Below are 57,260 nucleotides of genomic sequence, written 5' to 3' on the forward strand. Positions count from 1 at the left end.
CATTCCACACCCAGCTTTTCGTCGATGCAAATCAGTATCGACGACATTTATTATTGCGATTTCTGCAAAACTCATTTATTTTAAACAAATGTTTGGTTAGCAAGCATTTGTTTATTTGAAATAATGAGGCCGCTTAAATGACTGAACGCGAGTTGGAAATCTTAGCATTACTCAAACAAGACCCACTCATGCCACAGCAGGACATCGCTGACCGGATTGGTATTAGCCGCTCCGCTGTCGCTGGGCATATTATGAACCTCACCAATAAAGGCGTGATTCGCGGTAAAGGCTATATCTTGGCCGAAGCACGCTATGTCGTGGTGATTGGCGGTGCCAATATGGACATTCTTGGCAGGCCTGCAGGCAACTTGAGAGTGGGCGATTCTAATCTGGGTAGTGTTAGCACCTCTCCGGGCGGCGTTGGTCGTAATATCGCCGAAAACCTCGCTCGATTGGGCACCGATACCCGACTGACCACTGCGGTTGGTAAAGATACTTACGGACAAGAGATTATCGAGCATTGTCAGCGCGCTGGCATTGATATGAAACACACGCTGCAATTAGCCGATGGCGTGACCTCAACCTATCTATCGGTTCTGGATGGCGATGGCGATATGCACGTGGCCATTAACGACATGGCGATATTAGAGCGCTTGAGTGTTGATGTACTCAAATCTCAGCAAGCCATGTTGCAACGCGCGGATGTCATTATTATTGATGCTAATTTATCGCAAACCGCGCTAGCGTACATCCTCAGTAATTACGCGGATGTTCCCCTGTTTGTTGACCCTGTTTCTTGCGCCAAGGCGACTAAACTCACGCCCTACCTCAATGCCATTCATACCCTTAAACCAAACCTCAAAGAAGCCGAGCAACTCTCAGGAATCACGATTACCGATTCCAAGCAATTGCCAGAACTAGCCAATTGGTTTCATGATCAAGGCGTTAAACGGATCTTTTTAAGTCTTGGCGTGGATGGCGTATTTTACAGCGATCAGCAAGAGCAAGCCCTACTCCCCGCCATGCCGGTTTCAATGGTGAATGCCAATGGTGCGGGCGATGCCTTTTTGGCTGGGCTGGCACATGGTTTTATCCAAGACTGGTCAACTCGTCAATCAACCGAATTTGCCATGGCTGCCGCAGTCGTAGCCCTATCCGATATCGCAACCATTAATCCCAATATGTCTGAAATCTCAGTCAATCGAATTATCAAGGAGTCTTTATGTTAAACCAGTATCTGGACATCAACCCTGAAGTGAAAGCGGCACTGGATACCGGACGTCCAGTCGTCGCCTTAGAATCGACCATTATTTCTCACGGAATGCCCTATCCACAAAACGTGGAAACGGCGCTGAAAGTTGAACAGATTGTTCGTGATAACGGTGCTGTGCCTGCGACAATCGCCATTCTGAATGGCCGCCTGAAAGTGGGAATGACGCATGAAGAAATCGAATATTTAGGTAAAGCAGGCCAAGCGGTAATTAAAACCAGTCGCCGTGATATTCCGTTTATTGTGGCGCAAAAAGTTGATGGTGCGACCACCGTTGCATCCACCATGATTCTGGCGGCGATGGCAGGCATTAAGGTATTTGCAACCGGCGGCATTGGCGGAGTACATCGCGGCGCTCAGCAGACGTTTGATATCTCAGCTGACTTACAAGAGCTGGCCAATACTGATGTGGCGGTTATCTGCGCCGGTGCTAAATCGATTTTAGATATTGGCTTAACTTTGGAATATTTAGAAACTCAAGGTGTGCCAGTAGTCGGTTATCAAACGGATATGCTTCCCGCTTTCTATACGCGTGAAAGTGATTTTGGTGTCGACTATCGCCTTGATGAGCCTAAGCAGATCGCTGATGCGATGGCAGCTAAATGGGAGATTGGATTAAAAGGTGGTTTGGTAATTGCCAATCCGATTCCTGAGCAATACGCTCTTGATAAGGCCATGATCGACGAAGTTATCAAAGATGCGGTTGCTGAGATGGATGACAAAGGCATTTCAGGTAAGGATTCAACGCCATTCTTACTAGCAAAAGTCGCCGAAAAAACAGAAGGCAGCAGTTTAGCCGCCAATATCCAGCTGGTGTTTAACAATGCTAAGTTGGCGTCACAGATTGCTTGTGAGTTTTATAAGTAATTCTGCGTGTGCGCTAACGGTCATCATTAATCGCCATCACAAGGCTTTTAAAAACTCCGCCAATAAGGCTTGCTCAGTTTCATTTAGCTGAATGGGTGGTAAGTGATGACCCGTCTGCGCCTGACTAGGTGGGTTGGCGTAATAAGCGACAACCGGCGCCAGTGATTGAAAACGGCCATCGTGCATATACGGTGCCGTTTTCGACACATTTCTCAGGCTGGGTACCTTGAAATTCCCCGACATATCGTGTCGGTTGCTATTCATATATATTAGATCTTTGCAGGCATCTTTCGGTGCATCGCTGTATTCACCCAAGCAATTAAATTCATCCCAACGCTGCGCTTCGGCAACTTGTGAGCGTCCCATGTCTTTTCCGGGAGTGCCTGTGCCAATATTTTGGAAGGATTGATTGGATAGCACCGGTGATAAATGACAGCTAATGCATGCGCCTTTGCCGATAAAAAGCTTTAGACCTTGTTGCTCACGCGTGCTTAGTACTGGCATTGTATCAGCTTGTGCTACCTGGTTGAGCTGATCAATAAATTGATCGAAGCGCGAAACTGGAAACTCTAATGTCGACTCATAAGCTGCCAGTGTTTTACCGATATTGGCAAAAATCCGGTTAATTCGCTTGCGGTCTTTAATGGCTAACGACTTCCATAATTTGAGGCTTTCGAGGCTTCCATTTGGGGCTGCTTTTTCTGGCCATGATGTAAGCTCTGTAGCACTGGGTGGATTGCCGAATATAGCTGCATAATCATCACGGTACTGATCAATCGCAAATAGCTTATGAATTAATGAGACACGCGTCAGGTTATGCTCATCTGGGTTTTCAAGCGGGCCTAAGGCTTGAGACCAGACGCTATCTTTGCGGCCATCCCAAAATAGCCATTGTTGATGAGATACGCCAAGTAATGAAGGTGTGTTTCGGGTGCCAGTGCGTATTCCCTCGGCTTGAGGTAAACCATCGCTAAAGGCGATATTGGGCTGATGACAAGTCGAGCAGGAAATTTTTCCGTTATCGCTAAGGCGTGGGTCAAAGAATAGTTTTGATCCTAGGCTAATAGCTTGGGTGTTTGTTTGGTATTTATTGCTTGGATCAACGCGAAATTTATCGAGATGCTTAATTGAGAGCGTATCCAGTAAGGCTTTTTCGCCAGCACTCCAGTTAAGTAAGCCAGTATTAGAAGATTCACCGTCCGCCGCCTGAGTAACTACTTCTTGTCCCGCCTTTGGAGCTATTAGCTTAGTTTGAGCTGCAATTTGTGCGGTTTCAGTGTTTGCTACCAATCCCACAACCGGCTGCTCAGATTGCTCAGATTGCTCAGATTGCTCAGATTGCTCAGATTGCTCAGATTGCTCAGATATTTTCGCAGCAGAAACCAAGCCCTGCTCTTTATCATCACAAGCACTTAAAGCCAGCCCCATCACCGCTAGCACAACGGCTGTTAAAGGCGCTCGCAAGCTACCTACTTCCAACAACCGTTTCATTAGATAGTAAAGTCAAAAATGACCTGATCAGAGGTATCAGCAGCATCGATTTTAAAACCAACTGTCCATGCACCCGGCATACTAAACTTCAATCCTTCAATCTGATATTCGCCAGCAGCGGCTGTGCTTTTAATCTGCGGCTTCGTTGGCAATCCGTGCCCATGCGCTTTCATACCGCCATCAATTGCGATTTTCGCCCCATGCACTGGCTCGCCACTTTGAGTAACGGTTAAGCCACAAGATTGAAAATCACCAACCGAGGGAATCGCATCACAATGAAAATTCGCCTTAAACAAGCCTGAGCGCCCTACTTGGCTCATACTCCAACTGGTACTAACTGGAACAGCTTTAGTCGATGCAACTTGAGATTGAGGCATTTGAGCACTATGCGCTGAATGATCAACATGGTTGTTATGAGACGCAGAATCACAGGATGCCACAGCAAATAATACAAAGATAAACAGCATTACCGAGATCGCGCTGATGTATACATTAGCCATATAAGTGCCTTTATTTTTAGTTATTATTGGCCAAAGTATAACGTTTGAACACTTCATCAGACAAGCCTTAGATTTTAAAGAGAGAAATGGTAATAAACCATTCTCTTTATTATTTAACATAACATTCTTACTATAGGTAGAGATCTACTCTAAAGATCACGGCGTAACCGTGACATTCACCTGCGCGGCATTTAAACGACCTAGGCTATCGCTAATCGCGTACCAAAAACTGTCATTTCCGGTAAAGCCGGTATAAGGCACGTAGTTCAGTTGATTATTGACAATGCTGACTGTCGCTCCATTCACTGAGTTGGTATTCACTTCTGAAATACTCAAGCCCGCGCCGGTATCATTGGCTAGCACATTGATAGTCAGTGAAGTATTACGTGCGGTAGACGCTGAATCAGTAATCGCAACCGGATAAGCTGGCGCTGAAGCCTCCACCGTAATATTCACCACCGAGCTATTCGAACGCCCTAAACTATCTTTGAATACATACCAGATATTATCCGAGCCAACATAATCCTGAGCAGGTGTGTAGAGCAGCTTATTATTGCTGATCGCAACCGAACCACCTTTTAGTGAATACGGATTACTGGAGTCGATCACCAACCCCGCCCCAGTATCATTGGCCAGCACATCAATAGTCAGTGCTGTATTTTGATACGCCGTAACCGTATCTGGATTACCAACCGGATAAGCACTCACATCTACACCTGTTACTTCAATAGTAACCGGCGCGCTATTACTACGACCTTGAGAATCTTCAAAGGCATACCAAAAGGTATCCGTTCCCGCAAAGCCAACGGGCGGTGTGTAACTAACCTGATTATTACTCACCGTCACCGTGCCACCTTCAAACGATGGATTATTAACCTGCGTGATAGTCAGTCCGGCACCGGTATCATTAGACAATGGTAAAATCTGCAAGCCAGTATCACGCGCAGTTGTCACACTATCCGGATTAGCGACTGGGTATTCATTAAGATTAACGCCCGTCACCGTTACAGTGATTTTAGTGCCAAATAACGCACCGCTAATATCCCGTACTGAATACCAAAATATCTCAGTACCAGCAAAACCAGCATCAGGCGTATACACCACCTTGCCATTACTAATTACAGCAGAACCATTTGCGGGATCATTTAGTTCATTAAAGACAACTCCGCTACCCGTATCATTGGCTAAGACATCAATGGTGACTGCAACACCAGCCGCAGTTGTTGCACTATCTTCATTGGCGACCAGCGGTGTTGTGTTGATTGTTTTCAGTGGGTTCTGTGTATGCCAATCGCGTGGAATAATCTCAAACTTATTAGTGTGCGCATCCATGCGAGGATAATCCTCAGAGCGCGGCATGTGATAAAAAGAGATGCCAACCCAAGCCACTAAATCCTGCCCTGATAGCGTTTCATTATTCGCAAACTGATCGACACTATCGGTGCCGCAACTATTAATACGCTGGTTATGCGAAGCGATCTGCTCACAGTTATTGGCACGCGTTACATAAAAATCATTATAAGTGAATGGCTCGTAAGCAGGCCCTTGCTCACGATGCCCCGCTTCACTTAAACGGATCTCATAAGAAAGTGCATGATTTTTGTCATTGCGCTGGCTGCCATCACTGATCACCCAAGAGCGTTGTGATGTTGGCGATACAGAGCGAGAGACTTCATTGCTAAACGTCGTCATCGAACGCTGACGCTTACCATTAGCGGCTACATAGTTAATCTCTGAAGCAATATCATTATTTGCTGTGCCATTCAGATCAAAATCCAAACGCCAGAAATAATTGTGCATATGAGATAAACCAATACGCGAGGTATTACCAGCTAACGCTGACAGTAACCATCCATGCGGCTCAATCGACGTATTATTGATACGCTGCAATGAACCTGTCGCTACCATTGATGGCTCCATTCTGCCATCATCAAAAAACAACCACTGCGGGATATAAACGTAAGCACCGACTTTGGAGATGCTAAACACTTTCAGCGCATTGGCTTTAGCCGTTGTTTCATTGGAGCGATAAGCCGCCCCCTGCTCGACGACTTGCGTACAAACCGCATTTTTAGTGCCGTACTGGCGCAACTGGCCACCGGGACACTCAACATTGCTAATACTTCTTAGGTAACCACCACCCAGACCATAGTCCGAGACATCATGATAACGTGCGCCATTATCATCATAAGGCACATGAATCTGCGCCACAGCGGCATCCATCAACACCATACGGCGTGTGCCATCGACCGGTGTGTAATACACGTGATGGTAGCGAATTCCATGATTATTATTGTGCGTCCAGCACATATCCCACCGTGCGCCACTGGCTAATGTCTGATCAATATAATAATTATCAGCACAGTGCTCTGCAGCCAATGCCTGGGAAGATGGTACAAATCCCCAGGCAACTATGCCAAGCATGATTAACTGCAACATCCTTTTCACAGCGGGTAAACTCTTCATCGCTAAATTCCGTTATTTATTTTGTATTATGGTCGGTGCTTATAGTGGGTTCTGACTATGCCAATCCCTCGGCAACAACTTAAACCCGCTCCAACGCATGCCGATTACATTGTCATCTTCATCGCGTGGTAAGTGGTGGTAGCTAATCCGGTTCCAGACCACGACATCACTTTGATTAATGTTTTCACCGCTGGTGTAGCTTTCAACGCCCCAACCGCAACCGCTGGTGGTATCGTTGTCCGCTGCAAAGCGCTCGCAAGCCTTATAACGGGTAAAGAACACGTCATTCTGTAACCACGACTCACCATTGGAACCCGTTCCTTGGTGGTCATAATTCAGCAATACCAACTCATACGAAATAGCCGAAACGCCATTGGTTTCTGAACCGTCACGGATGCGCCAGAAGCGTTTCACTTCAGGGCTAAAGTCACGGGCAGCCTCAGTCGTAACGGTACTAATAGATTTGCTACGACGGGTGCGGTCAGCGCTTAAGCTACTAGTGATTTGCTCAACCACATCATTGCTTGCGTCACTGCCCAGATCAAAATCCATACGCCAGAAATAGTTATCGACAAATGACACGCCCGTGGTGCCATCTTGTTGAATGGGCCAGCCAAATGCGGTATCCGTACCCGTGCGATTCAAGTGTCCACTCAAACCGACTCTAGGCTCGATCGAGCCATTCTCATTAAACAACCACTGCACGGTATAGCTATAGCTGCCCAACTGAGAGGCGGTCACTAATGACAAGGCTTTACCACTCACGGCGTTACTGGTAGAAAACTTGTAAATAAAGCCACTATCTTGCTGTGTCTGGCACAACACGGCTTTACCACCGGAATAACGCAACTGACCGCCCGCGCATTCAGTGCTATCCAGATTAATAAAGTTACTGCCACCTAGACCTGTTGCAGTCACCAAAAACTCAGGGCCTGCACCATCATCATAATTACGCTGAATCTGCGCTAAAGACATCTCACCTAAGACACGACGCTGCATTTGCCCCGGTGCCTTATAGCGAATATCACTCAGTACAACGCCTTCTTGATCACGTGCCTCCCAGCATATGCTCCAGCTTGCGCCACTGGTTAGGGTACTTTGAATAGTTTGTCCGCTAGGGCAGGAAAAACTGCCGGTACGAGCTTGTGCCGCCGAAAATGGGCTCAATAAAACTAGGATTGCCACAATCGGCAAGATGGCTTTTACGATACAACGCATGCTTAAAACCTCGCTTAGTAACCCATACGTTGAGAAACAACGCCGGCAGACAAATTCACAATAGGACTCACTTCAAACACCAGATTGTCATGGGTATACAGCACCAACTGCGCACAACGCTGCGCGCCACACACGGTGCTGGCTTCATTCACCACACCCGGCATGCTATCGGCAAAAAAGGTAAAGGCTTTGTATTGCAGCTGATCAATGGTGCTGAGCTGGCCGCCAGTAATGCGCAGATACTCGGCCTGCAAAATACTCAGCTCTTCAGGGTCTTCAAACACAATGGAGATCGCGCGCGTCAGCTCTGTATTAGCCAATGGTGGCTGCATCTCTTTATTGCGAGTGGTTGAAATCACAGCATTGGTATCCAGATCAACCACCTTTGTGATCAGCTCATCGCTGTCATAATCATAGGAAGTCACATCTGCCCAGCGCTTATCGGCACTCACTTCTGACTTAGCGAAGCGGTGTGCTTCAACTCGCAGAAATTCAACGCCGGGATTACTGCTAGCAGAAGACTCAGCAGCAGTAGTTGCCATGCGCGCAGCAATAACGGGTGGATTCGCAATGGATTTTGCCATTTCAGTTTCAGCGCTGGACACCGGGTCCATGCTGCCGGCGTGAGCCGCCGTGACGAGGAACATCGAAGAGACCAACGATGCCAACATTCGTTTATTTTTCATTATCGCTCCGAGCCGGGGGACTCAGCCTCACAATTATTTAAAATCTATGTGTCATTAATAAGCGAAGCCTTGTCGTTTGTAAGTCGGAGCATGGATAAATGGGAAGAAGCCACCGACCAATGGGAGAGATTTATGCTTTAGTATTTGAATTTCAAAATGGTACTGGGCATAGGACTTATGCGATACTCGCGCCCAGAAAGTTTGTTATTTGATTCCCTCATCTATAAACCCGCGTATCAAGGATTTACCACATGTCTCAAGCGACACCCCGCCCAGTAAAACGTGCTCTAATCAGCGTGTCTGACAAAACCGGCATTGTCGAATTTGCTCGTCAGCTGCATCAGCACGATATCGAAATTCTCTCAACGGGCGGCACTGCAAGTCTGTTAGCTAAGGAAAATATTCCGGTCATCGAAGTGTCTGATTACACTGGCTTTCCAGAAATGATGGATGGTCGTGTTAAAACGCTGCATCCGAAAATTCATGGCGGCATTCTGGCGCGTCGTGGTCAAGATGATGCAGTTATGCAGGAACACGGCATTCCGGGTATTGATTTGATTGTGGTGAATCTGTATCCATTTGAAGCAACGGTAGCCAATCCGGATTGCTCATTAGAAGATGCGATTGAGAACATTGATATCGGCGGCCCAACCATGGTGCGCGCCAGTGCTAAGAACCATGCACACGTTGCGATCGTAGTTGACCCGAATGACTACAGCAGTGTGCTGGAGCAATTAGCTCAAAACAGTGGCGTGATCGAAGCTGAAAGCCGTTTCAAAATGGCCGTTAAAGCCTTTGAGCACACCGCTCGTTATGATGGCATGATCGCTAACTACCTTGGCAAAATCGTTGAAAACGGCAAGCCAGAAGGTTTCGCGACCACCTTTAATACGCAGTTAGTACTGGCACAAACGATGCGTTACGGTGAGAACCCGCATCAACAAGCGGCGTTTTATGTAGAGCCAAATAACAACCAAGCCTGCATCGCTTCGGCCAAGCAATTGCAAGGTAAAGAGCTGTCGTACAACAACATTGCAGATACCGATGCGGCGCTGGAATGTGTGAAGCAGTTTGATGAAAGCCCTGCTTGCGTGATCGTAAAGCATGCCAACCCTTGTGGTGTGGCCAAAGCAGACACTTTACTAGAAGCCTATGACAAAGCTTTCCAAACAGACCCTGAGTCAGCGTTTGGTGGCATTATTGCGTTCAACCAGCCTTTAGATACGGCAACGGCCCAAGCCATTATTGACCGTCAGTTCTCTGAAGTGATCATCGCACCTTCTGTAATGGATGGCGTGAGTGAGATCATTGCAGCTAAGCAAAATGTTCGCTTATTGGTTTGCGGTGAGTTTACAAAAGGCGCTGGCTATCAGGATTACAAACGCGTTGCCGGTGGCTTATTGGTTCAGGACAGCGATCAGTTGTTGTACCAAGAGCTGAATGTCGTGAGCGCACGTGCACCTTCTGAAGAAGAAATGCGTGACCTGTTATTTGCATGGAAAGTGGCTAAGTTCGTTAAGTCGAATGCCATTGTCTATGCCAAAGATAACCGCACAGTCGGTGTTGGTGCAGGCCAAATGAGCCGTATTAACTCGGCACGCATCGCGGGCATTAAAGCAGAACATGCTGGCTTAACCGTTCCGGGTTCAGTGATGGCATCAGATGCCTTCTTCCCATTCAAAGATGGCATTGAAGCAGCCACTGAAGCTGGCATTGCAGCCGTAATTCAGCCAGGTGGCTCAATGCGTGATGCAGAAGTGATTGCTGCAGCAGATGCTGCTGGCATGGCGATGATCTTTACTGGCATGCGTCACTTCAGACACTAAGCTTCCACCGTTTATGCAAAAAAGCCGGGCTTGTTCCCGGCTTTTTTGTGGGAAACCCTTTATTCTGATCACACATGATAATTTCTGACTTGCTCAAACGCCATTCCAGACTCGCTTGGTCTGCGCTGATAGTGACCTGCCTGTTATTGGCCTACGGGATTCAACAGCAGATTCACCGCTATTACTTTGACGCCGTGATTACCCAAAGCGATGAGCGCATGCGCTTTTTTAAAAGTACCCTGCTCGCCTCCCTGAGTCGCTATGACTACCTGCCAGCGATACTTAGCAGCAATACTGCGCTATTTGAGCAAGCGATTACCGAACCCGAGCTGGTAAGTGAGCAATTGCTGTCACTGCAAATCCGCTCCGGCTCCGACACCTTATATATTCTCAATCCTGCTGGGTTAACCATCGCTTCCAGTAACTGGAAAACGCCCGTCAGTTTTATTGATAATAACTACAGCTTCCGCCCCTATTTCAAACATGCAATCAGCCAGGGTGAAGGTCGTTTTTATGGCATTGGCGCAACCACTAAAACACCGGGATTCTTTGTGTCTTCACGCTACCCTCGTGACTTGAGTGCTCAAATACAAGCCGTTGCCGTAGTTAAAGTGGATTTGCTGCCGCTGGCCGAGAGCTGGCGTAATGGCGCAGAGACCGCCTTTGTAACCAACGAAGATGGCATTGTGGTACTCAGCAGCAATAGCAATTGGCTGTACAAAACCTTGCGCCCTTTAAGCGTTGAACAACTAAGCAATATTGCAACTCAGCAGCAATTTTTAGATGAAAAGCTCCCCGCGCTCAATTTAACTACCGATGACCAAGCCTCGACCATTAACTTAGATGGCACACGCTATGTCAGAACCGTCACCGAAGTCGGCAGCGAAGTCGGGCTTAATGGCTGGACTCTGCACTACCTGATTCCACATCGGAAAATCACCGAGCAAACTCTTAGCATTTGGACCAAAGCAATTGTCATCCTGCTTGGCATTATTGCGGTCATGCTGGGAATTCGGGTAATCAATACCCGCGCCGCACTCAAAACCTCCCAAGGCGAGTCGCTGCAACTGCGTGAGCTGAATCAGTCGCTAGAGCGGGAAATCATTGAGCGCAAACAAGTTGAGGCGGAACTCACCAAAGCACAGATTGATTTACGGCGAACCAGTAAGCTACGTGCCATGGGGCAACTCTCCGCCTCTATCACTCATGAGCTAGGCCAACCCTTATCCGCCATGCGTACTTATATCGCCACCTTGCAATTAGGCTCAGCCAGAAATCAGGATGCGGTCGCCGAGAAAACGCTCCAAAAATTGATCTCACTGGTCGAGCGGATGACCAGCGTGACGCATCAGCTGCGTTATTTTGCCCGCAGTGGCGATAAAGTCGTGCATCGAATTAAACTGCAAGACACGATTAATGGCGCGCTGAATGTCACGTGCCCAGCCATTGATGCCGCTGGGGTGGATCTAAAAGTCACCGTTCCCGAGCATAATATTGAGATCATGGCTGGCGAAGTGCGCATGGAACAGGTACTGATTAATCTAATTCGCAACGCCATTGATGCCATGGAAGATAGCGATACCAAACACCTCAATATCACTGTATCCAGCGAACAAGGCAAAGCACTGCTCAGCGTTAGCGATACGGGCACCGGCTTATCAGCAGAAACCATCAAACAGCTTTTTGAGCCGTTTTATACCACCAAGCCTTCTGGCATTGGAATGGGCTTGGGACTGGCGATTTCCAGCAATATTATTGCAGAGGTTGGGGGCACACTCACCGCCGAAAATCGTGATTCCGGTGGCTCTCGCTTCCTTGTCGCAGTACCATTAGCGCATGATTAAGACTAATTCAGCGAATGCCGTCTCGTTAATTATTGTCGATGACGACTTTGATTTACGGGATTCCCTCAGTGATTATTTTGGCCAGTGCGGCGTGCAAGTCAGCAGCTTTGCCAGTGGCCAAACCATGCTGGAACAACTCAGCACGCCATTTGCTGGTGTGATTGTGTGCGATTTACAGATGCCGGGCATGAGTGGCTTAGCCGTATTGGAAGCGCTTAGCCAGCAGGACAACCCACCGCCGTTTATCCTAATGACAGCCTATGGCGACATTCCAACCGCTGTACAGGCTATGCAATTGGGCGCTTATGATTTTCTGGAAAAGCCATTTGACCCCGCTCGTTTGCTGGAAAAAGTAGAACGCGCCGCGCAAAGCCGTGACCTGCAACTCAAAAATACCCGACTACGGCAACAGATCGGCCAGCTGCTGGAACTAGACCAACACCTGATTGGCCAAAGTAGCGCCATGCAGGCAATCCGCGAACAAGTGATTGATTACAGCCAGACCGACAGCCCGATTCTAATTATGGGTGAGACCGGTGTGGGGAAAAGCCTGCTGGCCACCCTCATTCACCTCAATAGCCCACGCGCCGAGCAGACACTGATTACTAGCAATTGTGCGATTACGATGGCGTCTCAGTTCGACCCTCATGCCGCTGCCGAACACAATCTGCTACACATGGCCCATTACAGCACCTTAGTCTTAGATGATTTACCTGAGCTTTCGCCCAACGGCCAAAACCAACTGGTCAGCGTGATGAGCGAGTCGGAGCACATGCTAATCCCGCAGCCGGATGCGCGTGATGTACGTTTTATTAGTACGGCACCGGCCAGATTCTCAGTCGACGATAATAGCAACCAGCTGCGTAAGGATTTATATTTCAGGCTTAATGCTTTAGTGATTCAAGTACCACCACTGCGCGAACGCCCAGATGACATTCCAGAATTGTTTAATGCCTTCTGCCATCGCTATGCCAGCCAGTATCAACACCGTGAAATCAGACTTAGCAATGATGATATCCTGAGTCTGAACACTCACTCTTGGCCCGGCAATGTGCGCGAGTTAAAGCATTGTGCTGAGCGTTTTGTGCTAGCTAATCAACGCTCGGAAACAACGCTAAAAACCATTATCGCCGCCAAGCCCGATGCGCTGGCTAATAAACCTCGCAACCTCCGGCAACATGTGGAGAAGTTCGAAAAGACGCTAATCAAACAAGCGCTGATTGAACACGAAGGCAATATTAATAATGTCTGTGAAAGCCTGAATATTCCACGCCGCACACTCAATGAAAAATTACTCAAATACGATCTGAATCGCCTGAATTTTATCCCATAAATCAGGGTTTGCATTTTCAACAATGATGGCAGATAGTGGCGCTTTACCATTAAATTTAGCTTGTCACTCATGGAACAATTCGGTGTTATCAATTACCTGACCTATGTCATCGGGACGATTCTGATCGTATTACTGCCCGGCCCTAACTCTATTTACGTACTGGCGCTCTCGGCGCAGCGTGGCGTTAAAGCAGGCTGGATGGCGGCGATGGGCGTCTTTTTAGGCGACTCTATTCTAATGCTGGCGACGGCTGCGGGTGCTGTCACACTGCTAACAGCCAACCCCTTGTTGTTTAATATTGTGCAATATGCCGGTGCTTTGTACTTGGCCTATATCGGTGGTCGCTTAATTTATTCGGCGTATAAAACCTGGCCGCGCGATCGAAGCCTTGCCTCGGTCATGGAGCAGCCAATGAATGAAAAGCTATCCAATAAAGCACCGTTTGGTAAAGCGCTACTGGTGAGCTTACTCAACCCTAAAGCGATTCTGTTTTTCTTGTCCTTCTTTTTGCAATTTGTTGATCCGGCTTACGATCAACCGATTGTGCCATTCTTAATTTTGGCGATTACCTTGCAGCTGTTCAGTGTGCTTTATTTAGCGACCTTGATTTATGCTGGTAGCCGCTTGGCCAGTGCATTTCGTAAACGCAAACGTTTATCTGCCGCCTCTGCTGGTGGAACAGGTGCAGCATTTCTGGGCTTCGCGGCCAAGCTTGCCACCGCCTCAGCACTCGCCTAATCACTAGTTAAATGTCTCTCACCATTACCCTGCTGGTATTGTTAGCCGCCCTACTGCATGCCAGCTGGAATTTTTTGGTGAAGCAGGCCGATGATAAACTGCTGAGCATGAGCGCAGTAGTAATGGGGCATGTGCCGTTTGCGGTCATCGCCCTATTTATCGTGCCACTCCCTACTTGGGAGACTTGGCCTTATCTATTGGCTAGCACCGCTTTCCACACCGGCTATCAATGGTTTTTATTAAATGCCTATCGCTTTGGCGATCTGAGTCAGGTGTATCCCTTAGCTCGCGGTGTCGCACCCTTACTAGTCACGCTGATTTCAGTGATGGTGCTTGGCGTTGTATTAAGTGGCATGCAGTTCGCAGCAATTGCACTGATTGGTTTGGGCATTATCAGTCTGGTTATGGTACGCGCGGTGAATACCGGCATCGATATAAAAAGCATTTCCCTAGCACTGATTACCGGCTGTTTTATCAGTGGCTATTCGATCACTGATGGCTTGGGCGCACGAGTGGCAGGTACGGCGGTCGGTTATTACGCCTTTGGCTCACTGGTCAACGCCACGGTCTGGTTTATATATATCCGCCTAAAATCACCCGGCTTAATGACAAGACTAATCACTCAACATGCTGGGCTGAGCTTAATGGGAGGTGGGGCTTCTTTCAGTGCTTATTCATTAGTCGTCTGGGCATTTACCATGGCCCCAATTGCCCTAGTGACAGCGGTTCGCGAAACCAGCATTATTTTCGCAATGTTGCTAGGAACCCTGCTATTAAAAGAACGCCTTGGCTGGCAAAAAGTGTTTGCCGTCGTGATGACTGTGCTTGGCGTCTTAGTGTTACGTATCAAGCAAAGTTGAGCGGCTCATCAACAAATATTATCCGGTTACCAACCTCTCCCGGAGTTAATGTTGAATGATTGTCAGTCCGACTTCATTAGTGTTAGGGTAGCGTGCTTTATCAGGCTAAAAGGGATTTAAGCCATGAAATCAGGATTTATGATAGCCGCGCTGTTACTACTGAGTAGCGTATTTTCCGGCACTGCATTGGCTGCTGATCGCATCTATTTAATGGCAGGCCAGTCTAATATGATGGGCTTGGCAAAAACCTATCGCTTGCCCCCGACCTATCGGAAAACGCCAAGCAATGTCACTTTTTATTATCAGGGACGCCCACGTAAATTGGCGCAGTTTTCTTACTTCGGCCCTGAAGTAAGCTTTGCCCATCAGGTAGCTCGCGCCTTCCCGCAAGACCATCACATCATTATCAAATTTGCCGCCACCGGCAGCCATATCGAGCAATGGATGCCAGGTCAACCTTTATACAAAGGCATGCTGCGTCAGCTAGGCTTTTCGATTAAGCAAAAAGATCCAAAGATCGAAGCTGTGTTCTGGATGCAGGGTGAAAGTGATGCCTTAAACAAAACCCGCGCCTCGCAATATGCCGGTCGCTTAGGACTGTTTATTCGCAGCTTACGACGTGATCTTAAATCGCCTGCTAGTTTGTTTATTATGGGTGAGGTTGATCCAACGGGGAAAGATTTCCCAATGGTGAAATTAGTGCAGGATAATCAACGCAAAGTGCGCTCACAAATTCCGAATACTTATCTAACACCTGCGCAAGGCTTGGGTAAGATTTATGATCATATTCACTACAGTGCAATTGGGCAGATGGAGTTGGGTAAGCGCTTTGCCCTCGAATACATTAAGCGGGCACGCTAAGCCCTAGCTGCTGGCTATCTGGCTATCTGGCTATCTGGCTATCTGGCTATCATGAGATCATCGCCTCAAATTAAACATCAATTATTTTATTGTTTAATGGGGCGATATTCGAAGTTCGCGCGCACAATGCCATGGTCAGATGTGCCTGTTTGTTTATGATCATCACTATTCAAATGGTCATTATGCAAATCCATTCCCTTAAATGCCCATTCCCGCTTTTTAGAGTTATCGTAAAACTCCTGTGAGACCAAAATATGGTCCAGCGACTCTCGGGAGTTTCTGTAAATATGCGTGTAATACACATCGCGCAAGCTACGGTATTGCTGCAACATGCCGACGGTGTACAGGGCGGTATCACTACCTCCGACCGATAAACCACTGAGCAAATAGTTTGGCTGGCCGGTGAGAATATTCAAGGTATTGCTGGACTGACTATCATTCAAATCACCCAACACCACGACGGGGTTATCATTCTCTTTCATTTCTTCAGTCAGTATCATGCGCAGAGCAGTTGCTTCGGTAGTACGCCGAATTGTTGAAATAGCTGCGCCCAAGGCGCTACTGTGTTTCGCATAATAATCCCTGTCATCCTTATACCATTGCTCAAAATACAACGGTGTGGGCGCTTTCGATTTGAAATGGGCAACATAAATAGAAATGGGTTTGCCATTCGCGCGAGGTCGAACTTTGAAGTGCAGCACTGGGCGAGAGAACTTATCGATAGCCACCGAGATTTCTGATGTTTGCGCATCGCCACCGCCACTCATTAGGCGAAATTTTTCAGGAAAGTGCTCAATCCACTCTGGCTCATCGACCAATATAGCTTTTCGTACAGCAGCGCCGCACACGATTCGCTGCCCTAACTGATTCTCCGGCACTAAAAGTTCGTATTCATCCTGCAAATCGGCTTTGGAAAACACATCCACCAGCGCTTGCTCATGCCACAACTCCTGAAAGCCCCATACATCGGCAGGCATATCAATTAATTGGGCAGCACTCCAAGCGACTTTCTTATCATACGATGCCTGATCCCAACCATCAGTATCGCGATAAACCGGCAAGCCAGGCAGGTTGATGTTGTACAAATTGAAACTCGCCATTGAGAATGTTGTTCTGCGTGCCATCAGTCTCTCCTGATTGATTCGAGTAATTTGTTGCGCCTAAGCTATTTTATAGATGAGTTTATTGGATTAATCTTAGAAAAAGGACTACCAAGCGCTAATCAAGGATGACAGTAGCCAATATGCCAAACTCACCTGACGTACTCATCGCCCAATCATTTTGGGACTTCTCTCTCAGCTTTTACGCGCTGCCAGCCGTGCAAAACGCCTGCCTTGAACTGCAGGATGAACACGGTGCAGATGTAAACTTTGTGTTATTTATCCTGTTTCAGGCAAATCGGGGACAAGCGCTAACGGCGCAGGAAGTCAGCAATATTGATGAAGAAGTTCGTGCTTGGCGAGAAACGGTTATTCAGCCATTAAGAAAACTACGAAAAACACTTAAACAACCGATTTCACCCATTAAATCTGACGTTCAAGCGCGCTTACGTGAACAGATTAAACAGCTGGAGCTAAATACGGAGAAGCTTGAGCAGGAGTTTTTGGAGACCTTGAGCTTTATCACGCCTCCCGCCTCAGCATCGAAGCTGTCAGAGGTAAAGTTGGATATTGCAGCTTCTAACTTTAAGCACTATGCCGACAGCTTGGGCTTAGCTATTGATAACCCCGCGATCACTGTGCTGATGCAGCAGTTTTCAGCTCGACTTGAGTCGTGAATATTTAGAGCGCTTTAGCTAGCCAGTGCAACTCGATGTGATATCGCCGCCATCAGCAATAAAATCACCATGGCGATAAACACATAAATAATTCCAAACCCTAGCAATATTGGCATCAATTGAGTCACTCCGCTGGCTAGCATTAATTGCATAAAACCCATCATGCCGGATGCCGTACCGCGCGACATTTCAGTGCTACTCACAGCCCCAGACTGCGCATTGGGTTGAACTAAACCACGCCCAAAGGTCAGCAACCCCATTGGGAAGAAGATCATCGCTGCCATTAGGTTTCCGCTAAACATTACCAACATCAATACGCTAATTGCCAGCAAGGCTAAACTCATTCCCATGGTGATCATACGATCTACCCCAAAGCGCACCGTGATGCGTGAGGCCAGCATGCTGCCAAAGAAAAAGCCTAAGGAAACCACCAAAAACCAATTACCGTACTCTGCCGAAGTGCCACCGAACTGATCCACAAAGATGTACGGCATTATCGAAGCGAAGCCCAGATACGCACAGGAGATTAATGCACCCGTCAACGCGTAGCCAATATAGGCACGGCCATTCAATACAGACAAGTACTGAAGAGCCAAGGCCCGAAAACTAAACGGCGTTTTATCCAAAGTAACGCTGGTTTCCTGAAGCTGACGAAACATCAGCAGTGCAATGCCAAGATTTAATACAAAGGAAAAATAGAAAATTGAGCGCCAATCAAAGTAATGATTGAGGTATCCGCCAATGGTGGGAGCAATCGTTTGCGCAATGGCAATCGACATGAAAATAAAACTGAGCAAGCGCCCTGCTTCATCGCGTCCATGTGCATCGAGGATCATGGTTCTGACTAATACTAGTGTCGCGCCCCCACCCAGCGCTTGCAAAACTCGCCCTAAAATTAGCATTTCAATGGTCGGGGCAAAGGCTGCCAGTAGGCAACCAAACAAGTGGATAACCATTCCCCAAAGCATTAGCGGTCGCCGCCCATAGCGGTCTGCCAAGGCGCCACTCATCAATTGTGAAATGCCAAGGGTGAAGAGGTATAAGGTCATAGTCAGCTGCACAGTATCAATACTGGAGCCAAAAGCACGCACCACATCAGGCATGGCGGGATTGAACACATTCATGGCAAACGGACTGGCTAAGGCAATGGTTGCCAATAGCCAGATCGGTGGAAACGGTACAATGTTCATAGTCCCAGCGCCGGTAAATCAGGAGACTGGGAATTATCCACTTTTACGGAGAATAGTCACTTGCTAATTTAGCGCTGTGATCTCTGTTGAACACGAAGCACACTAAAGCGGCGTCGGGTGCGTGAGCTGATCACTAGCACGCTTCCCAGTAACATCAACAACAATACAGGGATACTCATAGCACCACCGCCACCACCAGAGCTAACACTTCCGTTATTGCCACCACTGCCACCGCCAGTACCCGGATCACTCCCCTCATTGACCGTCACATGAATCTTCGCGCCATACACATTGCCGCTGCTGTCTTTAATGCTGTACCAAAACACATCAGTTCCAGTAAAGCCGGCATCCGGCGTATAGCGAATCTTATTATTCACATTCGCGGAGGTGCCATTGGCTGGATTATCCAAAGTATTCAGATACAGCCCGGAACCCGTGTCATTAGACATCACTGCAATATCAACTGAAGTCGACTCATAGGTGGTCGCATAGTCATCCACTGCCGTTAAACGTAACTCCACCGGTGGCGTGTAATCCAATACTGGATTAGTAGCATGCCAATCGCGAGGAATCAGATCAAACTTGGACACGTGCGCATCCATCTGTGGCGCATCTTCAGAGCGCGGCATGTGATAGAACGATACCGCAACCCAGCTCACTAAATCCTGACCTTCAAGTGATTCACCGTTAACGTATTCACTTAGATTATCCGTGTCACAACTAAAGATGCGGGTGTTATGTGAAGCAATGCGCTCACAGTCATGCGCTTTAGTCAGATAGATGTCGTTATGGGTAAATGGCTCATAATCAGGCCCAACTTCGCGCTGACCTGCTTCTGATAAACGAATTTCATAAGCAATGGCATGACCTTTACTGTTTGTCGTATTGCCATCTTTAACCAACCATGATCGCATGGTTTGAGGGTTCACAGAGCGAGCTGTTTCAGTCGTAAACTGGTTAACGGTCGCATAGCGCTTGCCACCTGAAGCACCGTAATTCAGCTCCTGAAAAACATCATTATCGCCAGTGCCATCCAGATCAAAATCTAAACGCCAGAAAAAGTTATGCATGTGCGATAAGCCGATTGTATTGTTGGCCATCAACCAACCATGCTGCTCATTACCACTGGTACCAAAGCGCTGTAACGCACCCGTTGCCACCATTCTTGGCTGCATGCGGCCATCGGAGTAAAATGCCCACTCTGGCATATAGATGTATTCGCCAACCTTAGACACACTGAACAGCTTCATATAATGCAGATCATCCCGATTATCACTGCTGCGATAAGCCGAACCATCCTTAAGTATCTGCTTGCAGAGCTTGGCCTGGCCATTATGGTAAGCCCGGGTACCACCCACACACTCAGAGGCTGCAATATTCAGAAGGTTATCGCCACCCAGCCCAAAGTCAGAAACATCGTGGTAGCGCGCACCATTGTCATCATACGGCACATGAATTTCTGCGATTGAGGCATCATAGAGCACCATTCGACGCTCTTGATCCGGCGCCTGGAAGAACACATGGTGATACCGAACCCCCTGATTCGCATCATAGGTCCAACACATATCCCACTTAGAACCATTTGGCAGCGTTTGATTAATATAATACTCATCGCCACAAAACTCAGCAGCCATCGCTTGCGCGCCAGAAAGAGCGGAAAGTAAAAATACAGAAATTGTTAGTAGTCGTTTAATCATAGTGGTCACGGTGTTTCCCAACCGGGTTATCGTGTCTATGATTGTCGAGTGCTTGCTCAGGAATGTAACGTTCAGGAAGGATTAAGGGAATGCGTTTACTGATAGTCGGCAAGCTGGTCGCTGATTAAACCACCATAAAAAAACGCAGCCCTGTGAGCGACTTATATCTCGCTACAACACTGCGTAAGCGTTCACTCAGTTAACTAGGTTTAGGGAGTGAAAGAAGCACATGAGCACTTAATCTACTAAATTAGTATAGTGCAGCTCATCGATTCTGAGATTAAATATTGGTAAGTTTGAATCGAACACCACCTAGCTACTGCAATAAATGCCACTAGCTTGGTGGAGTGATTTTAGGAAAGTCGTTTAAGAGAAGGCTTCCTCTTCCACGAGTTTAAGATGTTCCGGGTTGATACATAATGGTAAACCGCACCCTTGGGCAACTGTGCGCCCTTGAGGAATGCTACCAAAAAATGCCCGATATGCCGCACGATGTGCCGTGTCCATATAAGCTTTTCCGGTTTCGTCTTTTACCATGGTTCGCCCGTAACCATCGACTGAAACGTGGCGAGTCCATATTAAACAACCCGTGATCTCGTTTCGTTTGGTACAATTAAGCAATCGCTGCTGTTCTTTCTTGGTCTGCATGTCTCGGTATCCTCTACCTGTTAATATCGACATCCCTCGCAGACTTTTTGTGGGACAATTTATACCATACACTTCCTGAAATCTGAAATAATTTGTAGGATATTCACTTTTTATGTCTAAAAAAACATCCTCATACAAGACACTTTTCATTCTGCGGCATGCAAAATCCAGCTGGAATGATCATCAACTGAGTGACTTTGAACGCCCGTTAAACAGGCGTGGCTATGAGCAGGCGCCACAAATCGCAGAGGTTCTATCTAAAAAAACCACCCTGCCCCAAAAAGTTATTAGTAGTCCGGCTAATCGCGCACTAACAACCGCAAATTTTATGTTGGAATTGCTGCCGGAAAAAGTGAAATTGAAAACGGACCCGAGGATTTACGAGGCGACCGTTAATGCGCTGCTTTATCAGATTCAGGAGATTAGTGACACCAAGGATTGTGTAATGATCGTGGGTCATAACCCTGGCTTTTCGGATTTGGTGAATGTGCTAAGTCAGCAGAAAATGCCGCCACTACCCACTTGTGCGTTGGTTGAACTACGCTTGAATATCGAGCATTGGAGCGAGGCAATGCCGGAGTGTGCAACGTTGATTGGTTTTGATAAACCTCCCAAAAATCCTGCCTGATTAATCTAAAACTTGATCACCAGTCGAGTAATATTGATTGGCAGCCAGTAGTTTAATTGCTGGAAACGCTATGCCAAGGAGCCAGCTACACCTGGCTCAGGAAATAATAAAGAATCTAAACCACAGCAGGCAATAAGCGCCCTTGCCTGCTGTGGCAGTCCAATCAAAATCATCTTTTGATTACGCTGCTTGCAGCCTCGTAACCAAGCCAATAACACCGCTACACCCGCCGTATCCAAACGTTCCAGCTCGCTAAAGTCCAGCGTCACATCTCCAGAGACAGCAGACAGTGATTGCTCACCAACCTGCAAACTCTCAGTCGCATTTTCATACAGCATCTGCCCAGCTAACAGCAGTTGGTTGCTTTCAGGGGTGGTGTTAATGGTTAACATTTATAATCAGGCTCCAGTACTTTCAAGCCTTTTGATCAAGGCTTCAATGCCCGATGCACTAATATCACGAGTGAAGTTAGTCCGGAAATTTGTAATCAAATCAATCCCCTTCAGCGTGACGTTATAAGCTTTCCAGCTACCACTTACGAGTCTTGCATCAAAAGTCGCATTTTCAGCAGGGAATCCAACCGGCTGAATATTGGTATACACCGAAACATAACCCGGCTTCTTCTCAATGGAACGAATCACGCTGATATTAGCACCAGCATAATCCAACATGCGCGATGCATAGGTGCGAATCAGCATGGTTTTATAGGCATTACCAAAGCGAGTGCGTTGCGATGGCGTTGCGGTTCTCCAATGCTTACCCAAGGTCAGTTTGCTCATCGCATCAAAATCAACAAAGGGAATGATTTCCCGCTCAACCAATGCAGTAATCGAAGCTGGATTTGCCGCCAACTGAGGTTTATTTTGCTTTAAAATCTGGAATATGCGGCTATTAACTGCCACTACTTGCGCTTCAGCATCTGACTGAGGTGTCGCAGATACAACGCTCATTGTCAGTATTAAAAATAGCCCCATTAGCCAAGAATTCGCTCGCTTCATACCTTACTCTCCCAAGTAACTACGCATTGATTTATCGTTATTTTGTGCTTAGATTAACCAGTACTTTGCCGATAATCTCTTCCAAAACCAGTGCAGATTGCGTCAAAAAAATCAAATCTCCGTCTTTTAAGACCGTGTCTTCTGCACCAGGTTCCAGAGAAATATATTGTTCGCCCAATAAACCCGCCGTGTAAATGCTCGCTTGTGTGTCGCTGGTTAGTTCGAAGTCCTGATTAATCTCCATAGTCACCAGCGCCTGAGAAAACTCTTTGCTGTAGCCAACGCTCACGACTCGTCCGACATTTACGCCCGACATGGTGACTTTAGCGCGGCTTCGCAGTCCGCCGACATTATCAAAGCGCGCTTGCACCTGATAAGTTTTAGGGGATGAAAAGCCATTGCTTACTTTGCTGATATTTAACGCCAGCACCAATAGACTACCCAGCCCCAACAACACAAACAGCCCGACTAAAATCTCCAGACTTTTAGAATTCTTCATTTTATACCTCTGCAAACATCAGACTGGTTAATACGAAATCTAATCCCAATACAACCAAGGCGGAATACACCACCGAACGCGTTGTGGCACGTGCTACCCCTTCCGAGGTTGGCATCGCATCATAACCCTCAAATAAGGCAATCCAGTTCACCGCAATGCCGAAAATAAAGCCCTTGAGCAAGCCATTTAGAATGTCATGCTGCCATTGCACTTTGCTCTGCATTTGTGACCAGAAGGAGCCATCGTCCACCCCCAACCAACCACTGCCGATCAGGTAGCCGCTGTAAATTCCGACCACCATAAACATTAAGGTTAGCAAAGGAACGGCAATAATACCGGCCGCAAAGCGTGGCGCGATAATGCGGCGCACCGGATCAATCGCCATCATTTCAATACTGGCTAATTGCTCAGTGGCTTTCATTAAACCGATTTCGGCGGTGAGTGCTGAACCTGCACGACCGGAATATAATAAAGCGGTTAATACTGGCGCCAACTCCCGCAAAATCGACAGGGCCACCAATACACCTAAGGACTGCTCTGCACCAAAATCCACCAGCGTGACATAGCCTAATAAGCTAATGACCATACCGACAAATAGTGCCGAGAACAGAATAATCAATAAGGAGAGCACACCCACCGAATATAGCGATTGCACCAGCAATGCCGGACGTAAGACGACTATCGGCAAGCCTCTTAGAATCGCAAACAGAAAAAGGCTAGCACGCCCCAACCGTTCCAACATACCCAGCGTCACGGCTCCAACTTGCTGCAAAACACCACTAATCATGAATCACCTCCAAGCAGGAAATCATCACTTCGCTCAGCAGCTGGATAATGAAAAGCCACCGGCCCTTCAGAGGAGCCACTTAAGAATTGCTGCAACCACGGCGAGTCCATCGCTTGTACATCCGCCACTTTACCCTGCGCGACAATCTTGCCTTCCGCCACCACACAGAGGTAATCAGCGATGGATAAGCTTTCGTGAATATCATGAGATACCAGCATACTAGTAATCCCCAGCGACTCTTTTAGAGTGCGAATTAAGCGCACGATACTGCCAAGCGTAATGGGGTCTAAGCCAGTGAAAGGCTCGTCATACATCATCAGTGCAGGATCAAGCACAATGGCGCGCGCCAAGGCGACACGGCGAGACATCCCGCCAGACAGTTCAGCAGGCATCAAATCCCGAGCCCCACGCAAGCCCACAATATCCAGCTTCATCAGCACGATATCGCGAATCATGGATTCCGAAAATTGGTAATGTTCACGGATTGGGAAGGCGACATTCTCAAACACTGAAAGGTCGGTCAGCAAGGCGCCGGACTGAAATAGCATACCCATCTGCTTGCGCATGGAAAACAGCTCACGCCGATTGACCGCGTTGAGTGCCTGACCATTAACCTCAATCGACCCACTGTCGGCACGCAGTTGCCCACCAATCAGTCGCAGCAGCGTGGTTTTACCGCAGCCGCTGGGCCCCATGATGGCGGTAATTGCCCCTCGGGGAATCTCAAGATTAATCCCATTAAAGATCTTTCGACCCCCTCGCGAAAAATGGAGGTTGTCGATTTTTATAAATGCGTCGCCCAAAATATGCCCTGTCAATAATGACTAGTTATAATTAGTGATCAAGTACTTCAGGCGAAAGATAGCACAGTTTAGGCTTTAAAGGTTCTGCCGCCCATCAAATGTAGATGCATGTGGAAAATAATCTGACCACCACCTTCGCCGCAATTCATCACCACACGATAGCCATCATCCGCAAAGCCTGCTTCTTTGGCTAAATGCTTAGCAGCTTGTATCATGCGACCGGCCAATTCGGTGTCGTCATCACCCAGATCATTCAAGGTAGCAATGTGCTTTTTAGGAATGATCAATACGTGATATGGCGCTTTCGGGTAAATATCTTTGAATGCAAACAAGTGCTCGTCTTCATAGACTTTTTCAGAAGGCACTTCACCCGCCAGAATTTTACAAAACAAACAATCCGTCATCATTGATCCCTGTGGTTTTTCTCAGCGTTTCGTATTTAGTAAGCGCGACGACCGTCGAACGCATGCGATAAGGTGCCACTATCCACGTAATCCAGCTCGCCACCCACCGGTACACCGTGAGCAATACGCGTTGCGGAAACGCCATGGCGCGAGGCCATTTCGTGGATGTAGTGTGCGGTAACTTCGCCTTCGATAGTGGGATTGGTGGCTAAGATTAGCTCTTTGATATCACCAGCCGCTAATCGCTCGTCTAGAAGGTCTAATCCCAACTGCTCAGGACCAATGCCATCCAGCGGTGAGAGCTTTCCCATCAACACAAAATAGAAGCCGCGATAATCGGTCGCCTGCTCCAGTGCAATCACATCGGAAGGGTTTTCAACAATACACAAGGCGCTTTCATCACGCTTGGTATTGCTACAAATTTTGCACAGTTCATGCTCGGTGAGCGTCCGGCAGCGCTTGCAGTGGCCAATCTTCTCGATTGCCTGTTGCATCGCGGAAGCCAAACGTAATCCAGCTTCACGGTCATGCTCAAGCAGATAAAAGCTCATGCGTTGTGCGGTGCGCGCGCCAACCCCTGGTAAACACTTAAAAGCATCTACCAGTTCGTTCAATAAAGAAGATTCTGACATTGAATCAGAATGGCAACTTCATTCCAGCTGGCAAGTTCATGCCTGCTGTGACACCAGCCATGCGGCTTTTAGTTTCAGCAGCCAGCTTCTGAACAGAGTCATTAAATGCGGCAGCAATCAGGTCTTCCAGCATTTCCTGATCATCATCTTCCATCAGGCTTGGATCAATTTTAATGCGCTTGCATTCGTGCTGACCATTGATTGTGACAGCCACTAATCCACCACCAGACTCACCAGTGACTTCTAATAGGGCGATTTCTGCCTGCGCGCGCTGCATGTCTTCCTGCATTTTTTGCGCCTGCTTCATCATGTTGCCCAAACCACCTTTCATCATGTCAATCTCTCCTGAATTCAATTTGTACCAGTATAGCCCAAGGGCTTGTTAATTAAAGTTGTTTATTCGGTCTTCGGGCGCACTGAGCCGGGTACTACTCGCGCGCCAAAACGCTCAGCCAACGCCTTTACAAAACTATCCTCGTGGATGTGTTGTTCAGCGGCCTGCTGACGTTCTACCAAGTAACGAGCATCATATTGGGCCGGCGTTTCCAGTTTTAAATCCCTAAGTGCAACGACTAAGGTGCGCTGGGTACCGTAATACTCGTTAAGCGCCGCTTCAATCTCATCAACCACCCCTTCGCGCATCAGCATTTCACTGGCACTTTCCAGATGCAGCATGATTTTGGAGTCGGTTTGCTCGTCCATATTACAGTGCTGAATTAACGCCGCCGCTAAACCGGATAATTTCAAGGATTTTACAACCTTGTACCACTCATCATCGGCTTCGATTTTCTCGTAATCAGTAGCTTGTGAGGCAGGCGCTGCGCGATTTGGTTCCGGTGAATTGGCTTTTGGAGCCGAATTATTGGTTTGAAGTGGTGGCTCACTCACTTCAGGTGCTCTAGCAGCGGGTGTAGCGCTTTCTGATGGCCTTGTAGGCGCAGCAGGTTTCTGAGCAAAGTCATTAACTTGTGCGGCAGGCTTATCCGTTTTCCATGGCGGTGGAATATCATCAACCGGTGGCGCACTCTCAGCAACTTGCTTAACGGGCTTGACACTGCTGGCTTGGCTGATCATTTGATCATATTCATCCCAAGCTGGCGGCACATCATCGTCATCATACGCAGGCGCAGCCGGCTTTGGTGCTGGTGCTGGTGCTGGTGCTGGTGCTGGTGCTGGTGCTGGTGCTGGTGCTGGTGCTGGTGCTGGTGCTGGTGCTGGTGCTGGTGCTGGTGCTACCGATGTTGTTGTGGTGCTAGCGTTATCCGCTATGGTTTTTTTTTTGGATTCTGCGCTCTCTTCATCCACCAATGCAGCCGCTGCGGCAACAGCCGAAGCAATTTTAGAAGCACGGTCTGTCGATGCATCACTATTGGTCAGCGCAGTAGTCGATGAGACGGTATCACTAGCACTGGCCGCTGAAGGTATAGCAGATTCTACTGTACTACTAGGAGCAGCCACGACAGGCTCAGAAGCTTGGGCAACCGGTGCAGATATCGTAGGTGTCGATGAGTTCGTAGCAGCTGGTGCAGGCATAGCCGGCGTTGAAATTGGCGCAATCGTCGTCGGGCGAAATGCCAACATACGCAGCATTAACATTTCAAAGCCACTGCGAGGATCAGGCGCCAGCGATAAATCACGACGGCCAGTCAATGCAATCTGATAATACAGCTGCACATCTTCCTTCGTCATTTTGCCAGCTAGCTCGCGAAGATTATCATCATCTTCATCCGCGCCCGGCACAACTTGCAACACTGCCAACTGGTGCAACATAGCAATCATCGCATCAGTCGCAGCCGCAAAATCAGGAGTTACGCCAGCCATATCATCGACTTTGGCAATAATGCCTGCGCCATCACCGGCAACCACCATTTCGAGCAAAGCAATCAGCGGGTCATGCGCAATACTGCCTAACATTTCGCGTACTTCATCGAGCTTTAAAGTGCCATCGCCGAACGCAATCGCCTGATCCATCAAACTCAAGGCATCCCGCATACTGCCGTCAGCCGCACGGGATAACAGGCGAACCGAGGCATCATCTCCGGAAATCTGCTCTTCTTCCAGCAAGTGCTTAAGGTGTCCGGCAATCATATCCAGCGTCATACGCTTTAGATTAAATTGCAGGCAGCGCGATAAAATAGTGACGGGTAGTTTTTGCGGATCAGTTGTCGCAAATAGAAATTTTACATGTCCGGGAGGCTCTTCCAGCGTTTTCAACAAAGCGTTGAAACTGTGGCCGGATAGCATGTGGACTTCATCGATCAAATAGACTTTAAAACGACCACGGGTCGGTGCGTACTGAACATTATCCAGTAGCTCACGGGTATCTTCGACTTTGGTACGTGAGGCGGCATCGACCTCAATCAGATCAACAAAGCGGCCAGCGGCAATTTCAGTACAGGCATTACAAACGCCGCAAGGTTCCGAGGTAATCCCCGTCTCGCAGTTCAGGCATTTTGCCAGAATTCGTGCAATGGTTGTTTTTCCGACGCCGCGGGTGCCGGTAAATAGATAAGCGTGGTGTAGCCGGTCGTTATCAAGAGCATTAATCAGCCCGCGCAACACATGTTGCTGGCCGACCATTTCTTTGAAATTCTGGGGACGCCATTTTCGCGCAAGAACCTGATAACTCATAAGGTAATATACAGATGGCTGAAAAGAGCTGCAACTGGTGGCAACCCACATCAGCCGACCCTCAGCGCACGAATCCACCACTACAGTTGCTTCCTTCCGGACCTGGCTGGGTTTGCAGTTTCTCGTCGCGAGGAGACCGATGCAGGTCACCATATTGCAGAGCGACGCATTATGCGGGAAAATCACCGCACTCACAAGCAGAAATCGAATATGCCTTTTACATTATCTCACCCCGTAGCCGCCATCCCATTAAAAAAATACCTTGGCGACTTCGGAGGACTTTCCGCGCTGTTTATTGGCGCGATGATTCCCGACTTTGTTTATATGTTACCGCCGGAGTTTGTCTACTACTACCGACTGGAAAGTCACTCACTCATGGGCTTACTTAAAGTGTGCCTGCCGATGGGGATTGGATTCTTTTATCTCTATCATTTATTGATGGCGCCGGTATTAGTCTCGCTTTTTCCAGCGCCCTTACGCCACAAGTTGCCACCGCATTTATCCTTGGGTAAATGTCCACCGATGAATAATGCTCATGCGGTGATCATTTCCATCCTAATTGGAGCGGCAACGCATATTATTTGGGATTGGATGACCCATGAAAGTGGCATTCCGCAACACATTACCCTGCTTCAGCAACCGGTTATGAGCTTAGATGGTTATCCAGTCATGTCGTACCGCATTTTTCAGCACCTGAGTACGGTATTAGGCTTAATGCTGTTGATGTGGTGGATTTGGCGCTGGTATCGCGATACGACTGAAACGCATCAAATGCTTTGGCAGCCTAGCCCTACGTTGCGCTATGCCGCGTTGTTTTTATTAGTGTTGGTACCAGGTTTGGTGTGGATGGTGGTGATCTATTACAGCATGCCGGAGAGTGATGTGCTGTTTGGTTTGCACAGTTTACAGTTGGGATTTAAACAGGGTTTAGTCGCTGCGGCAGCAACCTTGATAGTGACTACCAGCGTACTTGGATTGGTTTATCAATGGTTGTTATATCGCAGCCAAGTTCGTCGAATGCCCGCGCGGGCAACATCCCAAACAAACTAATTAGCCCAGAGCAGCATCAGGCTCATCAGGCTCATCAGGCTCATCAGGCTCATCAGGCTCATCAGGCTCATCAGGCTCATCAGGCTCAGGTATTGCACCTGAGCCTGTAATCAATTGCCAGTACTAACCGCCGAGCAATTCAGATCATCAGCCACGTAACTCACGAATCTTACTAAACACATCCACTTCGGGCACATTCTCCATCCCTAAGTGCTTGCGAATACTTGGATCATTAGCCCGCAAAAATGGATTAGTCGCCAGCTCAGTCGCCAGCGAAAATGGCACGGTTGGAATATCCTGCGCCCGCAATCGATCCACTTCCTGAACCCGTGCTTTAAGCGCTTCATTATCCGGGTCAACCGTCACTGCAAAGCCCGCATTCTCCTGCGTGTATTCATGACTGCAATACACCATCGTCTCTGGCGGCAGCGCGTGTAATTTCTTCAGGCTTTCCCAAATCATCGGCGCAGTACCTTCAAACGCCTTACCGCAGCCCATGGCAAACAAGGTATCACCCACAAAAATGACCCCGCATGACGGAATGTAATAATTGATCAGATCCATGGTATGACCAGGTGTATACAACACATGCACATCATGGCCGGCAAACTGAAAAACATCGCCATCCTTAACCCGCACATCCACGCCCTTAATCGGGTTAGCGCCGAGGTAATCCGGTCCTGTAACTTTAGCGCCAGTGGCCTCTTTCAGCGCCAATACACCACTCGTATGATCGCGATGATGATGCGTGACAAAAATCTGACTCAGTTTCCAGCCCTTTTCATCCAGCGCCTGCTGATAAGTTTCTGCAACGCCGCAGTCAATACAGGCCGTTTCGCCCGTATCAGGTGAATGAATCAGCACACCATAGTTATCATCAAACACATACGGAAATTGGAAAAATTCGAGCTTACTCATAGGTGTTCCTTAAATATTACTGACTTACCAAGTACCGGTATTTTCCATCGAAATCCAAGGCTCTGCGGGTGGTAATGCCTCACCCTTTTGCAGTAGCTCGATTGAAATGTTATCCGGTGATTTAATAAACGCCATATGGCCATCGCGCGGTGGGTAGTTGATGGTTACACCACCATCTAACAATCGCTGGCAAGTCTCATAAATATTATCGACTTCATAGGCCAAATGACCAAAATTACGGCCACCGGTATACACTTCAGGATCCCAGTTATAGGTCAGTTCCAGCTCGGTTTGACGGGTTTCGCGAGCAAACGCTTCATCACCCGGCGCTGCTAAAAAGATCAGCGAGAAACGGCCATCTTCATAGTCATCACGATTAATCAGCACCATGCCTAATTTGTTACAGAAAAAATCTAAAGACTCATCGACATCCGTAATGCGGATCATTGTGTGCAGGTATTTCATCGTTAGCGTCCTGTTAGCGGTTTGAATGCGGCGATTGTAACCGAGCTGAAATCAGTGACAAAATTCTTTTACCGACAAACGTACCGACATTAACGAATCTAAATGTGAATGCTCGCCGTATAAAGATTATCACTCACTGTAGCAGGAAATTATTATGTCATTCGCTAAAAAGATAATGAAATGGCCGTTGTTATTATTGCTGGGCTTATTTATGCAGGGCAATGCCTTTGCTATCGACCCGATCCATGAGAACTTTTTTGGCAGCGCCATCGACGGCTATGACCCCGTTGCTTACTTTAAAGAAGGCAAGCCAGTCGAAGGCAATGGCGATTTCACTCACGAGTGGAATGGTTCCAAATGGTACTTCAGCACTGCAGAGAACAAGACTGATTTCATTGCCAACCCTGAAAAATTTGCCCCTCAGTACGGCGGCTATTGCGCTTGGGCAGTAAGCCAAGGTTCTACGGCAAAGTCTGATCCTAACGCTTGGCACATTGAAGATGGAAAACTGTACTTAAACTATAACCAAGATATTCAAACGACTTGGCTAAAAGATGTTCCCGGCCACATTACTTCGGCTGATAAAAATTGGCCAAAACTGCTAGCAGAATAATATCCGCACACTATTAACTGGTTAGCAAAGGGCACTCCGGAGGAATTCGGAGTGCCCTTTTTGGTTTTGGGCGTTACAATCCTTTCACGAACACCAAACCCACTAATAACCACAGAAGATGCTATGCCCTTGCCAATCGAAGCGGTTCTGGATGAATTAAAGCAACAGCTTTCTGAGCGCCATGAAGTTGTACTGGAAGCGCCGCCGGGTGCAGGTAAAACCACGATGGTGCCACTGGCGTTGATGCAGGAGTCATGGCTCGCTGGCAAAAAAACATTAATGCTAGAGCCGCGCCGTATTGCCACGAAATCCGCGGCGCACCGCATGGCGAGCTTGCTTAATGAAGCACCCGGCCAGCGCGTTGGATATCGCATGCGACTGGATACCAAAGTGGGGCGCGATACCAAAATCGAAGTCATTACCGAAGGCATTCTCACCCGCATGCTGCAGCAAGATCCTTCGTTGGAGGATGTTGGGCTGGTGATTTTTGATGAATTTCATGAGCGGAATCTGGAGTCAGATTTAGCGCTGAGCCTTTGCCTGAAAGGTCGTGAATTATTTCGTAATGATGACGCCGATAGCCCACTGAAAATTCTGGTGATGTCAGCCACCTTAGATAGCCATGCAATCTCAGACTTGCTAAATGATGCGCCGGTGGTACGCAGTGAAGGTAAAACCCATCCGGTCGAGGTCATTTATGGCGCGGCGAGTCAACCCAAAGAGCGCACCGTCGATCGCATGGTGGCGACGATTAAACAGGCGTTATCGGACAATCCAGAAAGTAGTGTATTGGCTTTTTTACCCGGCCAAGGTGAAATCCATCGTACGGTTGGCATGTTGTCGGACTGGTTACGGGAGCGCCAATTAGGCGGCATTCATCTGCGCCCGCTGTATGGCAATCTATCAATTGAAGCGCAGCAACAAGCCATTGCGCCACTAACCGGAACTGAAGCGCATGATCAGAAAGTGGTGCTGGCGACTAATATCGCCGAGACCAGCTTAACCATCGAAGGGGTTGATGTCGTGGTTGATTCCGGCCTTGCCCGCGAAGCCACCTTTAATCCCTCAACGGGCATGACCGGTTTGCATACCGTTAAAATCTCTGCGGCTTCCAGCATTCAACGCGCCGGTCGTGCCGGTCGCTTACGGCCCGGTAAATGTTATCGGCTGTGGTCTGCCAGCCAGCAGCAACAGCTTGCTCCGCATGGCAGCGCCGAAATTCTTAAAGCCGACCTTGCGCCACTCGCTTTACAGCTTCTGCAGTGGGGCATTAACGATCCCGATGAATTACGCTGGCTTGACCCACCACCTAAAGGTCCTTGGCAGCAAGCTATTGACCTGCTGGAGTCGCTCGGTGCGCTTGAAATTAAAGCAGGCAACCCAACCCTGACCAAACACGGCCAGGCAATGACCGCCCTGCCCGTACACCCTAGATTGGCGCATTTATTATTGTGTGGCGTAGCGATCGGCAAGACTCGCAGCGCCTGCCAATTGGCTAGCTTATTATCCGACCGTGACCCGTTTAGCCGTGATTATCCGGATATCGGATATCGTTTGGAGTTAGTAGCTGGTGACCGTAATTGTCCACCGCAGCATCAGGGCTGGCTAAAGCGGACACAGCAGTTAGCACGGGAATTTGAGAACGCGATTAAAAATAGTAATGCTCAAAGCGATGCCGTCAGCTATTTACTCAAAGCCGATCAACTCACGGGCTATTTGCTGGCCTGCGCTTATCCCGACCGAATCGCACGGCGTCGGCATTCTGGGGGTTACCAACTCAGCAATGGCCGTAGCGCCAACCTTGTCGGCAATCATGCACTTTGTAATAGCCAGTGGCTAGCCGTCGCTGAAGTCAGTGGCAGTGTTGGCAGCAAAGGCGACACCATTCGCTCTGCAACGGTATTGGATGAAGCGCTATTTAACAGCGCCCTGCAAAATATGGTGCACATCGACACCATTGCCGAATGGGATAAACAGAGCAATCGCTTTGTCGCGGAAACACAGCAAAAAATTGGTGCGCTCGTCTTGCAACGTGAAACGCTAAGCAAAGTGCCATTAGCTGCAAAACGCGCCGCGCTGATTCGTCATATTCGCAAACAAGGCCTGCAACTCTTGCCATGGAAAGCGGAGCACCAACAGTGGTGCGCCAGAATCTTATTAATACGCTCAAGCGAAGGCGCAGACTGGCCAGATGTCAGCTCGGAAAATTTACTTGCTACGTTAGAAGATTGGCTAGCGCCTTATTTAGATAACATCAGCTTATTGCAAGATTTTAAGAAACTGGATTTGGGTGAAATTCTTGCGGCTAAACTGCCGTGGGAGCAACAACAACGGCTTAATCAGTTAGCGCCAAAGCGTCTGAATGTACCATCGGGCTCGTCAATTGCGATTGATTACACGGAAAACCCACCGGTGTTAGCGGTAAAACTACAGGAAATGTTTGGCTGCGAGCAATCACCAACAGTGGTTAATGGCAAAGTGCCGTTGGTAGTTCATTTATTATCACCAGCCGGACGCCCCTTACAGATCACCCAAGATTTGGCTGGTTTCTGGCGCTCCTCATATCACGATGTAAAAAAGGATATGAAAGGCCGCTACCCAAAACATCCATGGCCGGATGATCCATTGGTGGCATTGCCTACCCGCAGAGTTAAACCGAGGTAGGCAAGCCCTCTTCCTATTACTTGGACTGCGGTGAGAATAATGACTGCGCGGTATAAGCCAGAATAGTTGTACCAACCGCCCCACCAACGCCAATCAGAATTAGCACGATGACATCCACCGGCCCGCCAATATCGGCAAAGTTAGAATTGGTAATGAAAAATACAAACCAGATACTCAGTGCAGCACCAATGGGTGCCCACAGCTCTGCCCGCACCAAACGACGGGCCTCAATCTTACTGTCGCGAATCACCACATAAAAAAACAGCAGCGCAATTAACACACACGCGGCGACCATCCCCCAAAACAAACCACGCCCAAATATTTCTTCAAATACGGCAATTAAAGTGCCAAATGTTAACTCATTCATAACTAGTTTCTCCTCAAGCCTTGCCGCGTAACATGGCGTTATAGGTTGCTTTCAGGGCAACCTCTTTCATTAGCCATGAAATCCATAGCTCTTCCAAAGGCGCGATCACACCAGGAAATGACGGGGTGAGATTGTTTTTGTAATCAAACTCAACCAACATGGCGCGACCAATCCGGGTAATTAGCGGGCACGAGGTATAGCCGTTATAGCTGGCATCACTTTCCTTACCTTCGATATCCGCAATCAGGTGCGCCATAGCAACCGGCACCTGCCATTTCACCGAAGCCGCTGTTTTACCTTTTGGTACACCGGCACTATCGCCAACCGTAAAAATTTCAGAATAAACAGGATGACGTAAGGTGTGCTTATCCGCCGCTACCCAACCCTGATCCATCCATTTATCCGACCATGCCAACGGCGAATTACGGATGACATCCGGAGCGCGCATTGGTGGGATCACATTGATAAAATCAAACTCCATTTCAGCATCGCCATTTGGTGTCGCAAAAGTCGCAATCCCTTTGCCCGGATCAATCGCTTTCATCACATGATTGTGCACCGTATCAAACTCACGCTCCTCAAAGAGCATGCGCACTTTTTCATTCACAATCGGAACCGAAAACAGAGACTTAGAATGTGCCGCATAGTGAATTTTAACTTTGCCGCGAGTCCCCTTTTTACGGGCGTAATCATCCGTCATAAAGGTGTATTTTAACGGCGCGCCAGCACATTTCATTTCCGTGGCAGGACGGGTAAATAAGCCTACACCTCCCTCATCGGTGAACTTATCCATCGCCTTCCAGGTATTGGCCGCATGCTCAGGACCGGCATACACAGCACCCACACCGTTTTTACCAACCTGGCTCAGATCAAACCCTTCAATACTGGCCCAATCCAGCTTCAGGCCGGTTGCAATCACCAGATAGTCATAAGACACTTGCTGACCGGATGTGGTGGTCACGGACTTGGCATCCGGATCAATTTCAGCGGCGGCTTCCTGAATCAACTCAACGCCCGAAGGCAGCCAGTCGGCAGTTTGGCTGACCGAGTAATCCGCTGGCTTTAATCCAGCCGCAATCAGCGTAAACCCTGGTTGATAAAAGTGCTGTTTACGGCCGTCGATGATGATAATTTTGGCACCATCGAGGTTTTCATTCAGTCGGTTTGCCATTGCAGTTCCCGCCGCACCGGCGCCAAGAATAATGATTCTGGCGGATGTTTTAACGCGTTCAGCGTTGGCGGAAAGGCTTAAGCCAGAAAGAGAAAGCGCGGTTGCGCCTGCGGAGAGCCCTAGAAACTTACGTCTGTTAATCATAGTATTTCTACCCTGTAGTGCTTTTTCGAGGCGAGCACGGGTATGAAATAAAAATGACCTCACTCCTTGCTCGATGACCTGACAGGCTAAAGTTTGCAGTTTGAATGGCTTGTGATCATTGATTTTTATCAATCTAGTCAAGGCCTTAATCAAGGCGGCAGAATTTACGCTTCCAGAAAGTGCTGATATAGGCTTTACTAAGGCTTCATATTGAAGTCATCGCAACACGAATAAAGGAGGCATTATGACACCAGAAGAATTCCGCAAGGCAGGACACGAACTGATTGACTGGATTGCAGATTACCGCACCCACATTCCAGAGTTGCCGGTTAAGGCACAAGTCGCTCCCGGTGATGTGCGCAATGCCTTGCCCAAGGAACCACCGACCTCCGCGGAAGCTTTCAGTGCCGTCATGAGCGATTTGGATAAACTCGTGGTTCCCGGCGTCACTCAAGTGCAGCACCCAATGCATTTCGGCTGGTTTCCCTCTAATGCTTCCTTAGCTTCGGTACTAGGCGATATTGCCAGCTCTGGCATGGGAACTTTAGGGATTTCCTGGGAAAGCTGCCCTGCACTCACCGAAGTTGAGCAAGTGGTCTGCGATTGGCTAAGACAACTCACTGGGCTCAGCGAACAATGGCATGGCACCATTCACGATACCGCCTCCACGGCCTGCGTTACGGCGATGATTTTGGCTCGTGAGCGCGCCAGTGATCTCAGTAAAAATCACGGCGGCTTACCGGCTCTCAACGCACCATTAGTTATTTACAGCACCAAACAAGCTCACTCCTCCATTGCCAAAGCGGTACAACTGGCTGGATTTGGGAATGATAATTTACGCTATATTGAAGAAGACCCTTACACCCGCGCCATGCTGCCAGAAGCACTTGCCGCCGCTATTGCTGAAGATCGTGCAGCCGGTCGTACGCCCGCAGGCATCGTCTGCTCAGTCGGCGCAACCGGCACCACAGCAATGGACCCGGTTGATGCCATTGCCGATATCGCCAATGCTGAAAATATCTGGTTACACGTCGATGCGGCGATGGCTGGCTCTGCCATGCTACTGCCTGAGTGCCGCAACTTATGGCAAGGCGTCGAGAAAGCCGATTCCGTGGCTTGGAACCCTCACAAATGGATGGGTACAATTTTAGATACTGCGCTATTTTATGTACGTGATGTCACTCATTTGGAACGCGTGATGTCGACTAATCCCAGCTATTTACGCTCCTCTGCCGATGGCGAAGTAGTGCAATACCGCGACTGGGGCATTCCATTAGGCCGCCGCTTCCGTGCCTTAAAACTGTGGTTCCATTTAAGGCTGGATGGGCCAGATGCGATTCGCCAACGCATTCGCCGCGATCTGGACAATGCGCAATGGTTTAAGCAGCAGATTGAAGCACTGCCACACTGGGAAGTATTAGCGCCGGTTGACCTGCAAACCATCTGCATTCGCCATACGCCACTGAGCGATGATGGCTCACCATTAGCCGGTGAAGCGCTGGATAAACACACGCGGAGTTGGGTGGATAGCATCAATCGCTCAGGAGAGGCATTTATGTCGCCCTCGATTTTGGATGAGCGCTGGATGGTGCGAGTGTCTATCGGCGTGGAAGGTACTACGCGAGAGCATTTGGAGCGCTTATTAGTGCTGCTAAAACAAGCTACTAGCGAATAAAAACAGCGGCTAAATTCAAAAAGGCAGCTCGCCATAAAAAGCTTGCTGCCCTTAGATTTGACTAAGCTATTAACCAGCGAAAATTAATCCACTCCCGTCACTATTAGCGATAAACCTTGAGTTTATCGGCGAGGATTATACTGCCCACAGCCCGGACCATCTGCTGAACAATTGGGTGAACGACGGCCATTATCACCCGGCAAACGACCGTTGTGATTATTCCCCTTCCCGTGATGCTTACCCACAGAGTGCTTATTGTGCTTCCCCTGTTTATAGCGATGATTATCCGGACAGCCCGTTAAGAAAGTCACCATGCCTAATGCCATTACGGCTACGATTATTTTTTTCATACTGATTTCTCCAGTTTTTTATAAAGCCCAGCCGACGGCTTAAGCCTAATACTTGGAATCGCGTAATGCTAAAGAGTTCACTATTGCTGAATAGTTGCCCTACTGTTGAAACTGGCGCATATCAGAGTTTATGTGACATAAGGCAATTACAGGCTATCCCATGAAACAGCCTGTACCCGACTATTTACATCAAAAAGTTAATCAAAAGCTAATAAAAAACCGCCCTGCTTCTGCTAGTCTTCGCCAATCTGAGTTTGGGTTTTCAGTGCGACATTTAGCATTGATCATCCGCTCAGCGCGCCAGACTCACAACAGTGGCTAATCTCAGCTGCAACCGTTATTCTTGGCGCTCTATTTAGCTGGGTGCCGGGCTTATTAACCGACCCTCGCACCTTGCCAAATTGCTTGCTTGTTAAACTTTAGTGCGGAAATCGTATGTTCAATCACAACTCTACATTAGGCCTGCCAGTAATATTGGCTTTAAGTGTATTCCTACAAGCCTGTAGCGATGCCGGCAACACAGATGAAAACCAGCAAGCACTGGCACAAGAATATAACGTCGAGGCCGATAAAGTCGTCCCGCAGGATGCACTGGTTCAAGGTGAAGCGCCCCAGCAATTAGAGTGGGAAGCACTGATGCCAGATGGCTTTAAGCCGGATGATATTTACGGTAAGTACGAAGAAGAGATCAAGCAATTTGGCGCACATGACTACAGCGAGAAGTCAGTCGAGTTGTTCACCAAGATCAATGATGAATTAAAAGCCGCGCCGGTTAATGACAAGCTTAATCAGAAGTTGGTGAGAATACCGGGCTTTATTGCACCATTGCAGCACGCTAACGGTGAGTTGGTTGAGTTTTTGCTGGTGCCGTATTTTGGGGCGTGTATCCATTCACCACCACCGCCACTTAACCAAACCGTGCTGGTCAAAGCTAAAATTGGAGATGGCATTCGTGGTAGCGGCATTGAAGACCCAATCTGGGTCACCGGGGTATTAACCACCGAGGGTGAAAACACCAAAATCGGCGACGCTGGCTATCGGATTAGCAATGCTAAAATCGAGCCTTACACTGAAGAAGACGACATTTAACAGGCTTATCCTAACAGCCAAAGATTGACTCACTTAGCGTCATTAGTACCCTGCGTCCGCGGTAATTTGCGGATGCGCAGCCATGAGATTTCAAGTTCGATGATCCAGCGTTTTACAGTGTTCATTCGTTCTCTCTCCTAATATGTTGCCAAGCTTAATGCGCGGCAAACCTTTATTACCATTTGGTTATACAATAAATCGCATGGATTTTGTATCAGAATTTTAACCGAATGGTTGATAATTAATGATCAATAGTACAGCGTCGTCATTTTTTAAATGTATAAAACACTACCGTTGAACCGACATTCAACACACTTTTGAGACCGTTATGCCTACTACCACAAACCGTATCCCTGGCGATACTCCATTCAACCGTATCGCAGAATTACGCAGTATTGCTGTGATTGCGCTCCCCATTATTCTCGCCCAGCTTTTACAAATGGGCATGGGGGTTATCGACACGGTAATGGCCGGACGCATCGACGCGTTGAGCATTGCCGCCATTGCGCTGGGCTCATCCTTGTGGTTTTTTGTGGCTTTACTCGGCATTGGTGTCATGTTGGCACTCAGCCCTATTATTGCCCAACATATCGGTGCCAATAATCACCCCTTAATTCGCGAAGAGCTGCGCCAAGGAATTTGGCTGGCACTGACCGTAGGCGTCTTTCAAGTCGCCATCGTGTTGTCGCTGGTTTATGTGATGCCACTGATTGGCGTTGAAGAAGAGATTATTCCTGCGGCTACCGACTACATTCACTGGGTAGCATGGAGCCTGCCATTTAACTGCCTGTATTTAGTGCCGCGCTCATTTAACGAAGCCAATGGCAACACCATGCCGATTTTATGGATTCAGATCATTATTCTGCCCGTGAATATCGTTGGTAACTACCTATTGATGTATGGCAACTTTGGCTTTCCGGAAATGGGCGCTTCAGGTGCCGCACTGTCAACCGGTATCGCCCAATTGCTGGGCTGTGTGATGCTGTACACCTACACCCTGCGCACTTCCAGATATGAAGACTATAATCTTCGCAAGCGCATGACCGGGCCAGACTGGAAACACATTTACCAAACCTTTAAGCTTGGCTTTCCAATCGCGATCTCAATGGGCATGGAAGTGGGTTTATTTACCGCCACAGCTTTATTGATGGGCCGTTTTGGCGTGGAGGCCGCCGCGGGCCACCAGATTGCGCTTAATATTGCCTCGATTGCCTTTATGATTCCACTAGGCGTGTCGATGGCGCTGACGGTGCGCATTGGCCAAGCCACTGGCGCCGGGAATCGCTTAACCGCCCGCAAACGCGGCCAGCTTGGCATTCTATTATGCGGCGCAATTTGTACCGCCTCGGCACTGGTCTTATGGCTATTTGGCAGCATGCTGGCCGGCTTATATACCGATGAAATGGCAGTCGTGAGTATCGCCTCTCAGTTGCTAATATTTGCTGCATTGTTCCAGATTGTCGATGGTTTACAAATCGGTGCGGTGGGTGTGCTGCGCGGATTAAAAGACACCAAAATCCCCATGCTGATTGCGATTTTCTGTTATTGGGTGGTTGGTATGGGTACCGCACTTAACTTTGGCATTGGACAAAATATGGGCCCTGCTGGTTTGTGGATGGGATTGGTCGCAGGCTTAGCCGTCGCCGCCATTGCGATGAATATTCGCTTCCATCTGATCACACGCTCAGCCATCGATACGCCTGCCGTATCAGCCTGAATTAGACCGACTGATTGAGCAATGCTATTCTCAACGATCACTGACCGGAGCCGGACAAGTAATGAATAGAATGACCCCAGCTGTAACCGTACTCATCGCCATTAACGTCGTGATGTTTGGATTAAATAGCCTCAGTACGGTAGAGCTCAATCAGTGGTTGGCGCTGTATTATCCATCGAATCCGTCTTACGGCATCTGGCAATATGTCACCAGCATGTTTATGCATGGCGGAGTGATGCATATTTTATTCAATATGCTGGGTTTGTGGATGTTTGGTACGGCATTGGAATCGATCTGGGGTACGCGCAAATTCTTATTCTTCTATTTTGCGGCCGGCATTGGTGCTGGCATTATTTACACCTTGGTGAATTACTTTCAGTTTACCGCCGACTTTGATCAGCTCCGGGCGATTGGCATGGGTGCGCTGGAGATTCAGCAGATTCTGGATACGGGGAGTTATAATGCCAATATCAGCGGACTCTCTTCCGAGATGTTGCTGGAGTTTTATATGACCTACCACACTCCGGTATTAGGGGCTTCTGGAGCCATCTACGGAGTGCTGGTCGCCTTTGCCATTACTTATCCCAATAGCAAATTAATGCTGCTGTTTCTGCCGTTTCCGATTGCCGCGAAGTATTTTGTACCGGCGATTTTGATGATTGATTTATTCTCCGGCGTGACCGGCTTCTCAATCTTTGGCGCGGGGATTGCGCACTTTGCACATTTGGGTGGTGCGCTAATTGGCTTCCTACTGATGATGTTGAGGCGCAATAAAGCCTGAAAAATCTGGCCCTAATAATCTCATTAGGGCCAGACCACTAAGCCTTATCGGAAGTTACTGTATAGGTGTTCAACCCAACCCAAGCGGGAATTGAAATCAGCCATATGCCCCAGCAGTGGCTGAGGAATAGTTTCTGGCCAAACCGAGCCATAACCTTTTGGCATCAGCAGTGGCGCTAATAAAGAGGCAACTGCCAAATCCGCGCGAGTAAAAGTGTCCGCTACTAAAAACTCATTATCACCCAGCGTTTCGTGAATATTATTAAGCGCCACTTCAATTTGGCCAACGGCTTGTCTGGCCGTATCATCATTAATATTCATCATCTCGCGCATGGCTTCTGCCATTTTCGGATACGCAAACTTCACCATCATCGTGCCATACCAAGGGCCATCCTGGGATAACATCTGTACCGAGGTATCTTTATGCTCCAGCATTGTGTGATACCACAACAGGCGCACTGGCGGGCCGATTTCGCGATCCGCGTAAGACTCCCAAGCCATCGCCAGTTTACGGGCATCAGGATGTTCCGGCGTTAATGGACGACGTGAAAACTGGTTATCAAGGTGGGTAATGATTTCCCGGGAGCCCTGCACAATGTGGCTTTTATGCTCCAAAATCGGCAGCTCACTGGTGGCCGCTAAGGCTTTGGCTTTTTTAACGTGGGGTCCCGGTAGCAGATTCACTTTGCGATATGGCAAATCTTTTAGCTCCAATGCCCAGCGCACTTTTTCACAATAATGTGAGACCGGGAATTGATACAGCTTTAGCATGATGACTGACTCCGAGACTTGGGGGATAGGAATGATGTTATACCATGCAGACGGCGCGGCTGCCATAGTCAGGCAGTGCCGCGCTATCAAACGGTTAAGGCAATTTAATCGACTTTGTGAACCGTCAACTGCGGGAATGGGATATCCCAGTTTTTCTCATTACAAGCGCTCACGCAGCTCTGCTGAATAATCCGCTCAATCTTGAAATAAGACGAGGCAGCGCGGCTACTCATGGTCACATAAATCAAGAAATCCAGCGAAGAACTGTTGGCCGTTTTGAAGTCAACCAGCACATCCATAACATGCTCATTTAGCCCAGAGGAACGTAGACCTTCCGCAACGGCTTTTTTGAAGATACCCGGTACTTCGGTAAGACTGATGCGAATATGTGAGTAATCAATCCCAAAGGTTGAGGCCACACCAAAACTGCCACCAGTGGTGAGATTATAAAAATCCATGCCAAAGAAACTTGAAGAAGGATACGTAATCCGCATACCACCACGGGATTGCAATTCAACATTCTCCGGGGTTTGTAATAGCACTTCAGCAACCGCACCATCAGGCATCAATAAGAAGTCCCCTTTCTTACACGGGAACCATGGCTCATTACTACTCAAAGGACGTGAGTTAAGCGAGGTCATTTCCGATAATGGCACTCGCAATACACCTTGTAACTCAGGGTTGCGCAACACAGAGTGCACATTGATATGAATAATCTGCCAAGGAATGCTGTTGTAGATCACCCGCTCATCTTCACGGATGGTGCCAAGGTTTAATAGTAAACGTGCTTCTGTGACATACTTCGGCAGCAATTGACGCATCGCCATCGCAAAGCCGATAAAGATCACGATCACCAAGGCCAGCAGCAGTAAATCACCTCGGATATACAGAACGACCATAATCGAGATGGTCATTAGTATCGTGGTCAGTAACTTGTAGAGATAGAAAGCGACACGGTAGCGAGTTTGCTTTTTATGCTTATCATCATCCGCTGCGCGCTTACTGTAAAGCAGTACCCATCTCAGGGCTTTCATAAACAGCCAAACGAAAACCGAAGCACCGATCACATACAGTAAGGTCAGCCCCCGACCACGGAAAAAGCTCTCGGTGGCGCTTTTCGTGGTTTCCCACCAAGATGCGTTATTACCTAATAAGCTTTCTAACTGGAATTGGGCTAATTCGATTTGCCGCTGGTTCTCTTTTTGATTCGCTTCCCAAGTTGCCAGTAAGTCTTTTAGACTTTTTAATAAGGCAGCGGAAGGTTTGGGGTCGGCCTCAATTTTGGCATTAATCGACTCAATGGCTTTATTGATTTTCTCGGCTTGCTGGTTGCGATCAGAAATAATCGTGCGCAAACGATCCAGCTTACGGGGCTTGTCTGTCAGATCTTTTAACGACTCTAGAATCGGCTGTGTAACCAGCACCAACTCTTTTCGCCAATCAAACTCTTGCTCTTTTTCACCAAACACCTCAAGGCTGAGGCCGCCAATGGCTAACTGCTCAAACGATTGGCGCAGTAATTTAACGCTGTCGTTAACTTTATCCAGTTCAGCTTGTATCTCTGTGCGGGCTGTCGGGTCGGCGCGCTTGAGAGTATTCTGCAGTGCAGTTTGCTCTTTTATCTTTGCATCAAGCGCTAAACGGGTCGCATCCAAGCTATCCGCCACGCTTTGCTGCTTCTGAACCTCGGGATCAACGACCTCTACCGTAAAGCCAGGCTCGGTAATGGAGTCGTCCTTAGTCGTTTTTTTCTCGGTCGCTTTAGCTGCCGCAGGCGCCTCTGCCACCGAGGCATCTTCTGCGTGCGCAACACCGGCAAACAGTAAACAAAATACGAGTGGAACTAAATAGCATGGATTTCGCATCGACATACCCGATAAAAAACAAAATGAATGCGTTAGTCTACGCGAACCCACTACAAAATGGATTTAGAAATTGTTAATGATTCGATCCGCTTTTGCTGATGCTTCGAGCACTAAGCGCGCATTAGGTAAATCATTTTGTTCCGCACGTTGCAAAGCAGCTTCTGCCGACAAACCATGGTCCAACCAACGCTGTACTAATCGCTCACTTAATATCGTCTCAGGAACGGATAATTTTATCGTTAAATCAAACAGTTCTGGCAGTAATTTCCAAGGCTGCTGATTCAGTAATAAGTAGTTTCCTTCGGTAAGAAGAATGCGCGCTGAGCGTGGAATTTCAATCGCGCCTGCTCTGGATAAATCCGCTGCCCGATCAAAGGTCGGCGCAATTACGATTTCTTCATCTGCTCGTAAGCGTTTGATCAAATGGTAATAGCCAAGGGCATCAAAGGTTGGTGGGCTACCCTTACGGGCCAACAAACCACGCGACTCGAGAATGCGGTTATCCAAATGGAATCCATCCATCGGCACCACGACTGAGCCGGCAATCGCCTGCTGCAGGGTTTCAACAAAGGTTGACTTCCCCGCAGCCGGCGGACCGGCAATCGCGATAATCACACGATTGCCAGTACTGGCCAGTTGCTGAATCTCATCGACCAGCGCTTGTATCTGCTCAGCCATACGGTTGATACATCTCCGCAGGTGGCTCCATGGCGCCGGTCATGATTGCAACCGCATCTGACATGCTGCAGTTTTTTGGATCAACCACCGCACAACGCTTGCCTAAACGGTGAATGTGAATCCGGTCTGCCACTTCAAAAACATGGGGCATATTGTGACTGATCAAGACGATCGGCGTTCCACGGGATTTTACATCCTGAATCAACTCCAGTACGCGACGTGACTCTTTCACACCTAGCGCCGCTGTCGGCTCATCCATGATAATTACTTTGCTACCAAAGGCCGCCGCACGCGCTACCGCAACACCTTGACGCTGACCACCAGATAAAGTCTCTACCGCTTGGTTGATATTTTGAATCGTCATTAAACCAAGCTCGGTCAGCTTATCGCGGGCGATATTCTGCATTTGCGCACGGTCCAACATGCGTAGCCATTTTCCCATAAAGCCGGGTTTACGAATCTCACGACCTAGAAACATATTGTCGGCAATCGATAAAGCTGGCGACAATGCCAAGTTCTGATACACCGTTTCGATGCCGCTTTCCCGAGCTTCCATTGGCGAGCGAAAATTAATTTTCTGACCTTCCAGCCAAACATCACCTTCATCAGGAATTGTCGCACCGGAAACCGCTTTGATCAGTGAGGATTTACCCGCACCGTTATCACCAATGACCGCCAGTACTTCACCGGGGTACAGTTCAAAGTCGGCATGATCCAACGCCGTGACACGACCATAACGTTTCACCAAGCCTTTCGCTTGTAAGATAGGTTGAATCTGACTCATGCTGACACCTTCCTGACCCACTGGTCGAATGCAACTGCGATAATAATTAACCAACCAATAGCGAACACTTGCCACAACACATCTACACCCGCGAGTGCCAAGCCATTCCTGAACACACCCACAATCAATGCACCGATAATGGTACCAATTACCGAGCCGCGCCCACCAAACAGACTGGTTCCGCCAATCACTACTGCGGTAATCGCTTCCAGATTGCCTTCATAAAAACTTTGAGGACTGATTGAGCCGATACGACCGATGGCTGCCCATGCCGCAAGACCACACAGCAAACCCGCCGTTATATAGACCGACATTAAAATTCTACTGGTGCGAATACCCGATAACTCAGCCGCTTCCGGGTCATCACCGACCGCATACACATGCTTACCCCAGGCGGTTCGGTTTAATAAGTACCAGAACAATACACACAGGGCGATCATCAAAAAGGAGCCGTAGGTAAACTGGGTACCAAATATCTCTACCCGTTCACCAAAGAACTTGAGCGATGGTGCCGTTTTATCAATGGCTTGACTACGAATCGACTGGCTACCGGAGTACCAAAGGTTCAGCGCAAAGAAAATATTCCAGGTACCTAAGGTCGCAATAAAGGGTGGCAACTTAAATCGGGTAATCAATAAGCCATTCACCGCACCACAGACCATGCCGGTAATGAAGCCAATCGGAATCGCGATAAAGGCTGGCATTCCAACACTCACCGCCATATTACCCATCACCACCGATGACAGCACCATGATGGCCGCCACTGACAGGTCAATACCTGCGGTCAGGATAATCAGTGTTTGGGCAATACCCAAAATACCGATAATAGTGACCTGCTGAATAATCAGCGATAAATTAAATGGCGCGTAGAAACGCTCGCCTGCAACCAGTCCAAAGCCAACAAAACTGATGACCAGAACAAGCAGCGGAATGATGGTGATATTCCCGTGAAGGATGTGTTGCAACTGCTCTATAAAGCTGCGTCGTTCGTGTTTAAATTCCGCGACACTCCGGTCACTGGAATCCAACACCTCTTCAAAACTTTGCTTTGTCATACTATTTCTCTCCCGCTTTATATAAAAATCCCGCAAAAACCAATTTTAAGCGTCATTGCGGGATCTTTTTGTATCAGCTAATTAATAGCTATTGTACGAACTGGTTATTATCCCCAGCAAAGCTTCAAACCTTCTTCAGAAGACGTAGACTCAATGCCTTCTACTGGAGAATCTGTGATCAGCTTGACACCCGTGTTAACGAAATCCAGACCTTCAGAGTTCTCTGGCTTCTTACCGGTTTTAGCAAACTCAGCAACTGCTTCTACGCCTAATGAAGCCATTAATAGTGGGAATTGCATTGAAGTCGCACCAATCACGCCATCTTTAATGTTCTCAACACCTGGACAACCACCATCAACTGAGACGATTAATACGTCTTTCTCACGGCCAACTGATTTTAGCGCTTCATAAGCACCGGCTGCGGCAGGCTCATTAATGGTGTAAACCAAATTGATTTCAGGATCTTTCTGCAATAAGTTTTCCATTGCAGTACGGCCACCCTCTTCGTTACCACTGGTTACTTCATTACCAACGATACGTGGGTCATCTTCGTCGCCCATTTTGGTCGGGTCTTTAATATCGATACCAAAGCCTTGTAGGAAACCGTTGTCACGCTGGTAATCAACCGATACACCTAAAGCACTCAAGTCCAGCAATGCAATTTTGGCATCTTTAGCCGCATCACCCATATTGGCTTTAGCCCACTCACCGATCAGTATGCCGGCTTTGAAGTTATCCGTTGCGAAGGTTGCATCAGCCGCTGTGGTTGGCTCCAGTGGCGTATCCAGTGCAATAACCAGCAGGCCTTCTTTGCGCGCCATATCAATAGAAGGAACAATCGCTTTAGAGTCAGAAGCCGTAATCAGAATCCCTTTAGCGCCTGAGGAGATGCAGTTCTCAACAGCGGCGACCTGAGTTTCACTATCGCCATCAATTTTACCGGCAAACGAACGCAGCTCCATGCCCAGCTCTTCAGCTTTAGCTTCGGCGCCTTCTTTCATCTTAACGAAGAATGGATTGGAATTAGTTTTAGTGATCAGACAGACGATGTCTTTAGAGAAAGCGGGAGCCGAGGTAAAGCCTGCAGCCAATACAGAAGTTGCGATAGCCAGCTTAAGTGTGTTGTGTTTCATATGTTCCTCCTCAGAAACAAAAATCTTGAATTACCGATGATACTCAGTTTCGCAATGGTGGTACTGAGCTTCGATGTTGCTATTAAACGCTTTAGGTCGACCACTGTCAATAAATAATTCCAAATGATTTATTTATTATCTTGCACCTTCTATAATGGTCGCCTATATTTTAGTACATACTAAGTAAGTCACATGGCTACTTTACTTAATTAAGAGGAAATCAGAATCATGTTTTTAGTTTGCGGTGAAGCACTTTTCGATGTTTTTGTAGATGGTTCTATTGACCTAACAGATACGCGCCTTCCTTTAGATGCAGTCGCTGGCGGCTCACCTTTTAATGTGGCCATTGGCCTTGCCAGACTCGGCGAATCATCCGGCTTATTGACCGGTGTTTCACAAGATTTCCTTGGCCAACGTCTGATGGCTATCCTTGAAAATGAAAAGGTAAACACCGACTTCACTATTCGCAAGGCTGCCCCATCCACGCTTAGCTTTATCCAAAAAGATGAGCACGGTGTGCCGGACTACGCGTTTTACGGTAATGGCGCGGCTGACCGCTCTGTACTGATGGGCGATTTACCGACAGGCCATAGCCTGACTGGCTTACACTTGGGTTCTTACTCCATTGTTACGCCACCAACAGCCGACACCCTATTAAGCTTAATGCAGCAGCAGCCGGATTCTTGTCTGGTTTCCCTAGACCCTAATGTGCGCTTAGGTGTTGAGCCAAATGTTGAGATATGGCGTGAGCGTGTTGCCCTTATTGCACAGCGCGCTAACTTGCTGAAAATCAGTGATGAGGACTACGATCACCTTTACCCTGATACGCCGGTTGAAGCGAAAGTTGCAGAATGGCTAGCCCTTGGGGTTGGCTTGGTGGCATTCACCCAAGGTGGCAAAGGCGCTCAGCTGTGGAGTAAAACCGGTAACGCGACTGTAGTTGCGCCTAAAATCGTGGTGGCTGATACCGTTGGCGCGGGCGATACCTTCCAAACCTCATTGATTTATCAACTGCTTGAGCTTCGCCAGCAGAACAATGACTGGGAAAGCCAGCTGGATGACAGCAAGCTAAAAACCATTGGTGAGTTTGCCGCCGTTGCTGCCGCGATCACCTGTTCTCGCCAAGGCGCTGATTTGCCAACCCTTGCTGATGTTCAAACAGCACTGGCTGGGTAATACACTGATGAGCGATGACAAAGACGACGATCAGGATAAGCCAGAAGAGAAAGCCCAAGGCTCAAATAATCTAAGCCTTGGGACTAATCAAAGCGGTGGGCGCATTTATAATGAGCGCCTTGTATTGTCTATCGTTCGCCACCAGACTGGTTTAGCAAAAGCCGAGATAGCGCGTCAGACAGCCTTGTCTGCACAAACTATCTCGGTGATTATGAAGCAACTGGAGGCGGATGAGCTCATCGTCAAAGGCGAACCGGTGCGCGGCAAGGTCGGTCAACCCAGCGTCCCATTTTCATTAAATCCGGATGGTGCCTTCTCGGTTGGCCTGAAAATCGGCCGCCATCGTAGCGAACTCATGCTGATGGACTTTGTCGGCAATATTCTTGAGCGTTGCTCGATCAGCTATCGCTATCCGGTGACTCAGGATTTATTGAATTTTATTACCGACAATATCGGCCCAATGATCGCCACCCTATCCCCAGAAAAGCAGCAGCGAATTGCCGGCATTGGCATAGCCACGCCTTTTGAGCTGTGGAGTTGGGGTCAGGAAGTGGGTGCGCCGGAGTCCGTACTGAATGACTGGAAACAGTTCGATATTAAACAAGAAGTCAGTGATGCCAGCGGACTAGTGGCCTATCTGCAAAATGATACGACTGCTGCCTGCGCAGCTGAGCTGACATTTGGCAATTTAGCCAAGCACGATAATTTCTTGTATATCTACATCGGCTATTTTATTGGCGGTGGTGTGGTATTAAACGGTGCGGTATTTGAAGGCCCCAGCGGCAATGCCGGTGCGCTAAACTCCATGCCTATCCGAGTACGTGATCCTAAAGATGGCGATAGTTCCTACCAACTGGTCCGCGATACATCAAAGGTTAATCTCCAGCGCTTGCTTGAAAAGGCAGGTATGGATACGTCGGTGATTTGGGATACCGGGCAGGATTGGTCTGGCTTGGGCGAACCATTACAACAATGGATTGAGCAACTGAGTCAGGACTTGGCTTATGCCATTGTGTCAGCGGTATCGGTGCTCGACTTCCCCGCGATTGTGATTGATGGCGATATTCCGGATGACATCCGGCAAACCATTACTGTCAAAGTACAGCAAGAGTTGGAAAAGATGGATAAACAAGGCTTGTCGCCGGTCACGGTGGTGAGTGGCACATTAGGGTCGAATGCCCGAATTTTGGGTGGGGCTTCATTGCCAATACTGGCCAACTTTACCCGCAATCGTGATGTCGCATTTGTCGGGCAGTAATTACACTGCCCGACCTGCTTTAAGCTTACTGGCGAACGCCTCGCTGCTGGCGCTCTGAGAAACGAATGGTTTTAATCGCAATTTTACGTGGTTGAATCATCACTTTTTCATTGGTAATCAAACCACCATAGATAACCCGCACCATAAACTCACGCGCTGGCAAAGCAAAGTTAGCCGTCGATACACCATCTGCCCGACGAATCACTCGTCCATTTCCGTTGACCACCGCGATATCCGCAATCAAGCCAGAGCCATCACGTGCTGAAATGATATTCACCTGAAGGCCACCACGGCGATTAGGATTACCCGGACTCGCTTGCTGCTGCACTTGTGGTGCCTGAGGCACTGCCACTGGCGGTTGAACCACAATCGGTGCCGGTGGAATCACAGGGATCGGTGTAGAAGAAACTGGAGCAGGCTGTGGTGCTGCGGCAATCGGCTCTAACTTAAACACTTCACGACGCGTCTGGCCGTCCCTGACTCGCATATCGACTGTTTTATCGACAAAGCCATTGGCTCGCACAGTGACACGGTATCGGCCCACTGGCAGTTTATAGCCAATCGAATCAACATACGTTTTGTTAGTGACTAACTTACCATCTGGCGTTTGAATGTAAAAATTAGACTTAACCGCACTTTGGTTAGAGGCACGTTGTGCAAACAACTCTAAACGACCGGTTTTGCCCGTAGCAGAAGGCTCTGGCGTGCTGGGTGCTGTTGCTCTCGGTGTTGCTGCGGGTGTCGGAGGTGCAACTGGTACTCTGGTTGGTGTCGCAACTCTTGCAGGAGCCTCTGGAGTAGTGGCTCTTGGGGCTGGAGCACTCGCTCTTGGCGTCGGCGTAGCCACTGGCGCGGCTGCGGTTTCAGGCTCGGGAACTAAAAAGATCTGATGTAATCCCTTGCCTGCCAGTACATCGACATCTTCGACTAAGCGAACATCCTGAGTTCTGGCAGTCACGCGATAACGACCCGCTGGCAATGAAAATTGCTCAGTTTCTACGTTTTTACGGTTATCAACATTTTCACCGTTTAGGCGTTGGATATAGAAGCTGGCTTTAACCGGGCGTTTGCCTTCTTTGGTTAAGGCAGACACGCGCAGACCACCGACTCCATCAGCTGGAACTTCTGCTGTTTCAGTGTCAGTCTCAGCTTCTGCTGTAGCCGTTTGTGTAGCATCCGCATCTGTTTCTGCAGCAGTCGCCGTTTCAGTGACAGTGGTGGCTACATCGGTACCTTCTGCAGTTACCGGAGCCACTTCATCGACCAACTCACTGGTCCCAGATGTACTGCTATCGGTCACAGCAGTTGTATCATCAGCAATCACAGAAACCGTACCGGCAGCTGGCGTATTCGCTTTAGCAACCGCATCAGATAAATCCAACTCAAATACTTCAGCGCCCTGCTGGCCTTCACGCACGCCTAAAAACCGAACAATCTTCTGATCGGCTTGGGTGACCGTAATTTTGTAATTTCCAACCGGTAAGCTCAGTGTAGTTGCGGCTGTCTTTTTAACCAGCGCAATCACCGCATTTTCACTATTTTGGATTAGGAAGTCAGCATTGACAGGCTGATTATTAGCCGCCGTTACCGTGCTGAGTGTGAGCGAGCCAAAAGCAACCGCATCGGCCGCGTCATCAGTCGTCTCATCTCCGCTTTGATCTTCACTATCAAGCGGTTTGATCTTAATCGGGTTGCTGGCGTCATTAACAATCTCAGCAGGGTCCGCCGTTGAGGTAACCGTAATTGTTGGCGGTGAAAGCTCAGCTGTATTGGGGTCTTTTATTGCCGCTGGATTTTGAACCACTTCCGATTCAGCGTTTTTATCAACCAGGTTCAATACCCCAAAACCCGCAAAAAATAACACTGCGCCGACCACGACACCCATCACCAGGTATTTTAAAACCCGTAAAATACTCATTAAGCAGCTCTCCTATCACTTGTATAATTTTTATGTTGGCTCATGATACCGGATTCGGCGATGAACGGGTAGCAGTAGCCCTGCGAATAAATACGCTTAAGCATTCGCTAAAACCCAGTTAAACTGCGGATGTTAGGGCTAATTCAGCCAAAATTATGATTCATAAAATCTGCTAATCTTATTGATTAGCCACTGAAAAAGTTGACTCCACGGCCATTTCTTAATATACAGTCAGGGTTCAGTTACAGTTAATCGGCAGATCCCCCCGGATTTGTGGAAAATGCAAGAACTTGTAACGCGATATACTCCCATTCCGCTCAGGGCACCCACCCCGAGAAAAAATGAAGACGTATTATGATGAATAAAACCCGTGTATTGGGACTAAGCCTCCCTTTGTTGCTTATCTTTTTAAGTGCCTTTCAACCGCTACACGCCTTCACCGGTAACCGTACTTCCCCTCTCGGCATCAACACCAACGAAACCATGGATATGGATTCCAGTGTTCCGTTTCTCAACCTATTTAAGCTTGCCCTGCCATTCGATGAAGCCCGCCCCTGGCTCACCAAAGGCAATATTGACTATGATGAAAATGGTTGGCCAAGTAATCTGAATGGCGGTATCGCCGGAACGCGCTTTATTGGTGGCTACCCTGCCAACAGCATCCCCAGTGCGGTTTATAATGTCTTTTATGATGGCGAAGGTGTCATCAATTATGGTGTGAATGCCAAATTAGTTCGCCGCCTGCCCGGTCGTGATTTAATTGAAATTCGCCCTGGTGCGGACAAAAAAATCAGCGCATCGCTCAGCATTGTAGAAAGTAACCCCAATAACTACGTTCGCAACATCCGCATTTTAATGCCCGGTGGTATTTGCAAAGGTAATCCATTCCGTAAAGTGGCTGAAGCGAAAGATTGTGGCCCAAGCAATCCATTTATGTCATTTGCGCAGCACTCTGATGAGTTGGTGTTTAACCCTGAATATCTAAACTTTATGAAGGATTTTCGAGTAATCCGCCTGATGAATATGTCAGGCATTACGCGTAATCCGATGGGTATCTGGGATAATCGCCCAACACCAGAAAAAGCCACTTGGGGTGGTAAAGAAGGCGTTCGCGGCGCACCGCTGGAAGTGATGGTCAAACTGGCTAACCTGACCGGAGCGGACCCTTGGTTCAACCTCCCACATCGCGCCAATAATGAATTCATTCAAAAGTATGCTGAGTACGTTAGCAAAAACCTGCACCCCGAACTCAAGGCTTATGTTGAGTACAGCAATGAAACTTGGAATGGTGTCTTCTCTCAAACTCATCATATGCAGCGAATGGGTGAGCGTTTAGGGCTTGATGCGAATAAGATTTTTGCCGGCTTCAAGTTTTACTCCAAACGCAGCGTTGAGATTTTCAAAATTTGGGAAACGGCCTTTAACGGCAATAACCGCATTGTGCGAGTCATGGGTGGCATGACCACCAATACAACCATGTCGCATATGATTCTGGGTTATCAGGAAGCTTATAAGCATGTGGATGCGCTGGCGATTGCGCCTTATTTCCACGCCAGCCAAAAGGCACAGAAACAAATTAGCAGTCTGGATGAAGTATTCGCGCTGTTACGCTCGCCAAATAACCCCTACTCCGTACCTAACACACTGAAAATAGTTCGTAAGCAAAACAAGATTGCCGCGCAATACGGCTTGAATCTGATTGCCTATGAGGGTGGACAGCATTTGGTGGCTTATAAAACCCATGGCAATAATGATGCTTCCAATAAATACCTGATTCAATCGAATAAAGATGAGCGCATGGCTAAGCTTTATTATGAGTTTCTGAAAGGTTGGAAAAAGGCAGGTGGTAAGTTGTTTATTGCCTTCTCAGCACCTCGCCAATACAACTGGATTGGCAGCTGGGGCATTAAAGAGCACATTGCGCAAGACCCTGCCAAAGCACCGAAATACCGTGCACTGATGTACTTCCAGAAAACGGATCGCTGCTGGTGGTTTGCTTGTACTCAGGCTGGCCATGTCGCGCGTAAAAGTAAGCCTGCGCACAATCCTGGTAAATATGTAATGGATCGTCGCTTTAAGCCTGGCGTGCCAACCAAACCGACAACCACAAAGGTGGCTTACAACCCGAGTAAAGATCAACAGGTTGTCCAGCGCGCCAATTGGATTAATCCGTCACAAGCCGAAGCCAATGCCATTCACGAGCTATTTAACAACCCAGCCGCGCCAAACGCTTGGGAATAACGCTTTGTGAGTGAACATCAGGCTAAGTTTGATACTGCAATCTGGGCCGTGGTTAGCGCCATTCCCAGAGGGCAAGTGATGGCTTATAGGGAAGTGGCTCGCGCTGCGGGCTTTCCCCGACATGCACGCATGGTGAGTAAGGCGATGGGGCGAAGTCCTAAATCTTTGCCGTGGCATCGGGTGGTGCGCTCGGATCGCAGCCTTGCTTTCGAAGTGGGCAGTGAGGGATTCGATACGCAGCGCCAGCGTTTAGAGCTGGAAGGCGTTACCATGTTAAATGGCAAAGTCATTGCCGAACAGCCATCTGAAGATTTAGATGCGCTAATCTGGGGGCCAGAGTAGCTCTTCAAAGGCACAAGCTGATCATCAGTTCCCTACCCCAAATCACCTATTAAACTTCTGAATACTCCTCGCTTAATTTAATACCGTCTGACAACGCTTTTCTGACACAATGCCAGATACAAAATTATTGAGTGCATCCAGAAAATGTCCCACAGCCAAGCGACAGTGTTTAACTTAGACCATACTCCCCTCAAGCAGAATTCTGAGCTAACCGAGTTGGCAGATGATCTGTTGCAATTTAGCCAGATAAACTCTCAGGCAACATTTAACACCTATTGCAAAGCCGTGTGTAGTCTTTGGCAAAAGCATTTTCCGAATAGCCGTGGCTCAACCTCTCAACTATTTTCTGATCTCAAGCAGCGCATTGCAGCAGGACCAATCGAGAATGAAGTGATTCCAACTCCTTGGGGTGGCGTAGTAATTACCGCATACCAGCTAACACAAATTGAAAAGTGGTTAGTGATTAACGCTGGCGGGTATCTGGCACTCGAAACTCACAGCTTGAAAAAAGAATATCTTGAGGTAAAGGAAGGCGCAGGTATTTTGCTTTCACGTGACCAATCAGGCAAACCACTTTTAGTCAGCGAGCTTACACCCGGTAGTACATTTAACTTTGAACCGGGTATGGAGCATTGCATTATCGGCGCTGAAGATTTATTAGTCTTTGAGCGCTCTACTGAGCCAAAGGGAATGGATCAGGATCTTATATTTATTTACACGCCGGATGCCTAAGCGGTCAAGCTCAAGCACTAAGGTTAAATTCACCCAAGGCTTTCATCGCATCCTCTGCGCGCTCAGACTGCACTAGAATGTGGTCGTGGTAATAAGCTGCAATGACATTAGCGCTGATATTATGCTCAGTGAGCTTAGCGGACACTGCTGCCGTTAGGCCAACGGCCTCAAGGCTAGAATGCACAGTCAATGTAATCATTTTAAACGTCGACTCAAAGACAATTTTGGCGCTAGCGGCAGCCGATGTGGTTAGTAGCAACGTTAGCCCCTCATCCTCATAAAAACTAGCTTTCGGCTTTAAGTGCGCGTAATCGCCATACACACCTTCGACCGTACAGAATACATATTCTTCAGGATTCAGTGCCGGCGACATTGACTTTAGCAATGCTTCTAAATCAGTAATTCCAGTCATTATTCGTGCTCCTTTTTTTACAAACGTGTGGGCTTGGCCTTTGTTAAAAGCGCCCCTTATTAGTAGTTAACCACAACCCGATCATCACCTAGATAGGCTTTTAGCTGCTGTAAGGAAGCTTCATCAAGCGGTGCTTTATAATCACTACCTAAACGTACTTGGGCTAAGGCCTTATCCGTTTCATAGTTGACTAAAATCGGACACTCACTCTCCCCTTCTGGCGGTATCAGCGAGGCCAGCTTATCCAGGAAGCCATTTTGTGATTGCGCCTGATTGACGGATAAATTCAAGCTACGCGCATAAATCTTGCGCGCTGTCTGCACATCATAGAGCGCTTCAACTCGTAGTCGGGTATTACCAGTGTGGTATTCGGTATTGAGCGTGCCGCTAATGACCAGCACCTCTTCCATTTTCACCAGCTCCTGATACTCCTCAAACACATTGCTGAAGATAAACACCTCATAATAGGCCGTTTTATCATCCAACTGCACAAAGGCGCGCTTACCTTTTTCAGTGTTTTGAGTACGGATACTAGAAACCAACCCAGCCAGTACTACCGGATGTTTTTGATAGGTTTGATTACTATCTTCCTCTGCCAAATCCGATAATTTCACGCTACGAATCTGACTAATTTCAGCTTCATATTCGTTAATCGGGTGACCCGTCAGATACAAGCCCAGCGCCGTTTTTTCCATGCGGAGGCGTTCACGCTCTGGCCACTCTGGCAAATCAGGCGCTAGTTTTTCATCCTGCTCCACCACCATTGAGCCGCCAAATAAATCAGTTTGGCCGATGACTTCATCGCGATGCAGCTGTTGTGCCATGCGAATCACTTCGGGCAAATGAGCCACCATTGAACGGCGGTTTTTACCCAGACTATCGAACACGCCTGCATTAATCAGCGTTTCCAATACACGCTTAGTTAGCTTATTGGATTTTACGCGTTTGCAGAGATCTGGTAATGAGGCAAATGGGCCATTCGCTTCGCGCTCAGCCAAGATCACACTAATCGCGCTTTCACCAGCGCCCTTTACCGCGCCTAAGCCGAAGATCAAATTGCCCTCATGCTCGGTACTAAAACGATAGCCCGAGCGATTCACATCCGGCGGAATAACCTCCAGACCCAGCTGGCGACATTCATCAATAAAGGTCACCACCTTCTCGGTGTTATCCATATCCGAGGACAATACCGCTGCCATAAAGGCTGCCGGATAATGCGCTTTCAACCAAATAGTTTG

54 protein-coding genes and 1 other RNA gene (1 of these 55 only partly in view) are annotated in these 57,260 nt (G+C 48.2%); 22 read left to right on the forward strand and 33 right to left on the reverse strand.

The annotated features are described in order from the left end of the window. Positions 1-137: 137 nt before the first annotated feature. Together LEUMU_RS0111025 and LEUMU_RS0111030 are read left to right on the forward strand one after the other, a co-directional pair. Positions 138-1,229, forward strand: a complete 1,092-nt coding sequence (locus tag LEUMU_RS0111025; RefSeq protein ID WP_022952340.1) for a PfkB family carbohydrate kinase — start codon at positions 138-140, stop codon at positions 1,227-1,229. Next, complete coding sequence (locus LEUMU_RS0111030; protein ID WP_022952341.1) at positions 1,223-2,137, forward strand: pseudouridine-5'-phosphate glycosidase; 915 nt, start codon at positions 1,223-1,225, stop codon at positions 2,135-2,137. The genes LEUMU_RS0111025 and LEUMU_RS0111030 overlap by 7 nt, the downstream gene beginning before the upstream one ends. 36 nt (positions 2,138-2,173) lie before the next feature. Here the strand turns inward: LEUMU_RS0111030 and LEUMU_RS25685 are convergent, their stop codons facing one another. From LEUMU_RS25685 to LEUMU_RS28020, 5 genes are all read right to left on the reverse strand, one after another. Further along, positions 2,174-3,628 carry a cytochrome-c peroxidase gene (locus LEUMU_RS25685; RefSeq protein WP_022952342.1) on the reverse strand — a complete coding sequence of 485 codons (1,455 nt, stop codon included), beginning with the start codon at positions 3,626-3,628 and terminating at the stop codon, positions 2,174-2,176. Continuing rightward, positions 3,628-4,128 carry a FixH family protein gene (locus LEUMU_RS28015; protein ID WP_022952343.1) on the reverse strand — a complete coding sequence of 167 codons (501 nt, stop codon included), beginning with the start codon at positions 4,126-4,128 and terminating at the stop codon, positions 3,628-3,630. The genes LEUMU_RS25685 and LEUMU_RS28015 overlap by 1 nt, the downstream gene beginning before the upstream one ends. 156 nt (positions 4,129-4,284) lie before the next feature. Continuing rightward, complete coding sequence (locus tag LEUMU_RS0111045) at positions 4,285-6,594, reverse strand: Ig-like domain-containing protein (RefSeq protein WP_084708087.1); 2,310 nt, start codon at positions 6,592-6,594, stop codon at positions 4,285-4,287. 39 nt (positions 6,595-6,633) lie between these two features. After that, positions 6,634-7,812 carry a copper amine oxidase gene (locus LEUMU_RS0111050; RefSeq protein WP_022952345.1) on the reverse strand — a complete coding sequence of 393 codons (1,179 nt, stop codon included), beginning with the start codon at positions 7,810-7,812 and terminating at the stop codon, positions 6,634-6,636. Positions 7,813-7,826: 14 nt separating this feature from the next. Further along, positions 7,827-8,498, reverse strand: coding sequence for a hypothetical protein (locus LEUMU_RS28020; RefSeq protein WP_022952346.1), 672 nt, complete (start codon positions 8,496-8,498; stop codon positions 7,827-7,829). Between the two features lie 251 nt (positions 8,499-8,749). On the opposite strand from LEUMU_RS28020, the gene purH reads away from it, so the two are divergent. The 6 genes from purH (at position 8,750) to LEUMU_RS0111085 (ending at position 15,960) form a co-directional block, all read left to right on the forward strand. Next, positions 8,750-10,324, forward strand: coding sequence for a bifunctional phosphoribosylaminoimidazolecarboxamide formyltransferase/IMP cyclohydrolase (purH, locus tag LEUMU_RS0111060; protein WP_022952347.1), 1,575 nt, complete (start codon positions 8,750-8,752; stop codon positions 10,322-10,324). 74 nt (positions 10,325-10,398) lie between these two features. After that, positions 10,399-12,168, forward strand: coding sequence for an ATP-binding protein (locus LEUMU_RS0111065; protein WP_022952348.1), 1,770 nt, complete (start codon positions 10,399-10,401; stop codon positions 12,166-12,168). Beyond that, complete coding sequence (locus LEUMU_RS0111070) at positions 12,161-13,501, forward strand: sigma-54-dependent transcriptional regulator (protein ID WP_022952349.1); 1,341 nt, start codon at positions 12,161-12,163, stop codon at positions 13,499-13,501. Before LEUMU_RS0111065 ends, LEUMU_RS0111070 begins: the two co-directional genes overlap by 8 nt. A 69-nt stretch (positions 13,502-13,570) precedes the next feature. Further along, positions 13,571-14,239, forward strand: coding sequence for a leucine efflux protein LeuE (leuE, locus tag LEUMU_RS0111075; protein WP_022952350.1), 669 nt, complete (start codon positions 13,571-13,573; stop codon positions 14,237-14,239). Positions 14,240-14,250: 11 nt separating this feature from the next. Next, complete coding sequence (locus tag LEUMU_RS0111080; RefSeq protein ID WP_022952351.1) at positions 14,251-15,099, forward strand: DMT family transporter; 849 nt, start codon at positions 14,251-14,253, stop codon at positions 15,097-15,099. Between the two features lie 123 nt (positions 15,100-15,222). Beyond that, on the forward strand, positions 15,223-15,960 hold the full coding sequence (locus LEUMU_RS0111085) for a sialate O-acetylesterase (RefSeq protein ID WP_022952352.1): 738 nt from the start codon (positions 15,223-15,225) through the stop codon (positions 15,958-15,960). Between the two features lie 86 nt (positions 15,961-16,046). Here the strand turns inward: LEUMU_RS0111085 and LEUMU_RS0111090 are convergent, their stop codons facing one another. Next, entirely contained in the window at positions 16,047-17,084 is a 1,038-nt protein-coding gene (locus tag LEUMU_RS0111090; RefSeq protein ID WP_022952353.1) for an endonuclease/exonuclease/phosphatase family protein, read from the reverse strand. A gap of 119 nt (positions 17,085-17,203) precedes the next feature. Between LEUMU_RS0111090 and LEUMU_RS28025 the strand changes: the two genes are divergently transcribed. Continuing rightward, positions 17,204-17,737: a TIGR02444 family protein gene (locus tag LEUMU_RS28025; RefSeq protein ID WP_022952354.1), complete on the forward strand. Its 534-nt coding sequence runs from the start codon at positions 17,204-17,206 to the stop codon at positions 17,735-17,737. A gap of 14 nt (positions 17,738-17,751) precedes the next feature. On the opposite strand, the gene LEUMU_RS0111100 is transcribed toward LEUMU_RS28025, so the two are convergent. The 3 genes from LEUMU_RS0111100 to LEUMU_RS0111110 form a co-directional block, all read right to left on the reverse strand. Continuing rightward, entirely contained in the window at positions 17,752-18,927 is a 1,176-nt protein-coding gene (locus tag LEUMU_RS0111100; protein WP_022952355.1) for a multidrug effflux MFS transporter, read from the reverse strand. A 68-nt stretch (positions 18,928-18,995) separates the two neighbouring features. Continuing rightward, positions 18,996-20,624 (reverse strand): copper amine oxidase, encoded by a 1,629-nt coding sequence (locus LEUMU_RS0111105; protein ID WP_084708089.1) that lies wholly within the window; start codon positions 20,622-20,624, stop codon positions 18,996-18,998. 366 nt (positions 20,625-20,990) lie between these two features. Then, positions 20,991-21,272 carry an HNH endonuclease gene (locus LEUMU_RS0111110; RefSeq protein WP_022952357.1) on the reverse strand — a complete coding sequence of 94 codons (282 nt, stop codon included), beginning with the start codon at positions 21,270-21,272 and terminating at the stop codon, positions 20,991-20,993. Between the two features lie 112 nt (positions 21,273-21,384). Here LEUMU_RS0111110 and LEUMU_RS0111115 point away from each other — a divergent pair, with 112 nt between their 5' ends. Beyond that, entirely contained in the window at positions 21,385-21,900 is a 516-nt protein-coding gene (locus LEUMU_RS0111115; RefSeq protein ID WP_022952358.1) for a SixA phosphatase family protein, read from the forward strand. Positions 21,901-21,968: 68 nt separating this feature from the next. Here LEUMU_RS0111115 and LEUMU_RS0111120 read toward each other — a convergent pair whose 3' ends face one another. From LEUMU_RS0111120 to ffs, 10 genes are all read right to left on the reverse strand, one after another. Beyond that, positions 21,969-22,292, reverse strand: a complete 324-nt coding sequence (locus tag LEUMU_RS0111120; protein ID WP_022952359.1) for an STAS domain-containing protein — start codon at positions 22,290-22,292, stop codon at positions 21,969-21,971. 6 nt (positions 22,293-22,298) lie between these two features. Continuing rightward, positions 22,299-22,898 carry an MlaC/ttg2D family ABC transporter substrate-binding protein gene (locus tag LEUMU_RS25705; RefSeq protein WP_022952360.1) on the reverse strand — a complete coding sequence of 200 codons (600 nt, stop codon included), beginning with the start codon at positions 22,896-22,898 and terminating at the stop codon, positions 22,299-22,301. A 37-nt stretch (positions 22,899-22,935) separates the two neighbouring features. Then, a complete protein-coding gene (mlaD, locus tag LEUMU_RS0111130) occupies positions 22,936-23,397 on the reverse strand; it encodes an outer membrane lipid asymmetry maintenance protein MlaD (protein ID WP_022952361.1) in 462 nt (153 codons plus the stop codon). A gap of 1 nt (position 23,398) precedes the next feature. Beyond that, the gene (mlaE, locus tag LEUMU_RS0111135) at positions 23,399-24,184 is read right to left on the reverse strand and encodes a lipid asymmetry maintenance ABC transporter permease subunit MlaE (protein WP_022952362.1); all 786 of its coding nucleotides are present in this window, start codon (positions 24,182-24,184) and stop codon (positions 23,399-23,401) included. Further along, a complete protein-coding gene (locus LEUMU_RS0111140) occupies positions 24,181-24,972 on the reverse strand; it encodes an ABC transporter ATP-binding protein (RefSeq protein ID WP_281169951.1) in 792 nt (263 codons plus the stop codon). The genes mlaE and LEUMU_RS0111140 overlap by 4 nt, the downstream gene beginning before the upstream one ends. Before the next feature lie 83 nt (positions 24,973-25,055). Then, positions 25,056-25,391 carry a histidine triad nucleotide-binding protein gene (locus LEUMU_RS0111145; RefSeq protein ID WP_022952364.1) on the reverse strand — a complete coding sequence of 112 codons (336 nt, stop codon included), beginning with the start codon at positions 25,389-25,391 and terminating at the stop codon, positions 25,056-25,058. A 35-nt stretch (positions 25,392-25,426) separates the two neighbouring features. Beyond that, the gene (recR, locus tag LEUMU_RS0111150) at positions 25,427-26,023 is read right to left on the reverse strand and encodes a recombination mediator RecR (RefSeq protein WP_022952365.1); all 597 of its coding nucleotides are present in this window, start codon (positions 26,021-26,023) and stop codon (positions 25,427-25,429) included. A 4-nt stretch (positions 26,024-26,027) separates the two neighbouring features. Further along, positions 26,028-26,354: a YbaB/EbfC family nucleoid-associated protein gene (locus tag LEUMU_RS0111155; protein WP_211223079.1), complete on the reverse strand. Its 327-nt coding sequence runs from the start codon at positions 26,352-26,354 to the stop codon at positions 26,028-26,030. 65 nt (positions 26,355-26,419) lie between these two features. Next, the gene (gene dnaX, locus LEUMU_RS0111160; protein WP_026744682.1) at positions 26,420-28,654 is read right to left on the reverse strand and encodes a DNA polymerase III subunit gamma/tau; all 2,235 of its coding nucleotides are present in this window, start codon (positions 28,652-28,654) and stop codon (positions 26,420-26,422) included. Between the two features lie 45 nt (positions 28,655-28,699). Next, an RNA gene (ffs, locus tag LEUMU_RS28560) (signal recognition particle sRNA small type) lies at positions 28,700-28,796 on the reverse strand. A 68-nt stretch (positions 28,797-28,864) separates the two neighbouring features. Between ffs and LEUMU_RS0111165 the strand changes: the two genes are divergently transcribed. Beyond that, positions 28,865-29,704: a DUF4184 family protein gene (locus tag LEUMU_RS0111165; RefSeq protein ID WP_022952368.1), complete on the forward strand. Its 840-nt coding sequence runs from the start codon at positions 28,865-28,867 to the stop codon at positions 29,702-29,704. 147 nt (positions 29,705-29,851) lie between these two features. Here LEUMU_RS0111165 and gloB read toward each other — a convergent pair whose 3' ends face one another. Beyond that, positions 29,852-30,622: a hydroxyacylglutathione hydrolase gene (gene gloB / locus LEUMU_RS0111175; protein ID WP_022952370.1), complete on the reverse strand. Its 771-nt coding sequence runs from the start codon at positions 30,620-30,622 to the stop codon at positions 29,852-29,854. Positions 30,623-30,646: 24 nt separating this feature from the next. Beyond that, positions 30,647-31,087, reverse strand: coding sequence for a VOC family protein (locus LEUMU_RS0111180; RefSeq protein WP_022952371.1), 441 nt, complete (start codon positions 31,085-31,087; stop codon positions 30,647-30,649). Between the two features lie 154 nt (positions 31,088-31,241). On the opposite strand from LEUMU_RS0111180, the gene LEUMU_RS0111185 reads away from it, so the two are divergent. Both LEUMU_RS0111185 and hrpB read left to right on the forward strand, forming a co-directional pair. After that, positions 31,242-31,700, forward strand: coding sequence for a YHS domain-containing (seleno)protein (locus tag LEUMU_RS0111185; protein WP_022952372.1), 459 nt, complete (start codon positions 31,242-31,244; stop codon positions 31,698-31,700). A gap of 123 nt (positions 31,701-31,823) precedes the next feature. Then, complete coding sequence (gene hrpB / locus LEUMU_RS0111190) at positions 31,824-34,364, forward strand: ATP-dependent helicase HrpB (RefSeq protein WP_022952373.1); 2,541 nt, start codon at positions 31,824-31,826, stop codon at positions 34,362-34,364. Positions 34,365-34,380: 16 nt separating this feature from the next. Here the strand turns inward: hrpB and LEUMU_RS0111195 are convergent, their stop codons facing one another. Then, positions 34,381-34,731, reverse strand: coding sequence for a DUF5368 domain-containing protein (locus LEUMU_RS0111195; RefSeq protein ID WP_022952374.1), 351 nt, complete (start codon positions 34,729-34,731; stop codon positions 34,381-34,383). Between the two features lie 13 nt (positions 34,732-34,744). After that, positions 34,745-36,046, reverse strand: coding sequence for an NAD(P)/FAD-dependent oxidoreductase (locus LEUMU_RS0111200; RefSeq protein WP_022952375.1), 1,302 nt, complete (start codon positions 36,044-36,046; stop codon positions 34,745-34,747). 244 nt (positions 36,047-36,290) lie between these two features. Between LEUMU_RS0111200 and LEUMU_RS0111205 the strand changes: the two genes are divergently transcribed. Continuing rightward, entirely contained in the window at positions 36,291-37,721 is a 1,431-nt protein-coding gene (locus tag LEUMU_RS0111205; protein ID WP_022952376.1) for a pyridoxal phosphate-dependent decarboxylase family protein, read from the forward strand. A gap of 122 nt (positions 37,722-37,843) precedes the next feature. On the opposite strand, the gene LEUMU_RS0111210 is transcribed toward LEUMU_RS0111205, so the two are convergent. Beyond that, entirely contained in the window at positions 37,844-38,071 is a 228-nt protein-coding gene (locus LEUMU_RS0111210; protein ID WP_022952377.1) for a lipoprotein, read from the reverse strand. Between the two features lie 435 nt (positions 38,072-38,506). Between LEUMU_RS0111210 and LEUMU_RS25710 the strand changes: the two genes are divergently transcribed. The 3 genes from LEUMU_RS25710 (at position 38,507) to LEUMU_RS0111230 (ending at position 41,658) form a co-directional block, all read left to right on the forward strand. Further along, positions 38,507-39,160 carry a DUF3299 domain-containing protein gene (locus LEUMU_RS25710; protein WP_022952378.1) on the forward strand — a complete coding sequence of 218 codons (654 nt, stop codon included), beginning with the start codon at positions 38,507-38,509 and terminating at the stop codon, positions 39,158-39,160. Positions 39,161-39,488: 328 nt separating this feature from the next. Further along, complete coding sequence (locus tag LEUMU_RS25715) at positions 39,489-40,877, forward strand: MATE family efflux transporter (RefSeq protein ID WP_022952380.1); 1,389 nt, start codon at positions 39,489-39,491, stop codon at positions 40,875-40,877. A gap of 61 nt (positions 40,878-40,938) precedes the next feature. Then, positions 40,939-41,658, forward strand: coding sequence for a rhomboid family intramembrane serine protease (locus LEUMU_RS0111230; RefSeq protein WP_022952381.1), 720 nt, complete (start codon positions 40,939-40,941; stop codon positions 41,656-41,658). 44 nt (positions 41,659-41,702) lie between these two features. Here LEUMU_RS0111230 and LEUMU_RS0111235 read toward each other — a convergent pair whose 3' ends face one another. The 6 genes from LEUMU_RS0111235 to LEUMU_RS0111260 form a co-directional block, all read right to left on the reverse strand. Further along, positions 41,703-42,494: a glutathione S-transferase family protein gene (locus tag LEUMU_RS0111235; RefSeq protein ID WP_022952382.1), complete on the reverse strand. Its 792-nt coding sequence runs from the start codon at positions 42,492-42,494 to the stop codon at positions 41,703-41,705. Between the two features lie 38 nt (positions 42,495-42,532). Then, entirely contained in the window at positions 42,533-44,293 is a 1,761-nt protein-coding gene (locus LEUMU_RS0111240; protein ID WP_022952383.1) for a coiled-coil domain-containing protein, read from the reverse strand. A gap of 63 nt (positions 44,294-44,356) precedes the next feature. After that, the gene (locus tag LEUMU_RS0111245) at positions 44,357-44,971 is read right to left on the reverse strand and encodes a nucleoside triphosphate hydrolase (protein ID WP_022952384.1); all 615 of its coding nucleotides are present in this window, start codon (positions 44,969-44,971) and stop codon (positions 44,357-44,359) included. After that, positions 44,964-45,755, reverse strand: a complete 792-nt coding sequence (locus LEUMU_RS0111250; RefSeq protein WP_022952385.1) for an ATP-binding cassette domain-containing protein — start codon at positions 45,753-45,755, stop codon at positions 44,964-44,966. The genes LEUMU_RS0111245 and LEUMU_RS0111250 overlap by 8 nt, the downstream gene beginning before the upstream one ends. Next, the gene (locus LEUMU_RS0111255; protein WP_022952386.1) at positions 45,752-46,810 is read right to left on the reverse strand and encodes an ABC transporter permease; all 1,059 of its coding nucleotides are present in this window, start codon (positions 46,808-46,810) and stop codon (positions 45,752-45,754) included. The genes LEUMU_RS0111250 and LEUMU_RS0111255 overlap by 4 nt, the downstream gene beginning before the upstream one ends. 107 nt (positions 46,811-46,917) lie before the next feature. After that, complete coding sequence (locus tag LEUMU_RS0111260) at positions 46,918-47,943, reverse strand: sugar ABC transporter substrate-binding protein (protein ID WP_022952387.1); 1,026 nt, start codon at positions 47,941-47,943, stop codon at positions 46,918-46,920. Between the two features lie 228 nt (positions 47,944-48,171). On the opposite strand from LEUMU_RS0111260, the gene LEUMU_RS0111265 reads away from it, so the two are divergent. Beyond that, positions 48,172-49,119 (forward strand): carbohydrate kinase family protein, encoded by a 948-nt coding sequence (locus tag LEUMU_RS0111265; RefSeq protein WP_022952388.1) that lies wholly within the window; start codon positions 48,172-48,174, stop codon positions 49,117-49,119. 7 nt (positions 49,120-49,126) lie between these two features. Then, complete coding sequence (locus tag LEUMU_RS25720; protein WP_157474319.1) at positions 49,127-50,377, forward strand: ROK family transcriptional regulator; 1,251 nt, start codon at positions 49,127-49,129, stop codon at positions 50,375-50,377. Between the two features lie 25 nt (positions 50,378-50,402). Here LEUMU_RS25720 and LEUMU_RS0111275 read toward each other — a convergent pair whose 3' ends face one another. Then, positions 50,403-52,295 carry a hypothetical protein gene (locus LEUMU_RS0111275; protein WP_022952390.1) on the reverse strand — a complete coding sequence of 631 codons (1,893 nt, stop codon included), beginning with the start codon at positions 52,293-52,295 and terminating at the stop codon, positions 50,403-50,405. A 354-nt stretch (positions 52,296-52,649) separates the two neighbouring features. Between LEUMU_RS0111275 and LEUMU_RS25725 the strand changes: the two genes are divergently transcribed. The 3 genes from LEUMU_RS25725 to LEUMU_RS0111290 all read left to right on the forward strand — a co-directional run bounded on the left by LEUMU_RS25725 (position 52,650) and on the right by LEUMU_RS0111290 (position 55,610). Next, complete coding sequence (locus LEUMU_RS25725; protein ID WP_022952391.1) at positions 52,650-54,536, forward strand: hypothetical protein; 1,887 nt, start codon at positions 52,650-52,652, stop codon at positions 54,534-54,536. Positions 54,537-54,542: 6 nt separating this feature from the next. Then, positions 54,543-54,878 (forward strand): MGMT family protein, encoded by a 336-nt coding sequence (locus LEUMU_RS0111285; protein WP_022952392.1) that lies wholly within the window; start codon positions 54,543-54,545, stop codon positions 54,876-54,878. A 144-nt stretch (positions 54,879-55,022) separates the two neighbouring features. Further along, a complete protein-coding gene (locus LEUMU_RS0111290; protein ID WP_022952393.1) occupies positions 55,023-55,610 on the forward strand; it encodes a cupin domain-containing protein in 588 nt (195 codons plus the stop codon). Between the two features lie 10 nt (positions 55,611-55,620). On the opposite strand, the gene LEUMU_RS0111295 is transcribed toward LEUMU_RS0111290, so the two are convergent. Both LEUMU_RS0111295 and dnaE read right to left on the reverse strand, forming a co-directional pair. Beyond that, the gene (locus LEUMU_RS0111295; protein WP_022952394.1) at positions 55,621-56,022 is read right to left on the reverse strand and encodes an ACT domain-containing protein; all 402 of its coding nucleotides are present in this window, start codon (positions 56,020-56,022) and stop codon (positions 55,621-55,623) included. Positions 56,023-56,081: 59 nt separating this feature from the next. Further along, positions 56,082-57,260, reverse strand: the final stretch of a protein-coding gene (gene dnaE, locus LEUMU_RS0111300) for a DNA polymerase III subunit alpha (protein WP_022952395.1). It continues 2,289 nt past the right edge of the window; only the last 1,179 of its 3,468 coding nucleotides appear in the window; its start codon lies off the right edge, out of view; the stop codon is at positions 56,082-56,084.

This window comes from Leucothrix mucor DSM 2157 (assembly GCF_000419525.1).
Classification (GTDB): Bacteria; Pseudomonadota; Gammaproteobacteria; order Thiotrichales; family Thiotrichaceae; genus Leucothrix; species Leucothrix mucor.

What these genes read in the sequence shown, in the direction of transcription:
- hrpB (WP_022952373.1), top strand. Translation starts at nt 31,824, where the DNA reads ATGCCCTTGCCAATCGAAGCGGTTCTGGATGAATTAAAGCAACAGCTT.
- LEUMU_RS0111065 (WP_022952348.1), top strand. Translation starts at nt 10,399, where the DNA reads ATGATAATTTCTGACTTGCTCAAACGCCATTCCAGACTCGCTTGGTCT.
- LEUMU_RS0111165 (WP_022952368.1), top strand. Translation starts at nt 28,865, where the DNA reads ATGCCTTTTACATTATCTCACCCCGTAGCCGCCATCCCATTAAAAAAA.
- LEUMU_RS28020 (WP_022952346.1), bottom strand. Translation starts at nt 8,498, where the DNA reads ATGAAAAATAAACGAATGTTGGCATCGTTGGTCTCTTCGATGTTCCTC.
- LEUMU_RS0111185 (WP_022952372.1), top strand. Translation starts at nt 31,242, where the DNA reads ATGTCATTCGCTAAAAAGATAATGAAATGGCCGTTGTTATTATTGCTG.
- LEUMU_RS0111045 (WP_084708087.1), bottom strand. Translation starts at nt 6,594, where the DNA reads ATGAAGAGTTTACCCGCTGTGAAAAGGATGTTGCAGTTAATCATGCTT.
- recR (WP_022952365.1), bottom strand. Translation starts at nt 26,023, where the DNA reads ATGTCAGAATCTTCTTTATTGAACGAACTGGTAGATGCTTTTAAGTGT.
- LEUMU_RS28025 (WP_022952354.1), top strand. Translation starts at nt 17,204, where the DNA reads ATGCCAAACTCACCTGACGTACTCATCGCCCAATCATTTTGGGACTTC.
- LEUMU_RS0111155 (WP_211223079.1), bottom strand. Translation starts at nt 26,354, where the DNA reads ATGAAAGGTGGTTTGGGCAACATGATGAAGCAGGCGCAAAAAATGCAG.
- LEUMU_RS0111105 (WP_084708089.1), bottom strand. Translation starts at nt 20,624, where the DNA reads ATGATTAAACGACTACTAACAATTTCTGTATTTTTACTTTCCGCTCTT.
- LEUMU_RS0111025 (WP_022952340.1), top strand. Translation starts at nt 138, where the DNA reads ATGACTGAACGCGAGTTGGAAATCTTAGCATTACTCAAACAAGACCCA.
- LEUMU_RS25685 (WP_022952342.1), bottom strand. Translation starts at nt 3,628, where the DNA reads ATGAAACGGTTGTTGGAAGTAGGTAGCTTGCGAGCGCCTTTAACAGCC.
- LEUMU_RS0111210 (WP_022952377.1), bottom strand. Translation starts at nt 38,071, where the DNA reads ATGAAAAAAATAATCGTAGCCGTAATGGCATTAGGCATGGTGACTTTC.
- LEUMU_RS0111205 (WP_022952376.1), top strand. Translation starts at nt 36,291, where the DNA reads ATGACACCAGAAGAATTCCGCAAGGCAGGACACGAACTGATTGACTGG.
- LEUMU_RS0111115 (WP_022952358.1), top strand. Translation starts at nt 21,385, where the DNA reads ATGTCTAAAAAAACATCCTCATACAAGACACTTTTCATTCTGCGGCAT.
- LEUMU_RS25720 (WP_157474319.1), top strand. Translation starts at nt 49,127, where the DNA reads ATGAGCGATGACAAAGACGACGATCAGGATAAGCCAGAAGAGAAAGCC.
- LEUMU_RS0111110 (WP_022952357.1), bottom strand. Translation starts at nt 21,272, where the DNA reads ATGCAGACCAAGAAAGAACAGCAGCGATTGCTTAATTGTACCAAACGA.
- LEUMU_RS0111250 (WP_022952385.1), bottom strand. Translation starts at nt 45,755, where the DNA reads ATGAGTCAGATTCAACCTATCTTACAAGCGAAAGGCTTGGTGAAACGT.
- LEUMU_RS0111120 (WP_022952359.1), bottom strand. Translation starts at nt 22,292, where the DNA reads ATGTTAACCATTAACACCACCCCTGAAAGCAACCAACTGCTGTTAGCT.
- dnaX (WP_026744682.1), bottom strand. Translation starts at nt 28,654, where the DNA reads ATGAGTTATCAGGTTCTTGCGCGAAAATGGCGTCCCCAGAATTTCAAA.
- purH (WP_022952347.1), top strand. Translation starts at nt 8,750, where the DNA reads ATGTCTCAAGCGACACCCCGCCCAGTAAAACGTGCTCTAATCAGCGTG.
- leuE (WP_022952350.1), top strand. Translation starts at nt 13,571, where the DNA reads ATGGAACAATTCGGTGTTATCAATTACCTGACCTATGTCATCGGGACG.
- LEUMU_RS0111195 (WP_022952374.1), bottom strand. Translation starts at nt 34,731, where the DNA reads ATGAATGAGTTAACATTTGGCACTTTAATTGCCGTATTTGAAGAAATA.
- LEUMU_RS0111260 (WP_022952387.1), bottom strand. Translation starts at nt 47,943, where the DNA reads ATGAAACACAACACACTTAAGCTGGCTATCGCAACTTCTGTATTGGCT.
- LEUMU_RS0111245 (WP_022952384.1), bottom strand. Translation starts at nt 44,971, where the DNA reads ATGGCTGAGCAGATACAAGCGCTGGTCGATGAGATTCAGCAACTGGCC.
- mlaD (WP_022952361.1), bottom strand. Translation starts at nt 23,397, where the DNA reads ATGAAGAATTCTAAAAGTCTGGAGATTTTAGTCGGGCTGTTTGTGTTG.
- LEUMU_RS0111070 (WP_022952349.1), top strand. Translation starts at nt 12,161, where the DNA reads ATGATTAAGACTAATTCAGCGAATGCCGTCTCGTTAATTATTGTCGAT.
- LEUMU_RS0111240 (WP_022952383.1), bottom strand. Translation starts at nt 44,293, where the DNA reads ATGCGAAATCCATGCTATTTAGTTCCACTCGTATTTTGTTTACTGTTT.
- LEUMU_RS0111255 (WP_022952386.1), bottom strand. Translation starts at nt 46,810, where the DNA reads ATGACAAAGCAAAGTTTTGAAGAGGTGTTGGATTCCAGTGACCGGAGT.
- LEUMU_RS0111200 (WP_022952375.1), bottom strand. Translation starts at nt 36,046, where the DNA reads ATGATTAACAGACGTAAGTTTCTAGGGCTCTCCGCAGGCGCAACCGCG.
- LEUMU_RS0111290 (WP_022952393.1), top strand. Translation starts at nt 55,023, where the DNA reads ATGTCCCACAGCCAAGCGACAGTGTTTAACTTAGACCATACTCCCCTC.
- LEUMU_RS0111050 (WP_022952345.1), bottom strand. Translation starts at nt 7,812, where the DNA reads ATGCGTTGTATCGTAAAAGCCATCTTGCCGATTGTGGCAATCCTAGTT.
- LEUMU_RS0111030 (WP_022952341.1), top strand. Translation starts at nt 1,223, where the DNA reads ATGTTAAACCAGTATCTGGACATCAACCCTGAAGTGAAAGCGGCACTG.
- LEUMU_RS0111230 (WP_022952381.1), top strand. Translation starts at nt 40,939, where the DNA reads ATGAATAGAATGACCCCAGCTGTAACCGTACTCATCGCCATTAACGTC.
- LEUMU_RS25705 (WP_022952360.1), bottom strand. Translation starts at nt 22,898, where the DNA reads ATGAAGCGAGCGAATTCTTGGCTAATGGGGCTATTTTTAATACTGACA.
- LEUMU_RS25725 (WP_022952391.1), top strand. Translation starts at nt 52,650, where the DNA reads ATGATGAATAAAACCCGTGTATTGGGACTAAGCCTCCCTTTGTTGCTT.
- LEUMU_RS0111265 (WP_022952388.1), top strand. Translation starts at nt 48,172, where the DNA reads ATGTTTTTAGTTTGCGGTGAAGCACTTTTCGATGTTTTTGTAGATGGT.
- LEUMU_RS0111275 (WP_022952390.1), bottom strand. Translation starts at nt 52,295, where the DNA reads ATGAGTATTTTACGGGTTTTAAAATACCTGGTGATGGGTGTCGTGGTC.
- LEUMU_RS0111180 (WP_022952371.1), bottom strand. Translation starts at nt 31,087, where the DNA reads ATGAAATACCTGCACACAATGATCCGCATTACGGATGTCGATGAGTCT.
- LEUMU_RS0111085 (WP_022952352.1), top strand. Translation starts at nt 15,223, where the DNA reads ATGAAATCAGGATTTATGATAGCCGCGCTGTTACTACTGAGTAGCGTA.
- LEUMU_RS25715 (WP_022952380.1), top strand. Translation starts at nt 39,489, where the DNA reads ATGCCTACTACCACAAACCGTATCCCTGGCGATACTCCATTCAACCGT.
- mlaE (WP_022952362.1), bottom strand. Translation starts at nt 24,184, where the DNA reads ATGATTAGTGGTGTTTTGCAGCAAGTTGGAGCCGTGACGCTGGGTATG.
- gloB (WP_022952370.1), bottom strand. Translation starts at nt 30,622, where the DNA reads ATGAGTAAGCTCGAATTTTTCCAATTTCCGTATGTGTTTGATGATAAC.
- LEUMU_RS0111080 (WP_022952351.1), top strand. Translation starts at nt 14,251, where the DNA reads ATGTCTCTCACCATTACCCTGCTGGTATTGTTAGCCGCCCTACTGCAT.
- LEUMU_RS0111145 (WP_022952364.1), bottom strand. Translation starts at nt 25,391, where the DNA reads ATGACGGATTGTTTGTTTTGTAAAATTCTGGCGGGTGAAGTGCCTTCT.
- LEUMU_RS0111295 (WP_022952394.1), bottom strand. Translation starts at nt 56,022, where the DNA reads ATGACTGGAATTACTGATTTAGAAGCATTGCTAAAGTCAATGTCGCCG.
- LEUMU_RS25710 (WP_022952378.1), top strand. Translation starts at nt 38,507, where the DNA reads ATGTTCAATCACAACTCTACATTAGGCCTGCCAGTAATATTGGCTTTA.
- LEUMU_RS0111235 (WP_022952382.1), bottom strand. Translation starts at nt 42,494, where the DNA reads ATGGCAGCCGCGCCGTCTGCATGGTATAACATCATTCCTATCCCCCAA.
- LEUMU_RS28015 (WP_022952343.1), bottom strand. Translation starts at nt 4,128, where the DNA reads ATGGCTAATGTATACATCAGCGCGATCTCGGTAATGCTGTTTATCTTT.
- LEUMU_RS0111100 (WP_022952355.1), bottom strand. Translation starts at nt 18,927, where the DNA reads ATGAACATTGTACCGTTTCCACCGATCTGGCTATTGGCAACCATTGCC.
- LEUMU_RS0111090 (WP_022952353.1), bottom strand. Translation starts at nt 17,084, where the DNA reads ATGGCACGCAGAACAACATTCTCAATGGCGAGTTTCAATTTGTACAAC.